This is a genomic window from Limosilactobacillus sp. (genome assembly GCF_051873035.1).
GTDB lineage: Bacteria > Bacillota > Bacilli > Lactobacillales > Lactobacillaceae > Limosilactobacillus.
On sequence record NZ_JBJEEL010000044.1, the window covers coordinates 1 to 43,241 of the forward strand.

Below are 43,241 nucleotides of genomic sequence, written 5' to 3' on the forward strand. Positions count from 1 at the left end.
TGGTAGTCAAACGGCTAGTTCATCCAGCAGTAGTTCACTGACTTCCCAACGGACCACTACGAATACCACCACTAATAATAACAACCGGTCAACGGTTACTAATAACACCACCACGGGGACTTCCAACGCCACAACTACCCGGCAACCGGCAACGTCTACTAATACCCAGGGGACGACGGGCAACCAGGGAACTAGCAATGCAACTACCGGTGCGGCAACTAACACTGTCACCCGTTAATGTTTGGAGGAGTTAAAAGTGAATTTACCTAATAAACTAACAGTTGTCCGTTTAATTATTATTCCCTTCTTTCTCTTGTTAATGGTTTTACCATTGAACTGGGGAAGCGTTACTTTCTGGGGAGCAACCATTCCGTTGGCGCAACTGATTGCGGCCGTCCTATTCATCGCGGCTACCATTACGGATAATCTGGATGGTCGAATTGCCCGGAAGAATCACCTGGTAACGAATTTTGGGAAGTTTACGGACCCACTGGCCGATAAACTACTCGTGATGACGGCATTCATCGTCTTGACTGGTAATCAGGTAGTTCCAGCCTGGGTAACAGCGATTATCATTTGGCGTGAATTATCCGTTACGGGACTGCGGCTCCTCCTTGTAGAGCAAGATGGGGTTGTCCTGGCTGCTAAAATGCCCGGTAAAATCAAGACAACAACCCAGTTTATCGCGATCATCTTCTTGCTAATGAATAATGTTATCTTTGCCATTTGGAACATTCCATTTGGCCAAATCATGTTATACATTTGCTTATTCTTCACGATTTACTCGGGTGTTGATTACTTTATTCAGGGCCGGGGCGTTTTCGCCGATGGTTTTAAATAAAAATTCATGATATTAAAAGGCTTCTAGTGTCTGACTTGTTCAGCTGCTAGGTGCCTTTTTAGATCAGACTTAATCTGGTTGGTAAATGCAATTTCGTGGGATATGCCTAATGGTGCGTATTTAATATTTAGGAGGTTGGAAAATGAATGCGGAGATTATTTCAGTTGGTACGGAGTTAGTCCTGGGGCAGGTGACTAACACAAATGCGCCGCTGTTAGCGCAAAAGTTAGCAACACTTGATATTGAGGCTCCCTACCAAGTTACGGTAATGGATGATGCTCAGCAGATTGGGGCAGCAATTAAAACCGCTCAGCAACGGGCAGAGTTGATTTTTGTCTGTGGGGGCTTAGGCCCGACGACGGACGATGTTACTATCACAAGCACGGCTACTGCCTTAGGGGTTCCGCTAGCAACCGATGAACAACACTGGGCGTGGATTAAGGAAACCTTTAAGCAACGGCAAATCGAGATGCCAACGGAAAATATTCAGCAAGCCCGTTACTTAGGCGGGGGGGTTGCCCTTGCTAATCCGGTGGGCTTGGCACTTGGTAGTTGGTATGACCATGCTGGCCAAGTAGTCGTCGTATTACCGGGACCACCGGCAGAGTTCAAGGCCATGGTAAACCAGAGCCTGATGCCACGTTTGCAGGCCCGCTACGGTCAGGGACGGCAGATCGTGAGCCGGACCCTTAACTTCTTGGGACGGCCAGAATCACAGTTGATGGATGAGATTGAAGAGGCTACCAAACAGTTTTCAAGCATGACGGTCACATCATATGTCCAACCAAGTCAGATCCAGGTCCGAATCAATGTCTACGACCTGCCACAGCCGGCGGCTACCAAGTTACTCGATCAAGTAACGGCGGCCATCTTAGCAGTTGAACGACCATTTTACTTTGGTACCGGTGACCAGTGCAGCCTAGCGCAGGTGGTAGTAGAGCAGCTGACTAAGCAGCAACAGACGATTACCGGAGCGGAAAGTTTGACTGGTGGACTTTTCCAAAGCACCCTCTGTTCCGTTCCCGGCGCCTCCAATGTTTTTGCCGGCGGTTTCGTTACCTACGCAGCTCGTGCTAAGGAACAACTTATTGGGGTCGATCAATCGATCATTGACCAGTATGGGGTGGTTAGTTCGCAAACCGCTGCGCAGATGGCAGAAAAAAGTCGGGAAAAGTTAGACGCTGACTTTGGGGTGTCCTTTACGGGGGTTGCCGGACCCGATGCTTTAGAGGGCCAGCCAGCCGGAACTGTTTGGCTCGGGCTGGCCCAACGTAACCAACCCGTTCAGACAAAGGAACTTCACCTGGCCGCCTACATTGGTCGGCAGGCGATTCGTAATCTGAGTGTGCAGTACGGATTACAGATGGTGTACCAGGCACTTCAACGGTAATCGAACCGTTGTTCGCTTTTTTCTTGTTTTTTCGCTTAAAAACTGGTATCGTTAATTGACGGATACGAATCCTAATAAAGGAGGAATTTAATTTGGCAGACCAGCGTAAAGCAGCATTAGATGTTGCATTAAAAAAGATTGAAAAGAACTTTGGTAAGGGTTCGATTATGCGCATGGGTGATGCTGCTGACATGAAGATTGCCACTGTCTCCAGTGGTTCGTTAGCGATTGATAAGGCACTTGGTGTCGGCGGTTATCCCCGGGGAAGAATTGTTGAAATCTATGGACCCGAAAGTTCTGGTAAGACGACAGTAGCTCTACACGCAGTTGCCGAGGTTCAACGGCAGGGGGGTACGGCAGCTTATATCGATGCTGAAAATGCCCTTGACCCGCAATATGCTGAAGCACTGGGCGTCGACGTTGATAACTTACTCTTGTCACAGCCAGATACTGGTGAAGAAGGGCTAGCAATTGCGGATGCCCTGATTGCCAGTGGTGCGGTGGACCTAGTGGTTATTGATTCCGTAGCGGCGTTGGTTCCACAAGCGGAAATTGATGGTGATATGGGTGATGCCCACGTTGGTCTTCAGGCCCGGTTAATGTCACAGGCATTACGGAAGTTGTCTGGTGAGATTAATAAGACCAAGACGATCGCCATCTTTATTAACCAGATTCGTGAAAAGGTAGGGGTAATGTTTGGTAACCCTGAGACGACGACTGGTGGTCGGGCCCTGAAGTTCTACTCAACGATCCGGATGGAGATTCGGCGAGCAGAGCAGATTAAGGACGGGACCGATGTTATCGGTAACAAGGCCCGGGTAAAAATTGTGAAGAACAAGGTAGCGCCGCCGTTCAAACGTTGTGAAGTTGATATCATGTACGGCGAAGGGATCTCTAAGACCGGTGAGCTCCTGGATATGGCGGTTGATAAGGACCTTGTAAATAAGAGTGGTGCCTGGTATTCTTACGGCAATGAGCGGATTGGTCAGGGTCGTGAAAATGCTAAGAAGTGGCTGGCAGAACATCCTGATAGCATGAACGAATTAATGAATAAGGTTCGGGTTGCTTACGGGATGAAGCCGCTAGACGGTAGTGATGAAGACCATTCATCTTCTGATAGCCAACAGGAGACCATCGAAGAAGCAAGTAAAAACTAGCTTTAGTTGGTAGCCGCCTTTAACAGCTAATGTTTGAGGTCAAACTAAGGGAGCACGATAGGATCGAGTCCCCGTAAGCACAAATAGAGGTCCAGAGTTCGGCTTGTACCGGGCTTTGGACCTCATTTGTGTACCATGTTGTTCGCTTTTGTACCTATCCAGGAGGATTTATGCCACGGCCCCTTAATTTTACCTAGGGGTTATTAATTCGCAATGGCCCGAATAATATTGTTGACACTTAAGAAACGTAAGATTAAAATTTATTTTGTGTGATGTTTTTTGACAGCACACGGTGAAAATACTTAACCAACCAACAACAAATAGTTGAAGCGGGGGTGAAATAGTGCAGTTATTAATTTTCGCCGCGCTTTCTATGGTTGTCGGTCTTATTATTGGCTATGTTGTCCGTAAGTCTGTGTATGAAAAGCAGTTAACGGCAGCAAATCAGACGGCCGCAGGAATTCTTGCGACAGCCAAGACGGAAGCAGAAACGGCGAAAAAGGAAGCAATCCTTGAGGCCAAGGAGGCCAGTCATCGTTACCGTGAAAACGTCGAAGATGAGTTGAAACAACGGCGGAGTGAGGTCCAACGTCAAGAGGACCGTTTACTACAACGGGAAACCAGCTTAGACCACAAAGATTCGGCATTGGAAAAACGAGAAACCGCGGTGGGGAACCGTGAACACAAACTGGATCAACAAACCGAAAAACTTCACCAAGCCCAACAGGCCGCGGATAATCTGATTGATCAGCGCCAGGCGGAGTTAGAGAAGGTTGCGCAGATGTCGCATGATGATGCTAAGCACCAACTGCTGGCTGAGATGAAGAATCAGTTAAAAGCAGAGCGGGAAGTGATGATCCGTGATAGTGAACAAGAAGCCGAGATCGCAGCGGACCGTAATGCTAAGAAGCTAATCGTTGAGGCAATTCAACGGAGTGCCGCGGATGTAGTTTCTGAAGCGACGGTTTCAGTGGTTAACCTACCGAATGATGATATGAAGGGGCGGATTATTGGTCGTGAAGGCCGTAATATCCGGACACTGGAAACATTGACGGGGATTGACTTGATTATTGATGATACGCCAGAGGCAGTCGTCTTAAGTGGCTTTGACCCGGTTCGGCGCGAAATTGCCAAGATTGCGTTAGAGAAGCTGATTCAAGACGGTCGGATTCATCCGGCCCGGATCGAAGAAGCCGTGGAAAAGGCCCGTAAGCAAATGGATAGTCAACTCCGGGAAACCGGGGAACAGGCACTCTTCGACCTGGGAATCCATTCGATGCATCCGGACCTAATTAAGACGGTCGGTCGAATGAAGTACCGGACGAGCTACGGGCAAAATGTTTTGGACCACTCAATTGAAGTCGCTAAACTGGCCGGTATTATGGCTAGTGAACTAGGCGAAGACGTTAACCTGGCTAAACGCGCTGGTCTTCTTCATGATATTGGTAAAGCAGTTGACCATGAGGTAGATGGATCGCACGTTGAACTTGGCGTGGAGCTGGCGCGGAAATATAAGGAAAATAAGGTTGTAATTAATACAATCGCTTCACACCATGGTGATGTTCCTGCGGCGTCAGTAATTGCGGTGCTCGTTCAAGCGGCAGATGCCATTTCAGGTGCCCGACCAGGTGCCCGGAGTGAGTCACTGGAGCAATATATTCAACGCCTTAAGAAGCTCGAAGGCATAGCTAATAGTTATGATGGTGTCGACCATAGTTTTGCAATTCAGGCCGGCCGCGAATTACGGGTAATTGTTAAGCCAAAGAAGATTTCTGACTTACAGGCGACGACTTTGGCCCACGATATCAAGCAACAAATTGAAAAACAACTAGAATATCCGGGACATATTAAGGTCACGGTTATTCGTGAAGTCCGGGCAATTGATTACGCTAAGTAATTATTTGTGATGCGGTCAGTAAATTGATTGTTAAATAAAAGAGGCTGGAAACCCAGTCTCTTTACTATTTTAAATACAAGGTGACTAGCCGGTCTCTTGCACTGGCTAATGAGAAAAAATATAATTGGATAGTAATTGTTTGGACAGTAATTTAATGAGGTGAACCTTTTTGGCAAAAAAACAAACGCCGATGATGGAACAGTATCAAAAGGTCAAGGACCAGTACCCAGACGCCTTTCTCTTTTACCGGTTGGGTGATTTTTATGAGCTCTTCAATGAGGACGCGATCAAGGGGGCTCAACTACTAGAACTGACGTTAACCACACGTAATCACAGTGCCAAAAACCCAATTCCGATGTGCGGTGTTCCGCACCGGGCCGTCGAAAGCTACGTTGACGTCCTGATTGATAAGGGTTATAAGGTCGCAATTTGTGAACAAATGGAAGATCCTAAAAAGGCGAAGGGAATGGTTAAACGGGCTGTTACCCGGTTAGTTACTCCTGGAACCCAGATGGATTTAACGGGCGATCAAGCGCGTAGTAATAACTATTTAGGGGCAATTAGCCAGGATCAGGATCAATTTGCCCTGGCTTATACGGACCTTTCAACGGGTGAACTAAAGACGACCACGTTTAGTAACGTCGACGGGGTGATTAATGAGTTGATTAACCTGCAGACGAAGGAGGTTGTCGGTGAAGGAGACCTACCAGACCGGTTACTAACGGCCCTTAAGAACCGGCATATTCTCCTATCACAGCAGGATGAAATCCTTAAGCGTTCAGAAATCAGCTACTTAACTCAAGACCTTACCCAGACCGCTCAAAAGCACGTGGTTGCACTGTTAGTTTCCTACCTCCTAACCACGCAGAAGCGGTCGTTAGCTCACATTCAGCGGGCGGTTTCCTACCAGTCGAGCTCCTTTATGAAGATTGATCACTATTCTAAGACCAACCTTGAATTAATGACTAACCTGCGGAGTGGTAAACGGCAGGGAACACTATCCTGGTTATTGGATGAAACCAAAACGGCGATGGGGAGCCGGTTATTGAAGCGGTGGCTGGATCGACCGCTGATTGACCCGGCCGCTATTCAAGAGCGGCAAGATAAAGTGGCAGAGTTATTAGACCACTACTTTGAACGTAGTAATATCCAGCAGGAATTGATCAAGGTTTATGACCTAGAACGACTGGCTGGCCGGGTAGCGTACGGGAGCGTTAACGGCCGGGACCTGATCCAGTTAAAGACCTCCCTCCAGCAGGTTCCTAAGATTAAGTACGTGTTAGAGACACTGGATTCACCGGTGTTTGCTGACCTAACTAAGCGACTGGATCCGTTAAGCGATGTCGCGCACCTAATCGATGAATCAATCGTCGAAGAACCGCCGATTGCCGTAACCGATGGTGGCCTGATCAAGGATGGCTATAATAAGCAACTCGACCAGTACCGGGATGCAATGAATAATGGTAAGCAGTGGATTGCTGATTTACAGGCCCAGGAACGGCAAGTCACTGGGATCAATAACCTAAAGATCGGCTATAATCATGTCTTCGGTTACTACATTGAGGTAACGAAGGTTAACCTGGATAAAATCCCCCGTGACCGGTACGAACGTAAACAAACCCTGGTAAACGCCGAACGTTTCTCGACCCCTGAATTGAAGGAAAAGGAAGCTTTAATCCTCGGTGCCCAGGAGAAGTCCGTGGCCCTCGAATATGACCTTTTTGTCAAGATCCGTGACCAGGTAAAAGAACAGATTCAACGACTCCAGAAACTGGCCCAGGCCTTATCCGAACTGGATGTCTTGCAGAGTTTTGCGGTGGTCAGTGAAAATTATCACTTTGTTCGGCCAACTATGAATACGGGGCACCGGCTTTCCATTAAGGATGGTCGTCACCCCGTCGTGGAAAAGTTTATGGGTCACCAGGAATATGTCCCTAACGATGTTCAGATGGGGGATGACACTGATATCCTGTTGATCACCGGTCCTAACATGTCAGGGAAGAGTACCTATATGCGCCAACTAGCACTGACAGCAGTGATGGCGCAGATGGGCTGTTTTGTTCCCGCGAGCCGGGCCGAATTACCGATTTTTGATCAGATCTTTACCCGAATCGGGGCGGCCGATGACCTAATTTCCGGGGAAAGTACCTTCATGGTCGAGATGATGGAAGCAAATAATGCCTTAAGTCATGCCACGGATCGTAGTTTGATCCTTTTCGATGAAATTGGGCGTGGTACCGCCACCTATGATGGGATGGCATTAGCCCAGGCAATTATTGAATACGTCCACCAGCATGTGCGGGCCAAGACCCTATTTTCAACCCACTACCATGAACTGACGAGCCTGGAAGAAACTCTTCCCCGCCTAAAGAACGTCCACGTGGGGGCCACTGAAAAAAATGGTGAGCTCGTTTTTCTCCACAAGGTTAGTGCCGGCCCAGCGGATAAGTCTTACGGGATCCACGTTGCTAAGCTGGCTGGGATGCCGGAATCACTACTGAAACGGGCCGACCAGATTCTACAAAAGCTAGAACAAAAGGATGTTGAACTACCGACAACGACTCAACCAACAGCGCCAGCAGTGGACCGGGTAGCTGAGGATACTACCCCGTCCCAACCAATGGTAGAACCCAATGGTCAATTGGAGCTGTTTGCTACGAAGCCGACAGGTAGCAAGCAAAATTCGAAAGAGCGACGGGTAATTCAAGAGCTAAAGAAGCTGAACCTAATGGGGATGACCCCAATGGAGGTAATGAACCAGCTCTATGAGTGGCAGGAAAAGTTGAAGTGAGGTGGTTAGTCAATGGGGCAAATTCATGAATTAAATAGCGTCCTAGCTGATCAAATTGCTGCCGGTGAAGTGATCGAACGTCCAGCATCAATTGTGAAAGAGTTGGTAGAAAACGCCTTAGATGCACATAGTCGGCGGGTTGATATTGTGGTAGAAAACGCCGGTCTGGATAGCATCCGGGTAATTGATGATGGTGACGGTATTGCTGCCGATGAAGTTGAACTGGCGTTTAAGCGGCATGCGACCAGCAAGATTAGTGACCGGAAGGACCTTTTTCGGGTGCAAACAATGGGTTTTCGTGGTGAAGCCCTACCAAGTATTGCCTCAGTAGCCGACGTGATTTTAACTACGGCCCAGGAGGGAGCCACGGCTGGCCGGTTGATCCACCTGCACGGCGGTGAAATCTTGACGAACAAACCAGCGCCCGCCCGGCGGGGAACCGATGTCCGGGTGACGGAACTGTTCTTTAACACACCGGCCCGCTTAAAGTATTTAAAGTCTCCCCATACCGAACTAATGCGGATTACGGATATCGTTAACCGTTTGGCCCTGGCAAATCCGGCGGTGGCCATTAGCCTGACCCATAACGGTAAGGAGATTTTCCGTTCGGCTGGTAATGGCAATCTTCAGCAGGTGATCGCTGCGATTTATGGTATTCAAGCTGGGCGTAAGATGCTAGCGGTCCGGGGAAGTGATGATGATTTTAAAGTGACTGGTTTTGTATCATTACCTGAACTAACCCGGGCGTCTCGCCAGTACATTACGATCACGATTAACCACCGTTATATTCGTAACTATGAATTAACGAAGGCGATTATTCAGGGCTATGAGTCTAAGCTAATGGTGGGCCGCTACCCATTGGCGGTTATCAATATCGACCTAGATCCGGTTTTGGTGGATGTGAATGTGCACCCGGCCAAACGGGAAGTGCGGTTGAGTAAGGAACCCCAGTTAGTTAAACTGATTTCTCAGACAATTCGCCAGCGGATTGCACAGGAAAACCTGATTCCGGACGTACCCGCAACCGATTTTGGTCCCCAGCCAGATGCACACGTGGTTGACGACTTAAACCGGCGACTGCAGGAGGCCGCCCAGCCGTATTCAGTTGACCAGCCGGCCCAGTCGCCGGCAGCTGCTGAAACGGCTCCGGCATCCCCAGCCCCGGCCTCGGCTGGTCAGGCCGCCGGTGCCGATACGGTTGATAGCCAACTCAGTGCTCCGGTAATTATCCACCAGACGGACGAACTCAGCTCACCACAAATGAAGAAATTTGATGCTCGCTACCAAAATGAGGGGACTGTTCGGCCATTTGGTGATGAGCTACCGACACCGGCTAGTTCTCAGCCAAGTAAGCCCACCAACGTGGAGTTGGACGTCCATGATAAGAGTGACGAAGCACAAAAGCGTTTTCCTGACCTCCAGTACATTGGCCAACTCCAAGGAACCTTTTTATTAGCCCAGGCCAGCGACGGTTTGTACATTGTTGACCAGCACGCGGCCCAGGAGCGGATTAATTATGAACGTTATCGTAAGGAAATCGGACAGGTGAGTCCGGACCAGCAGACCTTTTTGGTCCCCCTGGTACTAAACTATTCAACGGTTGATGCAATGAACATTAATAATCATACGGCAGTCTTAGAAAGTGTTGGCCTTCACCTAGAGCCTTTTGGTCAAAATAGTTTTATCCTGCGGTCTCACCCGACCTGGTTTAAAGAAGGGCAAGAAGAGGATACGGCAAAAGAGATGATCGATTGGCTGATTAAAGACGGCAAGTTGACCGTACGTGAGTTTCGGATGAAGACCGCCATTATGATGTCGTGTAAACGGGCAATTAAGGCCAACCACCACCTTGATGACCGGGAGGCCCGGGCGCTATTAAAACGGCTTCCCCAATGTGAGAACCCCTTTAATTGTCCCCACGGGCGTCCAGTTACGGTTCATTTTAATGACCGTGACTTAGAGAAAATGTTTAAACGGATTCAGGAATCCCATGTGCCATATGCTGATGATTTTGATGATCATGAGTTTTAACTATAAAGGAGTTATCTAGACGTGTATGAATATTTAACGGGGGTAGTTAGTGTTGTCACTCCCCAATACATTGTGATTGACGTACAGGGAGTGGGATATAAGTTACTGGTGGCTAACCCCTACCGTTTTCAAGAAGACCCCCACACGAAAGTCCGGGTGTATGTCTACCAGGCGGTCCGTGATGATAATATTTCACTATTCGGCTTTGTTGACCAGGCCGAAAAGCGGTTGTTTACGCAGTTAATTAACGTTTCTGGGATTGGACCCAAAAGTGCTCTGGCGATCTTAGCTAATCCTGACCACCAGGGGCTGGTTGATGCGATTGCTAGTAATAATGTTAGTTATCTAACTAAGTTCCCAGGAATTGGGAAGAAAACGGCCTCGCAGATTGTACTGGATCTCAAGGACAAGTTAGCCAGTACGGCGGGTGGTAACCTATTTAATCCGACCCAAACGACCACTAGTGAGGCTAATCCGGCGTTAGACGATGCTTTAGCAGCCCTTAAGGCGTTAGGTTATAAGGAACGTGAAATTAAGAAAATTAAGAAAGAATTAGTAACCACGGATGGCACAACCGATGAGTATTTGCGGAAGGCACTCCGGCTATTAAGCTAAAAAAGGAGGGGTAACGTGGCAGAAAAAGATCAGCGGATTCTGTCGGATGAGTCCCAAGACGAAAGTGAAGCGCAGATTGAACAAACCTTGCGGCCACAAACGTTAGCCGAATATATCGGCCAGGAACAGTTGAAAAATAAACTGGCGGTTTACATTAAAGCAGCCCGGGAACGGGAAGAGGCACTTGATCATGTGTTACTTTACGGACCACCGGGTTTAGGGAAAACGACGTTGGCAATGGTCATTGCCCATGAGATGGCAGTTAATATTAAAACTACTAGTGGCCCGGCAATCGAAAAACCAGGGGACCTGGTGGCATTATTAAATGAGTTACAACCCGGGGACGTTCTGTTTATTGATGAAATTCACCGCCTACCGAAAGTAGTTGAAGAGATGCTCTACTCTGCAATGGAAGACTATTACATTGATATTGTGGTGGGCGAAGGGCCGACCGCGCACCCGGTTCATTTTCCGCTACCGCCGTTTACGCTAGTCGGTGCGACCACCCGGGCCGGAATGCTCTCGGCCCCGCTTCGTGACCGTTTTGGCATTGTTGAGCATATGAATTACTACAATACCGAAGAGTTGAAAAAGATCATTTTCCGGTCTGCACGGATTTTTAACACTAAGATTGAGGACCAGGGTGCCCATGAATTAGCCTTGCGGTCGCGTGGGACGCCCCGGATCGCTAACCGCCTCCTTAAGCGGGTACGAGACTTTGCCCAGGTTGCTAGTAAACCGCAGATCGACTTTACAACGGTTAAACAGGCCCTGGACCTCCTTCAGGTTGATAGCCACGGCTTAGATGAAGTTGACCGCAAAATCTTACTGACGATGATTAATTTTTACCAGGGGGGACCAGTCGGCCTCAAGACAATTGCGGCGAATATTGGTGAAGAAGCTAACACCATTGAGGAAATGTATGAACCGTACCTGATCCAAATCGGTTACCTCACACGGACCCCCCGTGGGCGGGTAGTAACGCCAGCGGCCTACCAACACCTAGGAATTGTTTACCCAAATGATGAAGGAAAGTAAAATGACTAAAAAAGTAATCTTTGAATTAAGTGCGCAGCATCAGCACGCCCGTAGTGGACGTCTGACGGTGGCTGACCACCAATTGCTAACGCCGTTGCTGGTCCAGACCGGTAGTACGGTAGCCACATTGACAAGTGAGGAATTACAGCACCTGGGGGTACAGGCCATTAAACAGGCAGCACTACCATACTGGCTGGCCGCTAGCGAGGAGCAACAGCCACAATTTACGGACCTCCATGCGCGTCTGAAGTGGCCAGGCCTGATTGTCGGAGAGACCGGGTCTGAACAGGCCTACCGATGGGCCAAACCACGGGGACGAAAAAAAGATGGGGTTAGCTTTCACGAGCCTCAAACAGGGCAGCAGAAGCGCTATACGCCAGAAATGGGTCTTACTTGGCAGGCCAAGTTGGGTTGTGACCTCCAAACCACCTTTAGCCGCTGGGAAAATTACTATGCACCGGTGGATGATTTACGGGCTGCGGGACAGCAGACGAGTACGTGGCTACCTAATCCGTGGCCCCAAAATACACTAGCCGCAATCGCGGGCGGGGGGCTAAAGCGGGTTCGTCGCTTAGGAGTTCAGGCGGCGGTTGCACATGCTCCCTTCGGCTATGCCATCGTTGGGGTTGATCCGGAAGTGAAGCTTGATGAGCAAATTCGTTTACTAACTGAAGTGACAACCATGTTGCCCAGCGCGGGGCTTCGTTATTTCCCTACGGCGGGCTCAATTGAACAAGCACTACTAGCAATGGTTGCCGGAATGGATCTCGTTGATACCGACTGTGCAGGCCAGGCGGCCCAGCACGGGGTTGCCTTTAATGGCCTAAAGCGTTTGCACTTAGCAAAGGAGCACCTAATCCGTGATACGGCAACCTTAGTTCCGGGGTGTCAGTGTCCAACCTGTCAGGCTGGTTATAGCCGGTCTTACCTACACCAGCTAGTAATGACCCGTCAACCACTTGGAACGCGGCTCGTACTCGTCCACAACCTATTTGTGCTTAATAAGTTAGTTGCGGAATTACGCCAAGCAATCAACGCTGATCGGGTAGCCGAGTGGACGACCGAACGCTCACTAGGCTAGTAGTGGTTTTTAGTGATAAAGTTTGGTACAGTTAATAAAGAGATTTTTTTGAAAGGAATGGATAAAATCGTGAATATTTCAAACTTCTTAACTCTGGGGGCAGCCGGTTCAGGTAATGCCGGCTACTCAAGCATTATTCTGATTGTTTTAATGATTGCGCTGATGTACTTCTTCATGATTCGGCCACAGCAAAAGCAACGTAAGCAACATCAGGAAATGATGAATGAACTTCACAAGGGCGACGAGGTTGTTACCATTGGTCGTCTACACGGGAAGATTGACTCAGTTAACAAGGAAGACCAGACGGTTACGATTGATTGTGAAGGTATCTACCTCACCTTTGATATGGTAGCCATTGCGCGGGTCGTTAAGCGTGCTAGTGAAAACACTCCTGCTCAACCGGCTGCTAAGGAAGCAGCACCAGCGGAAAAGAAGGATGATGCGGACGAAAGTAAGGCAGCGGATGCACCAGCTAGTGATGCGGCCGACGACACCGCTAAAGATGACGATGAAAAATAACAATTGACTAATTTGTGAAAACGTGCGAAACTCTTAACTGGTAATTAGTTAAGGGTTTTTGCTTTTGAAAGCCCTTTTATTATTTTTCACTTACCAGGGTCTGCATTATCCTGGTAAGACTGCCAATAACAGGAGGGAATTGCTAATGCAAATTGGATTGATTGGTTTGGGAAAGATGGGTATTCACCTTGCTCAAAACATGCTGCGCAACAACAATGACGTAGTTGCTTTCGATTTAAACAAGGATGCAGTTAAGGAAGCCGGCTCATACGGTGCACAAACTGCTTTCACTCTTGATGAAATGATCGAAAAGATGGACACACCCCGGACTATCTGGGTGATGGTTCCAGCTGGTAAGCCAACTGATGCTACGATGGCACAATTGGCTGACAAGTTATCTGCTGATGACGTCGTTATCGATGGTGGTAACACTTACTGGAAGGACTCCTTAAAGCACAACCGGATGCTGACTGAAAAGGGTATCCACTTCTTTGACTGTGGTTCTTCAGGTGGTTGGCATGGTGCCCTTGAAGGTGGTAACTTCATGATCGGTGGGGACGACAAGGATGTCTTTGAACGGATCCGCCCACTCTTTGAAGGAATTTCCCAAAAGGATGGCTACCTTTACACTGGTAAGGCCGGTTCTGGTCACTACCTCAAGATGGTTCACAACGGTGTTGAATACGGTATGATGGAATCTATCGGTGAAGGTTTCGAAGTGCTGGAAGCTTCTGATTTCGACTACGATAACGCCGCAGTTGCTAAGTTATGGAACAACGGATCAGTTATTCGTTCATGGCTGATGGAATTAGCTCAAGCTGCCTTTGAAAAGGATCCTCACCTGGATGAAATCCAAGGTCGGATGCACAGCAGTGGTGAAGCTCACTGGACGCTGGTAGATGCAATGGAACACGGTGTACCAACTCCTGTTATCTACGAAGCCCTGGCTGCTCGTTTCAAGTCCATGCAAGATGATACCTTTGATGGTAAGGTCGTTGCCGCATTGCGGAATGGTTTCGGTGGCCACGCTGTTGACAAGAAGTAGTCACTAAGTCGGACATACTAACCTAAACAACAAAGAGACTGGAAGTTTTTCCAGTCTCTTTATTGTTTAAAATTTGGTAGACGATCAGCAGTTCAGGTTAGAATCCCACCCCGTTTACTGTTATACTTAATTGTTAGACAATTTTGGAAAGAGGAGACCAGATTATGGCGGACCAATTAGAAGCAATTTTTGAACAAATTAAAAAATATAATAAAATCATTATCCACCGGCACCAGCGTCCCGACCCGGATGCTATCGGCTCTCAAGTCGGCCTGGGTGAAATCTTAAAGGCATCTTTCCCCTATAAGCAGGTATACCTGGTTGGTAAACACATTCCGGGCTTTGACTGGATTGGAACCATGGATGATATCGACGGGGCAACCTTTAATGATGCCCTGGTAATCGTCACGGATACGGCGAATGCTCCCCGCATTGACGACCGGCGCTTTAATAATGGTGATGAGCAAATTAAAATTGACCACCACCCGAATGATGAACCCTTTGGTGATCTTATGTGGGTCGAACCAGCAGCGTCAAGTTGTTCGGAAATGATCTATGACTTTTACCAACACTTCCGCGACCAGCTGACCCTTCCAAAGCAGGCGGCACATGCATTGTATGCTGGCATTATTGGTGATACCGGTCGCTTCTTGTACCCAGCAACGACGCCCCGGACGATGTTAGTAGCCGGTGCGCTGATGGCGGCGGGCGCAAACGCGGCGGCCATTAGTCAACGGGAAAATGAAATTACCCAACCCGTCGCCCGTCTGTCAGCCTACGTTTACGAACACCTAACCATCCTGGACCATGGGGCCGCGTATGTGGTGCTGACCGATGACGTGTTAAAACAGTTTGGCCTAACGGAAGCCGGGACTTCGGCAGTGGTTTCTCTGCCGGGGCGGATTAAAGATGTTCAGGCCTGGGCAATCTTTGTCCAGCAAGAAGACGGCCACTACCGGATCCGTCTCCGGTCAAAGGGACCGGTAATTAACGAACTGGCTAAAAACCATGATGGTGGGGGACACCCACTAGCCAGTGGTGCTAAGGCTAAAGACGAGGCCGAGATCAAACAAGTAATTAATGAACTTGACCAGTTAACCCGTAGTTAATAATGGCGGGGAAAGGAGCACAAATGGCAAAGAAGACTTTTAATGACTTTAAGTTAAAACCATATCTGGTGCAGGCGGTCACAGCGATTAACTTTCGTCAACCAACGCCGGTCCAGGAAAGGGTAATCCCCGATATTCTGGCTGGTAAGAGCGTTGTCGGTCAATCGGCTACCGGGAGTGGTAAGACTCACGCCTTTTTACTACCGATTTTTTCGCGAATTGATGCTAGTAAGCAGGCGGTGCAGGCGGTAATTACAACCCCCAGTCGGGAATTGGCCTACCAGATTTACAATGCTGCTAAGCAGTTAAATCGTTTTGCTGAGCAACCACTGACCATTCATAACTATGTAGGTGGGACCGATAAGCAGCACCAGATTGACCAATTAGAGCGTAAACAACCCCAGTTGGTCATTGGTACACCGGGCCGGGTCCTTGACCTAATCAACGCCCAGCACCTTGATATCCACATGGCTACCATGTTTGTGGTCGATGAGGCCGATATGACCCTGGATATGGGCTTTTTAAAGCAGGTTGACCAGATTGCCAGCCACTTTCCAGAGGATCTGCAGATGATGGTCTTCTCGGCGACGATTCCGCAAAAGTTGCGACCGTTTTTGAAGAAGTATATGGCCAATCCGGTCGTTGAGGAAATTCCGACCGCGACGGTAATTAACCCGGACGTGGAAAATTGGTTGATGTCGACGAAGGGGCAGGATAAGAATCAGTTGATTTACCGTCTCCTGACGATGGGTGAGCCTTACTTAGCCCTGGTTTTTGCTAATACTAAGGAACGAGTAGAGGAATTGACCCATTACCTGAGTGAACAAGGGTTAAAAGTGGCCATGATTCACGGTGGCCTGGAACCACGGAAGCGGAAACGGGTGATGCGGCAGATTCACAACCTCGACTACCAGTACGTCGTTGCTTCGGATTTAGCGGCCCGGGGGATCGATATTGATGGGGTTTCGTTGGTGATTAATGATGACATCCCAAGTGATTTGGAGTACTTTGTTCACCGGGTTGGCCGGACAGGCCGTAATGGGATGCCCGGGACGGCGATCACCCTTTATGCCCCAGCAGAAGACGACTTGATCGCTAAACTGGAAGAGCGCGGGATTAAGTTCATTCCAAAGCAGATCAAGAATGGCCGAATCGTGACGACTCACGACCGCAACCGGCGAAAGAAGTACCAGCGGCGGCAGGCCGAACTAGATCCGTCCATGAAGGGCTACGTTAAGAAGACCAAGAAAAAGGTTAAACCAGGATATAAGAAGCGGATTAAGCGGGCGATTAAAGAGGACGAACAGCAAAAACGTAAGCTTGAGCTCCGGCATAAAATCCGGAAGGCCAAACGGCAACGACAGCGGCAACACCGCCGGGAACGAGCTGGCCGTTGATTTTTAATCCGGAGTTCGCTATAATATGAATCGTTTGGGATATGCCTGTAAGGTTGCCACTTTCAGAAACGGCCGGGTTGTTGTGACGGCTGACTGGCCCGTACATGGTGCTCCCCATCCGTAAATTGTGAATAAACCCTGGATAGGGGAATTAAAGAGGTAAACGAATTCCATCGTTGCAAGCAAAGTGGTACCGCGTCGGTAGGCGTCTTTGTTGCAAGGATGGTTTTTGTTTTTGAAAGGAAGAGAAGGATGAAAAAGCTGAAGAAACTAAACAGTGCTCAAGTGCGACGGATGTACTTGGACTTCTTCAAAGAACACGGCCACAAGGTAATGCCAAGTCAATCCTTGGTACCGGTTAATGACCCGACCCTGCTGTGGATTAACTCAGGGGTAGCCACGATGAAGAAGTACTTTGATGGTAAGGTGGTTCCGGATAATCCACGGATGACCTCCTCACAAAAGAGTATTCGGACCAACGATATCGAAAACGTTGGGAAGACGGCCCGTCACCACACCATGTTTGAAATGCTGGGGAATTTCTCAGTCGGCGACTACTTTAAAAATGAAGTAATTCCTTGGGCCTGGGAATTGTTAACCAGTGATAAGTGGTTTGGCTTTGATCCAGCCCGCCTGTACATTACTTATTATCCTAAGGACCACGATGCTTATGATAAGTGGCGTGAAGTCGGCGTTGCTAAGGATCACCTGATTCCGGATGAAGATAATTTCTGGGATATCGGTCAGGGTCCTTCTGGTCCAGATACCGAAATTTTCTATGACCGTGGCCAGGAATTTAATAACCTGGCTGAAGATGATCCCGAGAACTATCCAGGTGGCGAAAACGAACGTTACCTAGAAATTTGGAACATCGTGTTTAGTCAATTTAACCACACGCCGGAAAACACCTATGAACCGCTCCCGCATAAGAACATTGATACGGGGATGGGACTAGAACGGGTAGTTTCAATCTTTGAAAACGCCCCGACGAACTTTGAAACGGACCTTTTCATGCCGTTAATCAAGCAGGTCGAAAAGCTGTCAGCCGGTAAGAAATATGGTGAAAATAAGGCTGACGATGTTCAGTTCAAGATTATTGCGGACCATATCCGGACGATTACCTTTGCCATCGGTGACGGCGCCCTCCCATCTAACGTTGGTCGGGGCTACGTTATTCGGCGGCTTCTCCGGCGGGCCGTGGTTGCTGGTAAGAAACTGGGAATCGATGACCCATTCTTGGCCGACATGGTCCCAACCGTTGGTAAGATCATGGAAGACTACTATCCAGATGTATTAAAGAACGCGGACTACATTGCTTCGGTTATTAAGTCGGAGGAGGACCGCTTCAGTTCAACCCTTAACGGCGGCCTGAACCTCTTGAACAGCGTAATTGCCGACGCTAAGCAAAGTGGTAACAAGCAAATTGACGGGCGGACGGCCTTTAAACTTTACGATACTTACGGTTTCCCGATTGAATTGACTAAGGAATACGCTGAAGATGAAGGCCTGACGGTTGATGAAGATGGCTTCCAAGCAGCGATGACTGAGCAGCAAAACCGGGCCCGGAATGCTCGTGACATGGACAACGGGATGGGGGTTCAAACGGATCTCTGGACGGACTTTAAGACAGCAAGTAAGTATGTTGGTTACACAGATCTGAGTGTGGATAACGCGAAGGTCATCGGCCTGGCCCACGATGGTAAACAGGCTGATAGTGCGCAACCTGGTGACAAGGATATTGAAGTTATTTTTGATACCACGCCTTTCTACGCTGAAATGGGTGGCCAGGTTGCTGATACTGGTGACATTATCGATAACTACGGTAAGAAAGTTGGCCGGGTTGTCGATGTTCAACATGCACCAAACCAGCAAAACCTTCACCGGGTTGAGTTGACGGCACCGCTAAAGAAGGGGGCCCGTTACAAGCTGGTTGTTGACCGGATTCGGCACTTAAAGATTGAAAAGAATCACACGGCGACCCACTTGCTCGACCAAGCCCTGCGGAATGTTTTAGGTGGTCATACCCAACAGGCTGGCTCACTGGTTGAAGAACACTACCTTCGGTTTGACTTTAACCACTTCGGTCAGGTAACCGCAAAGGACTTAGCTGCGGTTGAAAAGATGGTTAATGACCAAATCTTTAAGGAAATCCCGGTTAAGACGATTGAAACGGATATTGACTCTGCTAAGGAAATGGGAGCTATTGCCCTCTTCTCTGACAAATATGGCGACAAGGTGCGGGTTGTTAAGATTGGCGACTACAACACCGAATTCTGCGGTGGTGACCACGTTAAGAACACGAACGAATTAGGCCTCTTCAAGATTGTTTCTGAAGGTGGGGTTGGTGCTGGTGTTCGGCGGATTGAAGCCGTAACCTCTAGCGATGCCTATGAATTCCTGCAGAAGCGGAACCAGCTGTTAGAAGAAACGGCGGCCGACTTAAAGGTGGCCCAAATTAAGGAAGTTCCACACCAAGTAGCTACACTGCAAGACGAATTAAAGCAGGCGAATAAGCAGACCGCCGCATTACAGGCTAAGATTGCTGCTCAACAGGCTAACAGTGTCTTTGACAATGTTCAAGATACTAAGGCTGGCCGGTTGATCGCTGCTGAAGTTAAGGTTGCCGGAATGGGACAATTACGGCAATTGGCAGATACTTGGCGGGCCAAAGGGTTATCCGATGTTCTTGTCCTAGGAACTGCTAATGATGGTAAGGCCAACTTATTAGTTGCTGTTAATGACGATAAGGTTAAAGCGGGCTTAAAGGCCGGTGACCTCATCAAGACAATCGCCAGTGCAATTAAAGGTGGCGGTGGCGGCCGGCCAAACTTGGCCCAGGCCGGCGGTAAGGATCCGGCTGGAATCCCGGCGGCCCTTAAATTGGCTAAGGAATACTTAAATAAGTGATCAGTTAAATATTAAATATTAGCGGGAGCGAGGGAGAAAGTAGAACGACCCTTTCGCTCCCGTTGTGTATTCTGCTACCTGGTGGCTGAAACATTAGAGTCTTCACTGAAAATAACCGACTTTTTATTATTCGTGGGCCATGTTAATTGTGCTTTATGGCTGAGTATAGTAAAATAACTACTTAAGAGACTATCTGGAGGTGACGATTGATGACTGCCAATAATGATAAGACAATGTTCTTCGATTTCGGTCAAGAACGCCAAGAAGACATCAAGGAAACATTAAAGACCGTTTACGAAGCACTAGAGGAGAAGGGATATAACCCAATTAACCAAATTGTTGGTTACCTGCTTTCTGGTGATCCGGCTTACATTCCGCGGTTAAATGATGCCCGGAACTTGATCCGTGCACATGAACGCGATGAAATCATTGAGGAATTAGTTCGGTCGTACCTGAAAAATAATGGTGAAACCAAATGAGGTTAATGGGGTTAGATGTAGGCTCAAAGACGGTCGGTGTGGCTGTTAGTGATCCACTAGGCTGGACGGCCCAAGCGGTCGAGATTATCCCAATTGACGAAGAGGCTGCGGTTTTTGGAATTGACCGGGTAGCAGAATTAGTAAAGCGCGAGCAGGTTGCCGGTTTTGTTTTGGGTTTGCCAAAAAATATGAATAACACCGAGGGGCCCCGGGTAGAGGCTTCTAAGCACTATGGTGAGTTATTGACTAAACGTTTTCCAACGATTCCGGTTGATTTTCAAGATGAACGCTTAACAACGGTTGAAGCACACCGGATGTTAGTTGAAGAAGCGGATATTTCACGTGCAAAGCAAAAAAAGGTGATTGACGAAGTGGCAGCGACATTCATCTTACAAAGCTACCTTGATCGTCACGGACGGTTAGTACAAAAACTAAAGTAGAGGATGATTAAAGTGACTAAGAAGCAAAATAATGAAGACAACTTAATTACCTTAATTGACGAAGACGGTAATGAACAGCTGTTTAAGGAACTGTTTACCTTTGATTCCGATGACTATGGAAAGTCATATATCTTTATTTACCCGGCGGAACAGGAGAATGACGAATCAGTCGATATTCAAGCTTATATCGTCGATGATAATCCTGATGGTGATGGTCAGGACCTGGTCCCGATTGAAGATGATAAGGAATGGGATATGGTTGAGCAGGTTTTAAATACCTTCCTTGATGATGATGGTAACTTTAAAGCCTAGTCAGCGTTGATTGATAAATTAGGTTAATGCCTCCTGGTATTCGCTAGCGAACACCAGGAGGCTTTTATACTACTTAACCAGTAAGGTCATGCTATAATGCTGATGGCAATGATAAGAAAGGGTAAGGTAAAAGATGGTCTTAACAACACTCATTATTTTAATTTTAGTCGGTTGTTTCATTAATGGTCACCGACGAGGATTGATTATGATGGCCCTATATACGGGAACCTACCTAGTTAGCTGGGTAATTGCCCGGACGGGGGCGCCATTATTAGCCCGGGGCTTGACCAACCTGCTTCCCGACGTAGCGACGGGTTCATCGTATTCGGGACACTTACTGGCGGCCGTCAATCTCAATGACTTTTTTAGCCGGGGCCTGGCCTTCCTGGTACTTTTTACGGTTGTTTCTATGGCCTGTCATTGGGGAATTCGTCAGTTGCGTTGGATTAAGCGGGTACCGATAATTGGTACGGCCGACCGGCTTGCCGGCGGTGTCTTATCCTTTGTAATTGGTTATGTAATTATCTTTTTAATTTTAATCGTACTGCAGCTATGGCCAGCTGAATGGTGGCAGTTGCAGATGGCTAATTCGGGGCTGGCCCGCTGGATCATTGACCAGACCCCCCTGTTAGCCCACCTAGTTTTACAAACACTTGCATAAGAGGAAGTAAAAGACTATGAATCATAAAATTATTGAAACGTTAGAATTTGATCGGATAAAGGGGCAGCTGGCCCGGTACCTGGTTTCAGCGGCCGGTCAGCAGGAGTTGACTAACCTAATGCCGGCAACCGACTATCAGACGGTCAAGCAAATGCTCACCGAAACAACTGATGGTGCGGACATCCTAAGACTAGCCGGGGGGATCCCCCTTCCTAAGTTAGCGGATATTAAGCCCCAAATGAAACGGCTCAAGATTGGTGCTAATCTAAACGGTACTGAACTCGCCCAGGTAACCAAGGTCCTCCAGGCGAGCTTAAGCGTGGAAAATTTCTTTACGGACTTACGAGAGAAGAAGGTCCACTTGCGGGTACTCGAGCAAACCGTTGACCAGTTGGTAACAATTCCGTCCGTAACTAAGCACCTGATTCGCTCAGTTGATCCGGATGGGCGGATCAATGACGAAGCTTCGAGTAAGCTCCACGGGATTCGCCAGCTAATTGTTAAAACTGAGGGTGAAATTCGGCAACAAATGGCCCATTACACCAATGGGAAAAGTGCTAAATACCTAAGCGAACCGATTGTTACGGTGCGTAACGACCGCTTTGTTATTCCTGTTTTAGCCCGCTACCGAAACAAGTTTGGCGGGGTGGTTCACGACCAGAGTGCTAGTGGGCAAACCCTCTATATTGAACCCGGTGCCGTAATGGAGGATAATAACCGCCTCCGTCAGGCACAAATTGAAGAAAAGCAGGAGGTTTTGCGGGTACTGGCGGAATTATCCGCGATGCTGACCCCCTACCGGCACGATATTTTGAATAACGAGCGTTTGTTGGGGCACCTGGACTTTATTAATGCAAAGGCCCAGTATGCCCACCAGATGAAGTTGAGTTTACCAGTGCTGTCTACGGAAAACCATGTCCAATTGCGGAAGGCCTGGCACCCCTTAATTGCCCGAGACAAGGTAGTCGCTAACGATATCCAAATTGGGGACGATTACCAGGCGATTATTATTACTGGGCCGAACACCGGTGGTAAGACGATTACCCTAAAAACACTGGGCCTCATCCAGTTAATGGGACAGTCCGGTCTCTTCATTCCGGCGACGGAAGGTAGTACGATTGGCGTCTTTGATAATATCTTTGCCGACATTGGAGATGAGCAGTCACTGGAACAAAACCTCAGTACCTTTTCTGGTCACATGGATAATGTAAAGGCGATTCTAGAACAGATTACGAACCGCAGCCTGGTCTTGCTAGATGAACTAGGTGCCGGAACGGACCCTAAAGAAGGGGCGGCACTTGCGATGGCAATCCTTGATGAGATTGGTCAAATCGGTAGTATGGTGGTAATTACGACTCACTATCCGGAACTGAAGGTTTATGGCTATGACCGGGCCAAGACGATTAATGCCAGCATGGAGTTTGACCAAGAGACCCTGCAGCCAACCTACCGCTTACTACTCGGAATTCCAGGGCGGTCGAACGGGCTAGAGATTGCCAAGCGATTGGGAATCAAAGATAGCGTAATTAGTGAGGCCCAATCACTCGTGAGTGATGATAGCCAGGACCTGAACGCCATGATTGGTGACCTGGTTGAGCAACGGAAACAGGCCCGGGAGGAAAGTGAACGACTGGCGAAATTAGTGGCCCAGAACAAGGCGGAGCAGGCTGAATTGACCCAAAAACTGGACCGCTTTAATGAACAGCGCGATAAGATGCTGGACCAGGCTCGTTCGCAGGCTAATCATCAGGTTTCACAGGCGAAGCGGAAGGCGGACCAAATTATTCACCACCTCCGTCAACTAGCAGTTCAGCAGGGGGCCAATGTAAAAGAAAACCAGTTAATTGATGCTCAGGGGGCATTAAATGCTCTTCACCAGGATAACCCCCGCTTACGGCATAATTCCGTTCTTAAGCGGGCCCGTGCTAAGCATGACCTACATCCTGGTGATGCGGTATTGGTCAAGTCGTATGGCCAACATGGTGAGTTGCTCAGCAAACGCGGTAACCACAAGTGGGAGGTCCAAATTGGTATTCTTAAAATGGAAATTGACGAACAGGACCTCGAAAAGGTTGCTAAACAGGACCTACCAAAGGGGGAGAAGCCGCGGCGTCCACAACGGTCCGCGGTTAAGACCACGCAGACCCGGCATACGTCTGCCCGGCTAGACTTACGGGGGCACCGATATGAAGAGGCCATGAGCGAACTAAGTAACTTTATTGACCATGCCCTGTTAAACAACTTATCTTCCGTCACGATTATCCATGGTAAAGGGACTGGCGCCCTCCGTAAGGGAACACAGCAGTACCTGCAAAGCAACCCACGGGTAAAATCATTTGGTTATGCCGCACCGAACGCCGGTGGTGATGGGGCCACAATCGTTAACTTATAATTAGTAAGCAGTTTGGGTGACTTTAGGGCGGACCTTTGTTAGAATAAGGATACCGAATGTTCAGAGAGGAGATTTAACAATGGCAGTAAAGGTAACAACTGACCAAACGTTTGAAAAAGATACGGCAGAGGGCGTGGCACTAGTTGACTTTTGGGCAACCTGGTGTGGGCCATGTCGGATGCAGTCACCAGTCGTCGAGGCCCTGTCTGATGAAATGCCAGGGATCAACTTCTTTAAGATGGATGTCGATCAGAATAAGGAAACCGCGACGAAGTTCCGGATTATGAGTATCCCAACATTAATGGTAAAGAAGAATGGTGAAGTGGTTGATCAAATTATTGGTTACCACCCCCAAGAACAGTTGAAGCAGATTCTGCAACAATACGTTGACTAGCTGACAAGGCAGGGGAATGCGAGGAGCTAAGTCCTCCTGGTTAGTATAAAAAGGCACCAAGTATTCGTTTTTGCGAATACTTGGTGCCTTTTGCCTTTTGTGTACTTGGTCTTTTCTTTAGCTTAAGCCGGGTGCGACTTCTTAGCGCGGCGGTGTTTACGGCTCGGCTGACTTTCATCATTAGTATTAGTCGGGTGGACTTGAATAAAGGTCGCTAGTTCTGTCCGCTCCGTCGTGCTGTTAGTCTGCGGATCATTTTTAAGTAAGATTTCAATAAAGTTGTGGTGGCGGGCACTGATCCGCCCTTCAACCACTGTTCCGAGTTGAAATTCAATTTCTTGAGCCAGGTAGCCACACTCGAGCCCAAACGAGGTGTTTTCTTCATCCTTTTTAATTCGGCTGGCCACAATGGGACCACCGAGCTGCCATAGCTGGCTTGTCTTGCTTTTTCGTTGAAGGGTTAAATCACCTAAGCCTAGTTGATGAGTCAAGGTAATGAGATCTTCCGGCGAGGCCACTGGGTACTGGCGAGCTAAGTCTTTACCAATCCAATAAAGCATTTCATCGGTTTCTTTACCAAGGATGGCCGGGATGATAACGTCCCGGAGTGTCCCGTTGATTAACCCCTGGGGACTCTTTAATAATTCATCGTATAATTGTTGACTCATAGTTCTACGTTCGCTCCTTTTTAACAATCACATCCATTATACTTAAAAAGCGGCTGAGATTGTAGGAACAATTTTGGCAAAACTTGCAAATTCAGACTATTAAACCGATAATATAGTTTCAAGCATTTTAACGATTAGCGAGGTGGCAAAAATGGATAAACGTCCCATTGGGGTAATGGATTCCGGCCTAGGTGGCTTATCGGTTTTACGGGTTCTCCGCGATGAGTTACCGCAAGAATCATTAACCTTTGTTGGTGACCAGGGTCACTTCCCCTACGGTACGAAAAGCCAGGCGACGATTCGGCAACTGTCATTAGCGATTGGTCGCTTTTTAGTAAAACACGAGGCAAAGTTAATGGTAATTGCCTGTAATACAGCGACCGGAGCGGCCCTGCCAACACTACAAAAGGAGTTACCAATTCCGGTAATCGGGGTAATTAAACCAGGTGCTGCAGCTGCACTGGCTAACCCGGTGGACACGGTTGGGGTGATTGGTACGGTTTCAACCATTAAGAATGGCGCTTATGTTAAGGCATTACATGAACTTCAACCAGGAGTAACGGTGGTTAGTCAACCGGCCCAGGCCCTGGTTTCCATTGTTGAACACGGGCAAACGGGTACTAGCGCGGCGCAGACGGCCGTTAATCAGGCATTGGCGGTTTTTGATACCCGACCGGTGCAGGTCCTAATATTGGGGTGCACTCATTTTCCATTTTTAAGTGCCGAAATTCGTCAAAAAATGGGGCCCGACGTCCGGCTGGTTGATCCGGCTTTTGAGACGGTCCAGGAGGTCAAAAAGCTATTGACTACTCAGCAGTTAGCAGCCCCTATTGATAATCCTGACCGGCGGATTGCGTTGTACTCAACCGGCCAACAGGCGGATTTAAAGCGGGGTGCTGACCAGTGGTTGGCTGGTCAATATGATTCTTGTCAGCAGATCGATCTTATTGAGGAGTGAGCTTAATGGCAACCCTAGTAATTGCAACTAAAAACGCGGGAAAGGCCCGTGAATATGGTCAATTGTTTGCCCCATTTGGAATTGAGGTTAAAACCCTGGCGGACTTTCCGGCCTTTAAAATTAATGAAAATGGTCAAACTTTTGAGCAAAATGCGTTAATCAAAGCGAGAACGGCGGTTGACCACTTGGGACTACCCGTTATTGCGGATGATTCGGGTCTGGTAGTAGATGCGTTGGCTGGTGCCCCCGGGGTTCATTCGGCCCGTTATGCTGGCGACCACGATGATGCCGCTAATAATGCTAAGCTTTTACGGGCGTTAACCGGAGTACCTGCTGTAAACCGTACCGCCCATTTTCATACGACGATTGTTGCCCTAAAACCGGACGGAGCCAAGTTAATTACCGAAGGCCGGGTTGACGGTACTATCCGCCAACAGCCACGGGGAAATAACGGTTTTGGCTATGATCCCCTCTTTATCCCGCGTGAATATCCGGATAAGACGATGGCAGAGCTAACGATTGACCAGAAAAACCAGATTAGCCACCGGGGACGGGCAATGCGGGCCTTGATGGCCAAGTTTGAAGGCTGGTGGCAAGCATGACGAGGGCCCTTGTTGTCAGTGATAACCATGGTGACCGGACGATTTTAGAAAGGATTGTTAAGCAGTGGGCAGACCGCGTTGATGTGCTGATTCACTGTGGTGATTCTGAAATTCCGGCCGCCGACCCACTAATGCAGCGGTTTGTGTGCGTTGCTGGTAATAACGACGTTCGGCTAGGCTATCAAGCTGAGCAAAATATTATGGTAGCTGGTCAGCGTTTTCTAGTTACCCATGGTCACCACTACCGGGTTAATTTTTCAATGACCCCCATCATGCTCAAGGGGGCCGAAGAAGGTGCCGACGTGCTCTGTTTTGGTCATACCCACCAGTTGTTTGCCGCTACCGACCGGGGCATGCTCTTGCTAAATCCCGGTAGCATTTCGCTTCCCCGCGGGCAGTATGCCAAGATTGGTGGAACCTTTGCCGTCGTTGAGGCTACGCCGGACCGGTTTGTGGTTGATTTTTATGATCGGCAGTTACAGGTCCAGCCGCGCCTCCACCAGGAATTTATCCGGGAGGTGAGATAATGATTGACCAGGGACTCAAGAAGATGCTGTTAGCGCACCGGCAAAAGTTTATGATTCCGGCAAGTATGGTTGCTACGGTTAATGTTACCAATAGCTTAGACCACGCTTTCCTTATCTTGACACAAAACCAGTATGCCAAGATTGTGGTGGTCGATAATGACAACCATTACCGGGGATTAATCTCATTGGCAATGATAACCAACCGCCTAATTGAGACCACCAAGATTAACGTGGCCAAGTTGGACCAGTACCGGGTAGCGGATGTAATGCAGGTGGATGTATTACCAATCACTGACCCTTATAATGTGGAGGAAAACCTTCACTTATTAATTGACCAGTCCTTTTTACCGGTCGTTGACAGTGCTAATCACTTCCAAGGAATTGTTACACGGCGCGAATTGCTAAAGGCGGTTAATTATACGGTTCACCGTTTTGACCATTACTATGAGGTTATTCCCAAAGAAGATGAATAACCAAGATCGTTTTGATAGTAAGAACAACATAAAAAGGGCTGGAAAACTCTGCTTTCCAGCCCTTTTAGTTTCAGCAAGAATATCAATTGTTTTTAAGTAATTGGTCAATGGTTTTAAGTACCCCGTCGTGGTTATTGTCGGCAGCGGTGACGTGACCGGCCTGCATCCGGATTATCTGGTGGGCATTTTGCATGGCGTAACTTTGCCCGGTCATTGCGAGCATACCGAGATCGTTTTCGTTATCACCGAAAGTAACGATCTCATCTGCCCGGAGGTTAAAGTGCCGTTGTAAAAGGGCGAGACCGTTACGCTTGGTACCGTGCGCATCGCCGATGAGGTCGGTATTAAAGCCGGAGTTTTCGATGGTCAGGGACGCTGGTAGGTACTGGTCCAGGGTGGCCGCAACTCGTTGAAGGTTGATATGTTCGGCAAAATTGATGGAAATCTTAGTAAATTCATGATCTGGTTGTGCGGCAAAAATATGACGAAGGTCGGGAACTCGGGAGACCTGCTCATAGAATGTTTTAACAATTGCTAGGTTATGATCATCCATTTGTTGGTCAACGTAGGAGGAAACCGGGTCGGAGATAACTAGCTGGTTAATGTCTTGCGGTCCGTAGAAACGGTCGAGGACGTGCATGACGCGGGCTAATGCCGTAGCAGTAATCGGATAGGCCCGGACTAGCTTTTGACCAATATGAATAACGGAGCCGTTTTGTGAGACAAAGGACATATGGTCACGGTAGGGGGCAAACTCACGGGCGAGTCGGGGATAGCTAGACCCACTGGCCGCTACAAAATGGATTCCCCGTTTTTGTAGGCGACGAAAAACCCGGGCAAAGTGCCGGTGGTTATAGGTGTGGTCATCACGGAGAAAGGTACCATCGAGATCGGTGGCGATTAACTTAATTGACATGGTGGTTACTTCCTTCCCAAGAGAGTGGAACGTTTGCAATATGTAGTTCCTTTAAATAGGCGGCTAAAAATTTACTGGCGACTTGTGATTGGGTACCACTGGTAACAGTAATGGAGACCCGAAAGACTAACTGGGCATTAACGGTGAGTGGGCCGATAATCTCCGGTTGTCCTTGTAGTTCCGGAGTATCCTTGATCAGCCGATCATTGACGGTGGTCACGATTTGACGGACCTGATCCAGTTGTGCGCTGGGAGCAATGTGGATGTCAACGTTGGTGACGGTATTATTGCGGGAAAAGTTCTGGACAATGGTGATTTGGCGGTTGGGGATGTAATTAAGGGTTCCGTCGGCGCTAGTGACCTGGGTCGTACGAATTCCAAGGGCGGTTACCGTCCCTTTAATTTGGCCGAGTTGGACGGTATCGCCGACGTCTAATTGCTGTTCAAGAAGGATAAAAAAGCCGTTGACGAGGTCACTAACAAACCCCTGGGCACCCAGCCCTAAAGCAATACTGAAGATCCCGGCCCCCGCAATCAATGTACCTACCGGAACCCCAATTTCGGAGAGGATCGCGTATAAGAAGAAAAAGTAGCAGGTATAGCGATAAATATTTAAGGTTAGGGCCCGAATAGTTGCCAGGCGGTTCTTGTTCTTTAATAGTTGGTGCTTATTCGATTCGAGGAAGAGGTGGTTGATAATAAGCCGGCCAATCCATAGAATAATACCAAAAAGTAGGGCGGTTACGATAATTAGTAACAGTTTGTTAAGAATTTGCTGGGATATTTCGTGCCAGGAAAGGTCGGTAAAGGCCGCCTTAACCTGAGCGAGTTGTTGATTTAATTGGGCATTACTGGCGCCAAGAACCATGAGGAATTCCTCCTTTAAGATAATCAATCCTTTCAATTGTAACAACTCATTAACGGGGATGTCGATAGCGAGAATTGCCGATTAGTCGAGAATTATGGTATCCTAGTGCTAAGTTAAAAAATTTAGGAGGCACAAGTTAAATGACATTTGGCGAGTTAGCCGGGTTAATCGCGGCAATTGCTTTTTTGATCCTGGTAGTCTTCTTATGTGTCTTGATTAATCGGCTGAGTAAGACGATGCAAGAGACTAACCGGAGCATTTCCTTACTTACTCATGATATGGATAATTTAAGCCAGGAAGTTGAAGAAGTACTTAGTAATACTAATTCCCTCCTTGAAGACTTGAATAAGAAGTCGGTCAAACTTGATCCGGCCGTTCAAGCAGTTGCTGATGTTAGTCAGAGTGTAATTGATATCAATGACCAGGTTCATAACATGGTCGATAAGGTTAATACCCAGCGTGAAAAGAACCGCTTTGGCCTTGGCCTAGCTAAGTCAGCGGGAAAGGCAGCGGTTTGGGGAGCAGTTAACCGTTTTCGTGATCATCGGGCCGCTAAGAAAGCAGAAAGGGGTATGGAAAATGAGTAAAAAATTATTCGCGGGAATTTTATTAGGTGGTGCAGCTACGGCGACTGCCTGGACCCTACTGCCGGCAAAAAAGCGGCAGGCCCTTCGTGAACAGTTGAATGATCGGGTTGCTGATTGGACAGATTACGCCACGGACTACGTTCTAACCGCATTAGACATTGTTGATGAACGGTTGGCAGAAATGGATAACAGTGAAGTGGCCGCTAGCGTAAAGACGGCGACACAAAAGATGAAGGACAAAAAAGATCAGGTTATTGACCACCTCACCAACGATGACTTTGATAAGCAAACGGCAGCAATTCGGGAAAAATTAGCTCAGGCTGGTTCAAATGAGGATACCGATGATGACATTATTATTGACGCGACCTCTGATGACCAGACCACTAAAACAGAAAAATAGTTATTATTTGTAGCGGGTATCTAGTATTCAGTTTTATGAACACTAGGTGCCCGTTTTGTGTTGTATTACTGGGCTGTTGGACTGTTTTTTAAAATTATTGACTAACGTTTGATAATTTACTATTTATTTGCTATATTGGTATAGTTATGAAAAACAATGAAAGCATGATATATCAATAAAGAAAGGGCTATCTTATGGAAAAACAAGCAGTAACAATTTATACTGTTGCGCGGGAAGCACGTGTTTCAATGGCAACAGTTTCACGGGTAGTTAATGGTAATCCGAATGTTAAACCGGCCACCCGTCAGAAGGTACTTGATGTAATTAAGCGACTGAACTACCGTCCCAATGCAGTTGCCCGTGGCTTAGCTTCTAAGCGTACGACAACGGTGGGGGTAGTAATCCCTAACCTTACCAACCCGTACTTTGCAGAATTAGCATTAGGGATTGATGATATTGCTTCTATGTATAAGTACAATATCATTTTAGCGAACTCCGACTATGACGATGATAAGATCTTAAAGGTAGTTCGCAACTTACTTGCTAAGCAGGTTGATGGGATTATCTTCATGGGCTACGACCTCTCAGAAGACCTTCAGGCCGAATTTAAGAGTAGCAATACTCCCGTAGTGGTGGCTGGTTCAGTGGTTAACGATAAGGACTTACCGACCGTGCGAATTGACTACCGCAAGGCCGCTAAAGAGGCCGTTGCCTTCTTACTGGAACACAACCAGGGACAAGTAGCATTAGTTACGAACTCACTTAACTATTCCATCAATAGTGAAGAACGGTTGCCAGGGTATAAAGATGCATTGGCAGAGGCGGGAGTTGATTATGACCCCCAGCTTCTAATTGAAACTACCGGAAGCTACAAGGAAATTTATGACCGTGCTAAGTCAATTGCCGAGAGTGGCGTTAAGGCGGCCTACGTAACGAATGACCACCTGGCAGTGGGACTGTTAAATGGTTTAACCGATAATGGCATTAAGGTACCGGAAGATTTTGAGATTATTTCGTCTAATGATACGAAGTACACCCGTCTTGCCCGGCCAATGTTGTCATCAATCACCCAGCCCCTTTATGATATCGGTGCTGTTTCCATGCGCTTGCTGACTAAGCTGATGGAAGATAGCAACGATAGTGAAAAGGATGTCCTCCTTGAACACAGCTTTATTGCTCGGCAATCAACGCGTAAATAAGGTGGTTTAGTTGCAAACACGGAGTAAACTGCGGACGCAGGCAACGAAAGTAACGACCGAAGAGCCAACTGGTCACCACTGTGGCTTTCGAGTTCTCGGCATTTTGCTACTAACCCTTTTTATGGTCAGCCTGGTTTTAAACCGGACGTTTTTAAATCAGCGGTTTGTAACGCGGGAGATGACCTCATCGACATTGGAAAACCAGTTATTAGATGAGGTCGATTCGGGAATGGCGCAGTATGGCCTTCCCAGTAAAATGTTGACCAAGCACGATACGGACCACATTGTTCGAACGGTGGTAAGACAAGCCTTTGCTGGCGAACAATTAAAAGTGAACTTGCAACCAGTGACTAACCAGCTTGCTGGACAGGCCGATAGTGAATTGTCCCAATTTGGTATTTCAACGTCACTATTACCGGCGGGAAGTACCGCGGCGATTACCGATAGTGTTAATTCAGCGGTTAATTCACGTATCAACACTCCTCAGGTAACTGCGGTAATTAATGGCTTACAGGTAGCCAAGACGATCACTAATGTAGTCTGGGTAGTAAGTGGCCTGGGCGTAATTATAATGATTGGATGGGCACTGTTAGGACACCACCTCTTAACGAGCTTTTCTTGGATTACAACGGTTGCGTTATTATTCAGTGGACTGTTAGTCGCAGTTGCGGGAAGGCTTATTCCACAGCTGGCCCAGGCTGCGCCCGACTTTAGTGCCTTTGCTGTCCAATGTGCGACCGATTTTCAAAAGGTAGCGACTGGCTGGTTAGGCTTGCTCGCGATCGTGGCCGTTATCTGCTGGGGGCTACGTTTAATTCGATCTTTATGGCGGTAGCCTTGAATTTAGAACGCTTTTTTGCTAAACTTTATCTGTTTATCACATTAACTTAAGAAAAGAGGAGTCAGTAATGTCAGGACATTCAAAATGGCATAACATTCAGGGACGTAAGAACGCCCAAGATGCTAAGCGTGGAAAGATCTTCCAAAAGATCTCCCGTGACTTGTACCAAGCAGCTAAAGCAGGTGATCCTGATCCAGCCAACAACGCTCAATTGCGGTTAGTAATTGATAAGGCGCACGCGGCAAACATGCCAAAGAAGAACATCGACCGGGCCATTGCTAAGGCTTCTGGTATTGGTGGCGCTAAGTTCGAAGAAGTTACTTACGAGGGTTATGCTCCAGGTGGGGTTGCCGTAATGGTATCTGCTTTGACCGATAATAAGAACCGGACGGCTTCGGCGGTTCGTTCTGCATTTAGCCACTCTGGTGGTTCACTTGGTGCAAGTGGTTCCGTTTCATACATGTTTGATCGGAAGGGCCTCATCGAAATCTTACGTGATGGACTCGACAAGAGCGAAGATGACATGTTGATGGATGCATTGGATGCTGGTGCGGATGATATGAAGGCCACGGACGAAAAGTTCCAAATCTTCACTGATCCAAGTAACATGGCAACGGTTCGGGACGCCCTTCAAAAGGATGGCTACGAACTGGACACTGCCGAAGTAACGATGATCCCACAAAACCGGACCGCTGTGCCAGAGGACAAGGCTAAGCAATACCGTCACCTGATTGACGAATTGACCGCCAATGACGACGTTTCCGACATCTACGAAACTGGTATTTTACCAGACGACGATGATGACGAAGAATAATAAGTTAAAAGCTGGAAGAAATTCCAGCTTTTTTAAGTTTAAACGACCCTCCTTACCGTTATTTAAAGGTGAGGAGGGCTTTTGCTTATGAAAGGTTTTGAAAAAGAGATCGCAGTAGCAATTGGTCAGCGGGCGGCCGACCTCTATATTTTACCGTATAAGAAGTACTACCGACTCATGATAACCTGCCAAGGACAGCTACAGATACTCAAGGAAGTCTCGCCAGACTATGGACAACGGTTAATCTCATTTTTAAAATACCAGGCTGATATGGCGGTCAGTGAACACCGCCGCCCCCAGCTAGGGGCGATGGAATGGCAGCGGGGACCGGAAATTGTGAACCTGCGCCTATCTAGTGTTGGTGACTATCAGGGGCGCGAGTCCTTGGTTGTTCGTTTTATCTACCACCTTAGTCCTCCTAATTACCACCTGTTATTTCCTGACCAGTGGTGTACTCTAAAGCAGCTTTTACGGCAGCGGGGATTAATCCTATTTGCCGGGCCAATGGGTTCGGGAAAGACAACCACGATGTATCAGCTAGCACGAGAATTAGCTGACCAGCAGGTGGTAATGACAATTGAAGACCCGGTAGAAATACATGAGCCGCGCTTTATTCAACTGCAAGTTAATGAATTAGCGGGGATGGATTACCAGCAACTGCTTCGTTTGGGCTTACGTCACCGCCCAGACGTTTTTATTATCGGGGAGATTCGTGATCCAGAGACAGCTAAGATGACGATTCGAGCTGCTCTTAGCGGTCACTTAGTATTAGGGACCGTTCATGCCCAAAATGCTTTTGGGGTTGGGGCCCGCCTGGAGCAGTTAGGGGTACCTACCTGTTATTTGCAACAGGTACTAACGGGCGTTTGCTATCAGCGCTTACTTCCCCGTTTACCTGATGGTCAGGCAGTATTATTCGATTTACTAACTGAATGGCAGAGTGTCGATCAACAGCAAAGGGGGATGACTGATGAATGGGGGAAACGGCTCGCCACGGCCTACGAACAAGAGAAAATATCAGCGACAACGCAGGCGGCATTCGCGCAGGGGTAACTTTAATTCCGCGGCACAAGCACAATGGTTTTTATTAGTGAGTGACCTATTGACAGTCGGTTTTTCGCTCCAACGGGCCTTGAACTTTACAGCGGTGGTGATGCAACGACAACGTCCGGTCTTAGCAGAAATCAACACGCGACTTCAGGCCGGGGAGACGCTGGCAGATAGTTTACAACCCTTCGTTAAGCCTGACCTATATTACCAGTTGTTGCTAGCAGAAGAGCACGGTGAACTGGTAGCGACTTTAACCGCGATTGGCCAATTACTAGTAACGAAGCAGCAACAGCGACAGAAACTATCACGCCTATTGCAATATCCTTTATTATTACTCTTTTTACTGGGAATTCTGACGGTGGGACTTAGTGTTTATGTTTTCCCGGAGCTAAATAGCTGGCAGGGTGAGCATTCTCAATTGCTAAGCATGCGGGCGCGGCTACTAATCCGTAATCTTTTGGTACTAATTAGCGGCCTCCTACTATTGGGATTTGGTGCGGTCATTATTCATTGGCGGCATTCGTCGGTTAACCGGCGGATTGACTGGCTCTGTCAGCTACCGGTTATCGGGAAGAGTTACCGCCTCTACTATGGCTATTACATTACAAGCTCGCTCGCCATCCTATTACATTGTGGGATGTCATTAAAGGAGATTTTAATTGTGGTTGACCAATTTTCTCCTAACTCACTTTTATTTTGTTTAGGAAAAGAGGCCCAGCAGCAAGTACAAAGTGGTGATGACCTGACGAGATTAATACACAAGCACCACTTCTTACCGCAGGAATTAACAATTTTAATCAGTAAGGGACAGACGGTTGAGGAACTGGGAGCTGACCTTAGCATGCTTGCTAAAATGCAGTTTAACCGGTTACTAACCCAGTTAGGGGAACTCTTGACCCTGCTTCAACCGGCTATTTTTATCCTAATCGCAATTGTGATTGTGGCCTTATATTTAAGTATCTTGTTACCGATTTACCATTCGATTCAGGGGGTCTATTAAATGGCAAGGAAGTTACTTAAGCGTCGACCAGCATTTACCTTGTTAGAAATGTCGATCGTCCTGTTTATCATCAGTCTACTAATTTTAATTGTCTTACCGAACTTGGCCCAGCAGCGTAAACATGCTAACCGGGTACACAGTAATGCAATGGTCGCGGTTGTGCAGACCCAAATTGATGCCTATGAAAATGAAACGGGAAGTGACCACGTTAACTTTGCTACCCTTCAGGCTAATGATTATTTAACCCGGGCACAAGTGCAGCGGGCTCGACATGACCACATTGTTATTGTTAATGGAAAGGCGTACCAACAATGAAACGACGGGCGGCCTTTACCATGATCGAAATGGTGATTGTTTTAGGGCTGGTAACGCTAGTGGTGTGTTTGACCGGGCCCCAAATGAAACGTAGTCAGCAATGCGTTGCCGAGCAAGAATTTTGGCATTCTTTCCGCCAGGAGTGGCACTGTGCCCAGACCCAGGCCCAGCTCTCACGACAATCAACCATTATTACATATGAAGTAGATGAAAATGCCATCGTATTTAAAAATCACCAGTATCGGCACCTAGTAACGTTACCTAATAGTTTACAAGTAAGAAAATTTAGACCATTAGAGATGAGGGCAGATGGTTACCTTGAACCCGGTTCGCGTCGATTTTACTCGCGGGCCCAGCATTGTTGGTACCGACTAGTAATTCAAATGGCCAGGGGGGAATTTGATGTTAAAAAAGAGTAGGGGCTTTGTAATGGTTGATAGTCTATTGGCATTGGGAATTATTAGTCTGGGCTTATTTTCCCTGGTTGGTTGCCAAAAGGTTCTGAGCATCCAGCAGGACCGGCAGACACGTCAACTAACTGCGGCCCGGTTGGCCAAGGAAGCTAGTGACGGTTATCGTCTCTACCACCGCCCCGTTACAATTAAACGGTTAGGCTACCGGGCAGTTGCTGGTGCGGGAAAAGTAATTGTCCGCTACCAGGGACGCGTAATTTTACGGGTGACAGCATGAAAAAAGGACCTGCTTTTACACTAGTTGAATGTGTGGGTGCACTGATAATTACCAGCCTTGTTATTATCTTGGCCGGTCTTGCGATGACCAATGTACGTCAACTAAGTCGTCATTCTTTGGCCGGCTCGGTTGACTGGATCATTTGCCTGCAGGAATTAGAATCGGCTAACCATCATTTTGAACTAAAAAAGGTTGAGCGTTACCAGTTAGTCTTAAGGGACCAACAACAGCAGCGGGATTATCAGTTACGGATCCGGGACCGTTTGTACTTACGGGCAGCAAATGGGGGCTATATGCCGATCCTTAGTGGGGTGCGTGGAAAATATTCATCCTTTAGGCGGATCGACCAACAACGGGTATATATTGAGGTGGAAAGAACAAATGGACGAAGAGATTATGGAATTGCGTGCTTTGCCAAGGCTGACTAAGCGGCGGCCGGCTTATGTACTGTTAACCAGCCTGGTGGTACTAGCCTGTATTTGTGTGACGTTAATGTTTCAATATCGCTACTACGCTAACCAATTTCGGCTAGAAAAGCAGTTACGGGCCGCGTTAATCCAGCAAACGCACACTAATTTACGGCTAGAAAAAATGAATAAGGGAAAGCGTATTCTTGAATTTAGCCAGCAGAATCGGTAAACTATTAACTGTAATGTTTTTATTGACAGGAGGTAACAAAGACATTGCAACAGACACCGCAAAAGCTATTTGAGCTCTTTGATAAGGGAACCGAAATATTACAGGCGGCCTTACGGAGCTCTTACTTGGATGCCATGCTTGAAAATGCTGAAAACATTATTGATGGTCAGGTTGCGGTTGAAGATGGTGTGCCCGATAAGAAGACGGTTGAGCAGTTGACCCAGTTGTACAAGCAGCTAGCCTTAAAGGAGGCTGATGCGGAGACGATCCGTCAGGTGCTGCAACTAAGTTTCTTAAAGGTTATTCGTAAGGATGCAATTCAGGCTAATCACCAAATGACACCAGATACAATTGGCCTTTTAATGGCCTTTCTGATTGAAAAGATTAGTAGCTTTAATCGTCCTTATACAATCTTTGATCCCGCGGTTGGCACCGCGAATTTACTAACAACGGTTGTCAATCAGCTTGAAAAGGCTAATTCAGAACCAATTCATGGATATGGGATTGATAATGATCCTGACATGCTTGAAGTGGCGAGTGCCAGCATTGCCTTACAAAAGCTAAACATTGACTTGTTCCATCAAGATTCAATTAATACCCTCGATATTCCGCAGTGTGACCTAGCGGTGGCGGACCTACCGATTGGCTATTACCCATTGGATGACAACACCAGTAGTTATCAGACGCGGGCAAAAGGGGGGCATTCATATGTTCACCACTTATTAATTGAACAATCAATGAACTACCTTCAACCGGGTGGTTTTGGTGTGTTCTTAGTACCAAGCAATATTTTTCAAACGAAAGAATCCCAGTCGTTTGTTAAATGGATCCATTCGATAGCATATCTCCAAGGATTGATTAATTTACCAGCGGAGTTATTTGCCAACCAAAATGCTCAAAAGACTATTTTGCTCTTACAGCGGCATGGTGGGCAAAGCAAACAAGTACCGAAGGTGTTATTGGGTGAATTTCCATCCTTTAAACAACCACGGGAATTGAGTGCATTTATGCAGGAAATTGATCAATGGGTTAAAACGAATTTAAAGTAAAAGGAGACAATTCTTATGTCAAAATCAATTGCAGTTAACGCCGGAAGTTCTACTTTGAAATTTAAGCTTTTCGATATGCCTAGTGAAGAGGTGGTTGCTGAAGGAACCATCGAACGGATTGGCGAAAAGATGGGTCATGCTAAGATTAAGTATGGCGATGGCCAAAAGCATGAAGATGAAGAACCATTCGCTGATCATGGTGCGGCAATTAAGTACCTTTTAGACCAATTAATCGCACTAGGAATCGTCAAAAGCTATGACGAGATTACTGCTGTTGGTCACCGGGTAGTTGCTGGTGGTGAATACTTTAAGGACTCTGCGGTAATTAACGATGATGTTATCAACAAGATTAACGACCTGGCTGAATATGCACCATTACATGACCCAGCAGAGTTGGTTGGTATTAAGGCTTTCCGGAAGGCACTGCCAAATGCTTTTGCAATTGCGGTCTTTGATACTTCATTCCATGCTAACATGCCAAAGATGAATGCCTTATACAGCATCCCATACCAATGGTACGAAAAGTACGGTGCCCGGAAGTACGGTGCCCACGGTACGAGTCACCGTTATGTTGCGGCTCAAGCTGCTAAGATGCTAAATAAGCCACTAGAAGACCTGAAGCTGATCACCATGCACATCGGGGCTGGTGCTTCAATCACCGCCATCAAGGGTGGTAAGTCCTTTGATACTTCAATGGGCTTTACGCCACTTGCCGGAATCACGATGGCTACGCGGTCAGGGGATGTTGACCCCTCACTGGTTGCCTTCGTAGAAGAAAAGACCGGTAAATCATCAGAAGAAATTATTGATGACTTAAACAACAAGTCTGGTTTACTTGGTATTTCTGAACTCTCACCAGACATGCGTGATATTTTAGCGGCTGCTGATAAGGGGAATGAAAAGGCACAATTAGCCTTGGATATCTACGTTAACCGGATCAAGCGTTACATTGGTTCTTACATTGCCGAAATGAATGGTGCCGACGCGATCGTCTTCACTGCTGGTGTTGGTGAAAATAGTGCACCGGTTCGGAAGTTGGTTACTGATAACATGGACTACTTGGGAATTAAGATTGACCAAGAAAAGAATCAATGTCACGGTGTACAACGGGACCTTTCGGCAGCAGATGCTAAGATTAAGACGCTGTTAATTCCAACTGATGAGGAATTGATGATTGTTCGTGATATCGAACGCTTAAAAAAGGAACAGGCTAACTAGTTCTACTAAGGCTGCGGAGTTTTCGATTGGAGAAAACTCGGCTGACGTGGTACCATAGTGACCTAAAAGGAGGCTGGAAAAAACCTTTTGTTTTTTCTCAGCCTTTTTCATTTCTACCATATCAGTGATTTACGTTAACTTGACCTTTGGGAGTGGCAACCTAGCGAAGGAGGAATACAATGCAATTTGTAACGGCTGATACGCACTTCTTTCATAGTAGTTTACTGGGTAATGACCAGTTTGCCCCGCGGCCCTTTCCCGATGTAGCTACGATGAACCAGACAATTATTGATAACTGGAATCGACGGGTTGGTGAAAATGACCTGGTTTATCACCTGGGAGATATTGCCCTCTACTTTACTAAACCGGCGCAAAAGTCCTATGCTGCTGTTGAAAAGGTCTTACGAGAGCTTAATGGCCGGTTGGTATTGATTAAGGGAAATCATGATAGTCGGGCCCTGTTTAAATACCTGGCAGCTCATAACTACCAGGTTGCTGGACAGCCAAAATACCAATTTCAAGATGTGGGGGTCTTGTTGAAGTATGACCATCGACAGTATTACCTGACCCACTATCCGCTGATGCTCGGGATTGCTCCCCAAATTATCAACCTGCATGGTCACATTCACCATTATTCCGTTCCAATTAAGGAAAATATTAATGTGGGCATTGATGCACCAGAATTGGACTATTTAACACCTAAACCGGCCTTTGGAACACCGTTATCTTTTCCAGAGATTGAGCAAATCTATACTGCAAAGGCGGCTGATCTTGCCAAACGAAAGTAAGGCCGATTATGGTATGATTAAAAGAGTTAGTTTAAATTAAGGGGGCCATTAGTTGAACAGGGCTAAGATACAGGACTATATTGACCAGCGTGAAGAACAGCGGGCGGACCTTTACCATTATGAAGCAAAGGATGTAGATACATTTCTTTTAAACGGCCACCCCTACGAGTTAGTTAAAGAATACCGTAATGGCTTTGACGGCACCGAATTGGCGAAGCGTTTTAGTAGCATCCTTAGCAAGTATGACTACATTGTTGGTGATTGGGGATACGGTCAACTAAGGCTGAAGGGATTTTATGATAAGCAGAACCCCCTTTATAATATTGAACAAGGGGTGGATACCATTGAAGATTACCTTTTGGAGGATTGTAATTTTGGCTGTGCCTATTTCATCATCCACAATGATAATGTACGGATCCCCCGTCAACATCACCACCGGAAACGCCGCTCACGGGGTCCAGTAGTTCACGAACGTCGCCGGCGGGTAAAGCAACCAGATCCTAACCACCGCCATAATCAATATGCTAAGCGTGTTAAATCTGGTAAGCACCAACAAAAGTTTGTAATCCACCAACGAAAACAAGGAGCAAAAAAAGCAAAATGAGTAATCACTACCAGGGATACTTCATCGACCTAGATGGTACTACTTATAAGGGAACGGACCGTATTCCGGCCGCGGCCCGTTTTATTAGTCGTCTTCAACGGGCAGGAAAACGAGTGCTATTTGTGACTAATAATAGTACGCGGACTCCTGAATTTGTCGCAAATAATCTTACCCAGAACCATAATATTCAAGTCGGACCTGAGAACGTCTATACGACCGCATTAGCAACAGCGGATTACCTCGACCAGCAGGCGGGGCAACATCGTCGGGTTTACGTGGTCGGAGAAAGTGGTTTACGAACGGCACTCACCGCGCGGGGCTTTATTCTTGTTGATACCGATCCCGACTACGTGGTTGTCGGATTGGACTCGCACGTGACCTATGAAAAACTAGAAAAGGCAGTTTTGCTTATTCGTGCCGGGGCAACCTTTATTGGTACGAATGCGGATAGTAACCTCCCCAACGAAAAGGGGATGGTCCCGGGAGCAGGGTCCTTAGTTAAATTAGTGGAATATGCCACGCAGCAGCAAGCAATAATGATCGGAAAGCCAGAAAAGATTATTATGGAAATGGCGTTACGGCGGGTCGGCCTGGATAAAGATGATGTTATTATGGTTGGTGACAACTATCATACTGATATTCAAGCAGCAATGAATGTTGGAATGGATAATTTGCTAGTGTACACGGGTTTGTCACGGCCGGCTGAAGTTGCACAAATGGCGCAACAACCGACCTATACAGTGGAGACGTTAGATGATTGGAAGATTGAATAATGTAAAGGCAGTACTGGTGTGTGGTCTTATCGTGACCGCCTTGGCCAGTATTGCCTTTTTATTAGCGTTAAATTTATCACCGCTATTAATTACGGTACCGCACCAGTTAGGGCTGAGTCGGTCATCCATTTTACGGGCCTATGAGCATTTACTGTTGTATTTACAGCTGCCGGGAGTTACCGTACCACAGCTGGGGGCCTTAAAATTAAGTAAGGCGGCGGCCCAGCACTTTACAGATGTTAAAAACTATATTTTAGCTACTGAACTACTGGCGGTGATTAGTACTGGTATTACCGTGAAGTACTTAATAGCAAAAAAACGGCGTCAGCAACTATGGCAGTTGCTAACGCCACTACAGTATTTAATTTCAATACTGGTTATTATTAGTACTTTAAGTGTAATTAACTTTGCAGACTTCTTTATAAGAAGTCACTATGTTTTATTCCACAACATGAACTGGATATTTTCACCAACTCATGATCCGATTATTTTGCTAATGCCATTATCATTTTTTAGCCATGTCTTTATTTTATGGATCGGACTATTGTTAGTCTTCCTGATTGTGCTCTGGGGTAGCATTTGGTTCGACACTCGGCTTTTGAAACTTTGAGCGTAAAAAGCCGATGATGGCTGGAAGAAGTGTTACAAAAATGATCCCGAGAATGATGACCGAGAAGTGTTCTTGGACAAATGGCAGGTTACCAAAGAAGAAACCACAAGAACAACAAAGGATTACCCACGAAAGGCAACCGATAATGCTGTAAGGGATAAAACGACGATAGGGGAAACCAGAACCGGCAGCAGCAAATGGTGCGAAGGTTCGGATGATTGGCATAAACCGCGCTAGGATAATAGCAGGAGCGCCATGCCGTTCAAAGAAGGCCTCTGATTTAGCCAGACTATCCTTATCTATTAGTCGCCCAAAAAGGGAATGGTTAGAAAGGTGTTTACCAATTTTGTGGCCAATAAAGAAGTTGAGCGAGTCACCGGAAAGACAAGCAATTAAGAAGAGAATGACAAATACCCAGATGTTAAGGTTATAACGTGGGTCAGCCGCAATAGCGCTTGCCGCAAACAGAAGCGAATCGCCGGGAAGAAATGGTAGGATTACCGCACCCGTTTCAATGAAGATAATTGCAAACAGGATAAGGTATGTCCAGTCACCAAATTGGTTAACGAGTTGAATGATGTGAACATCAATATGTAGGATAAAGTCAATTAGCGTTGCCACTATTATTCTCCTTTAATTTTAATATAGGTTATCAGTCATGAAGTTTATCAGGAAAAAAAGCCTTTGTGAAGGAAGAACAGTAGATATTAGGATAAATGTAATAAATTCAAACTATTTACTATAAATGCGCGATTGTTCGGAAAGGTACTATTTCAAGGGCTTGCTCCTGGCGATATAAGCAGCTCATTGACTGCTTTTGTCCTAAATTAGGGGATGCTAGTATCGTAATGTTCATTAGTCATTGTCAAAAGTAGCAAATTGATGTTAATTAGTTGTTGACAGTGAAAAGTTATTCTTGTATAGTAGTTATCGTTGTCGAAAGGCAACACGGTCAGTTAACTAATTGCTTAAAATTAGTTGTTGACAATGATGTATCGAAATGATATATTATTAAAGCTGCTTGATTGAGCGCTGACAAATAATTAATTAAAATTAGTTGTTGACATTGATTGGCAGTTATGATAAAATAAAATTGATAGCTATCTGCTAACAAGGTAGACCTTTGAAAACTGAACAAAGTTTCGACGAATCAAAT

General features: G+C 47.1%; 47 protein-coding genes. 43 read left to right on the top strand and 4 right to left on the bottom strand.

All coding sequences use genetic code 11. The features are described 5' to 3' along the window. The 21 genes from ACI31H_RS03985 to trxA form a co-directional block, all read left to right on the top strand. Positions 1-238, top strand: a 238-nt coding sequence (locus ACI31H_RS03985) for a hypothetical protein (protein ID WP_439770708.1), incomplete at its 5' end; no start/stop codon positions are given. 18 nt (positions 239-256) lie between these two features. Next, the gene (pgsA, locus tag ACI31H_RS03990; RefSeq protein WP_439770709.1) at positions 257-841 is read left to right on the top strand and encodes a CDP-diacylglycerol--glycerol-3-phosphate 3-phosphatidyltransferase; all 585 of its coding nucleotides are present in this window, start codon (positions 257-259) and stop codon (positions 839-841) included. A gap of 142 nt (positions 842-983) precedes the next feature. Next, positions 984-2,231, top strand: a complete 1,248-nt coding sequence (locus tag ACI31H_RS03995) for a competence/damage-inducible protein A (RefSeq protein ID WP_439770710.1) — start codon at positions 984-986, stop codon at positions 2,229-2,231. Positions 2,232-2,323: 92 nt separating this feature from the next. Beyond that, positions 2,324-3,388 (top strand): recombinase RecA, encoded by a 1,065-nt coding sequence (gene recA, locus ACI31H_RS04000; RefSeq protein ID WP_439770711.1) that lies wholly within the window; start codon positions 2,324-2,326, stop codon positions 3,386-3,388. Between the two features lie 343 nt (positions 3,389-3,731). Further along, on the top strand, positions 3,732-5,285 hold the full coding sequence (gene rny, locus ACI31H_RS04005) for a ribonuclease Y (protein ID WP_439770712.1): 1,554 nt from the start codon (positions 3,732-3,734) through the stop codon (positions 5,283-5,285). Positions 5,286-5,454: 169 nt separating this feature from the next. Then, positions 5,455-8,076, top strand: coding sequence for a DNA mismatch repair protein MutS (gene mutS / locus ACI31H_RS04010; RefSeq protein WP_439770713.1), 2,622 nt, complete (start codon positions 5,455-5,457; stop codon positions 8,074-8,076). 12 nt (positions 8,077-8,088) lie between these two features. Then, a complete protein-coding gene (mutL, locus tag ACI31H_RS04015; protein ID WP_439770714.1) occupies positions 8,089-10,107 on the top strand; it encodes a DNA mismatch repair endonuclease MutL in 2,019 nt (672 codons plus the stop codon). Between the two features lie 21 nt (positions 10,108-10,128). After that, on the top strand, positions 10,129-10,722 hold the full coding sequence (gene ruvA / locus ACI31H_RS04020) for a Holliday junction branch migration protein RuvA (RefSeq protein WP_439770715.1): 594 nt from the start codon (positions 10,129-10,131) through the stop codon (positions 10,720-10,722). 15 nt (positions 10,723-10,737) lie between these two features. Further along, entirely contained in the window at positions 10,738-11,760 is a 1,023-nt protein-coding gene (gene ruvB / locus ACI31H_RS04025) for a Holliday junction branch migration DNA helicase RuvB (RefSeq protein ID WP_439770716.1), read from the top strand. 1 nt (position 11,761) lies between these two features. Next, positions 11,762-12,841: a tRNA-guanine transglycosylase gene (locus ACI31H_RS04030; RefSeq protein ID WP_439770717.1), complete on the top strand. Its 1,080-nt coding sequence runs from the start codon at positions 11,762-11,764 to the stop codon at positions 12,839-12,841. Positions 12,842-12,898: 57 nt separating this feature from the next. Continuing rightward, on the top strand, positions 12,899-13,360 hold the full coding sequence (gene yajC / locus ACI31H_RS04035) for a preprotein translocase subunit YajC (RefSeq protein ID WP_439770718.1): 462 nt from the start codon (positions 12,899-12,901) through the stop codon (positions 13,358-13,360). Positions 13,361-13,505: 145 nt separating this feature from the next. Continuing rightward, positions 13,506-14,405, top strand: coding sequence for a phosphogluconate dehydrogenase (NAD(+)-dependent, decarboxylating) (gene gnd / locus ACI31H_RS04040; RefSeq protein ID WP_439770719.1), 900 nt, complete (start codon positions 13,506-13,508; stop codon positions 14,403-14,405). 164 nt (positions 14,406-14,569) lie between these two features. Continuing rightward, positions 14,570-15,514 carry a DHH family phosphoesterase gene (locus tag ACI31H_RS04045; RefSeq protein WP_439770720.1) on the top strand — a complete coding sequence of 315 codons (945 nt, stop codon included), beginning with the start codon at positions 14,570-14,572 and terminating at the stop codon, positions 15,512-15,514. 23 nt (positions 15,515-15,537) lie between these two features. Then, complete coding sequence (locus ACI31H_RS04050; RefSeq protein WP_439770721.1) at positions 15,538-16,911, top strand: DEAD/DEAH box helicase; 1,374 nt, start codon at positions 15,538-15,540, stop codon at positions 16,909-16,911. Between the two features lie 252 nt (positions 16,912-17,163). Continuing rightward, positions 17,164-19,818 carry an alanine--tRNA ligase gene (alaS, locus tag ACI31H_RS04055; protein ID WP_439770722.1) on the top strand — a complete coding sequence of 885 codons (2,655 nt, stop codon included), beginning with the start codon at positions 17,164-17,166 and terminating at the stop codon, positions 19,816-19,818. Positions 19,819-20,027: 209 nt separating this feature from the next. After that, complete coding sequence (locus ACI31H_RS04060; protein WP_439770723.1) at positions 20,028-20,297, top strand: IreB family regulatory phosphoprotein; 270 nt, start codon at positions 20,028-20,030, stop codon at positions 20,295-20,297. After that, on the top strand, positions 20,294-20,737 hold the full coding sequence (gene ruvX, locus ACI31H_RS04065; RefSeq protein WP_439770724.1) for a Holliday junction resolvase RuvX: 444 nt from the start codon (positions 20,294-20,296) through the stop codon (positions 20,735-20,737). Before ACI31H_RS04060 ends, ruvX begins: the two co-directional genes overlap by 4 nt. 3 nt (positions 20,738-20,740) lie before the next feature. Then, positions 20,741-21,049: a DUF1292 domain-containing protein gene (locus ACI31H_RS04070; protein WP_439770725.1), complete on the top strand. Its 309-nt coding sequence runs from the start codon at positions 20,741-20,743 to the stop codon at positions 21,047-21,049. Positions 21,050-21,182: 133 nt separating this feature from the next. Next, positions 21,183-21,710, top strand: a complete 528-nt coding sequence (locus tag ACI31H_RS04075) for a CvpA family protein (RefSeq protein WP_439770726.1) — start codon at positions 21,183-21,185, stop codon at positions 21,708-21,710. A gap of 16 nt (positions 21,711-21,726) precedes the next feature. Further along, complete coding sequence (locus tag ACI31H_RS04080; RefSeq protein ID WP_439770727.1) at positions 21,727-24,102, top strand: endonuclease MutS2; 2,376 nt, start codon at positions 21,727-21,729, stop codon at positions 24,100-24,102. A 79-nt stretch (positions 24,103-24,181) separates the two neighbouring features. Then, complete coding sequence (trxA, locus tag ACI31H_RS04085; RefSeq protein ID WP_439770728.1) at positions 24,182-24,496, top strand: thioredoxin; 315 nt, start codon at positions 24,182-24,184, stop codon at positions 24,494-24,496. A 122-nt stretch (positions 24,497-24,618) separates the two neighbouring features. On the opposite strand, the gene ACI31H_RS04090 is transcribed toward trxA, so the two are convergent. Beyond that, on the bottom strand, positions 24,619-25,164 hold the full coding sequence (locus ACI31H_RS04090) for a DUF2507 domain-containing protein (protein ID WP_439770729.1): 546 nt from the start codon (positions 25,162-25,164) through the stop codon (positions 24,619-24,621). A 151-nt stretch (positions 25,165-25,315) separates the two neighbouring features. On the opposite strand from ACI31H_RS04090, the gene murI reads away from it, so the two are divergent. From murI to cbpB, 4 genes are read left to right on the top strand one after another with little or no spacing between them, the layout of a single operon-like run. Further along, entirely contained in the window at positions 25,316-26,122 is an 807-nt protein-coding gene (murI, locus tag ACI31H_RS04095; RefSeq protein WP_439770730.1) for a glutamate racemase, read from the top strand. 5 nt (positions 26,123-26,127) lie between these two features. After that, positions 26,128-26,724 (top strand): XTP/dITP diphosphatase, encoded by a 597-nt coding sequence (locus ACI31H_RS04100; RefSeq protein WP_439770731.1) that lies wholly within the window; start codon positions 26,128-26,130, stop codon positions 26,722-26,724. Beyond that, positions 26,721-27,251, top strand: coding sequence for a metallophosphoesterase (locus ACI31H_RS04105; RefSeq protein ID WP_439770732.1), 531 nt, complete (start codon positions 26,721-26,723; stop codon positions 27,249-27,251). The genes ACI31H_RS04100 and ACI31H_RS04105 overlap by 4 nt, the downstream gene beginning before the upstream one ends. After that, positions 27,251-27,724 (top strand): cyclic-di-AMP-binding protein CbpB, encoded by a 474-nt coding sequence (gene cbpB / locus ACI31H_RS04110; protein WP_439770733.1) that lies wholly within the window; start codon positions 27,251-27,253, stop codon positions 27,722-27,724. The genes ACI31H_RS04105 and cbpB overlap by 1 nt, the downstream gene beginning before the upstream one ends. A gap of 82 nt (positions 27,725-27,806) precedes the next feature. Here the strand turns inward: cbpB and ACI31H_RS04115 are convergent, their stop codons facing one another. Together ACI31H_RS04115 and ACI31H_RS04120 are read right to left on the bottom strand one after the other, a co-directional pair. Beyond that, a complete protein-coding gene (locus ACI31H_RS04115) occupies positions 27,807-28,640 on the bottom strand; it encodes an HAD-IIB family hydrolase (RefSeq protein WP_439770734.1) in 834 nt (277 codons plus the stop codon). Beyond that, positions 28,630-29,508 carry a mechanosensitive ion channel family protein gene (locus ACI31H_RS04120; RefSeq protein ID WP_439770735.1) on the bottom strand — a complete coding sequence of 293 codons (879 nt, stop codon included), beginning with the start codon at positions 29,506-29,508 and terminating at the stop codon, positions 28,630-28,632. The genes ACI31H_RS04115 and ACI31H_RS04120 overlap by 11 nt, the downstream gene beginning before the upstream one ends. Positions 29,509-29,648: 140 nt before the next feature. Between ACI31H_RS04120 and ACI31H_RS04125 the strand changes: the two genes are divergently transcribed. From ACI31H_RS04125 to ACI31H_RS04210, 18 genes are all read left to right on the top strand, one after another. Then, positions 29,649-30,095 (top strand): DUF948 domain-containing protein, encoded by a 447-nt coding sequence (locus ACI31H_RS04125; RefSeq protein WP_439770736.1) that lies wholly within the window; start codon positions 29,649-29,651, stop codon positions 30,093-30,095. Beyond that, positions 30,088-30,495 (top strand): hypothetical protein, encoded by a 408-nt coding sequence (locus ACI31H_RS04130; protein ID WP_439770737.1) that lies wholly within the window; start codon positions 30,088-30,090, stop codon positions 30,493-30,495. Before ACI31H_RS04125 ends, ACI31H_RS04130 begins: the two co-directional genes overlap by 8 nt. Positions 30,496-30,689: 194 nt before the next feature. Beyond that, positions 30,690-31,694, top strand: coding sequence for a catabolite control protein A (gene ccpA / locus ACI31H_RS04135; protein WP_439770738.1), 1,005 nt, complete (start codon positions 30,690-30,692; stop codon positions 31,692-31,694). A gap of 10 nt (positions 31,695-31,704) precedes the next feature. Next, positions 31,705-32,529, top strand: a complete 825-nt coding sequence (locus ACI31H_RS04140) for a hypothetical protein (protein WP_439770739.1) — start codon at positions 31,705-31,707, stop codon at positions 32,527-32,529. Positions 32,530-32,602: 73 nt separating this feature from the next. After that, positions 32,603-33,349 (top strand): YebC/PmpR family DNA-binding transcriptional regulator, encoded by a 747-nt coding sequence (locus ACI31H_RS04145; RefSeq protein ID WP_439770740.1) that lies wholly within the window; start codon positions 32,603-32,605, stop codon positions 33,347-33,349. An 87-nt stretch (positions 33,350-33,436) separates the two neighbouring features. Further along, positions 33,437-34,402: a competence type IV pilus ATPase ComGA gene (comGA, locus tag ACI31H_RS04150; protein ID WP_439770741.1), complete on the top strand. Its 966-nt coding sequence runs from the start codon at positions 33,437-33,439 to the stop codon at positions 34,400-34,402. 37 nt (positions 34,403-34,439) lie between these two features. Further along, positions 34,440-35,399: a type II secretion system F family protein gene (locus ACI31H_RS04155; RefSeq protein WP_439770742.1), complete on the top strand. Its 960-nt coding sequence runs from the start codon at positions 34,440-34,442 to the stop codon at positions 35,397-35,399. Then, positions 35,400-35,714 (top strand): competence type IV pilus major pilin ComGC, encoded by a 315-nt coding sequence (gene comGC, locus ACI31H_RS04160; protein ID WP_439770743.1) that lies wholly within the window; start codon positions 35,400-35,402, stop codon positions 35,712-35,714. Beyond that, a complete protein-coding gene (locus tag ACI31H_RS04165) occupies positions 35,711-36,133 on the top strand; it encodes a type II secretion system protein (protein WP_439770744.1) in 423 nt (140 codons plus the stop codon). Before comGC ends, ACI31H_RS04165 begins: the two co-directional genes overlap by 4 nt. Continuing rightward, positions 36,117-36,404, top strand: a complete 288-nt coding sequence (locus ACI31H_RS04170; protein ID WP_439770745.1) for a hypothetical protein — start codon at positions 36,117-36,119, stop codon at positions 36,402-36,404. The genes ACI31H_RS04165 and ACI31H_RS04170 overlap by 17 nt, the downstream gene beginning before the upstream one ends. Positions 36,405-36,436: 32 nt before the next feature. Continuing rightward, positions 36,437-36,832 carry a competence type IV pilus minor pilin ComGF gene (locus ACI31H_RS04175; RefSeq protein WP_439770746.1) on the top strand — a complete coding sequence of 132 codons (396 nt, stop codon included), beginning with the start codon at positions 36,437-36,439 and terminating at the stop codon, positions 36,830-36,832. Then, positions 36,786-37,043, top strand: coding sequence for a hypothetical protein (locus tag ACI31H_RS04180; RefSeq protein ID WP_439770747.1), 258 nt, complete (start codon positions 36,786-36,788; stop codon positions 37,041-37,043). The genes ACI31H_RS04175 and ACI31H_RS04180 overlap by 47 nt, the downstream gene beginning before the upstream one ends. A 44-nt stretch (positions 37,044-37,087) precedes the next feature. After that, positions 37,088-38,092, top strand: a complete 1,005-nt coding sequence (locus ACI31H_RS04185; RefSeq protein ID WP_439770748.1) for a class I SAM-dependent methyltransferase — start codon at positions 37,088-37,090, stop codon at positions 38,090-38,092. Between the two features lie 15 nt (positions 38,093-38,107). Next, complete coding sequence (locus tag ACI31H_RS04190; protein WP_439770749.1) at positions 38,108-39,310, top strand: acetate kinase; 1,203 nt, start codon at positions 38,108-38,110, stop codon at positions 39,308-39,310. Between the two features lie 179 nt (positions 39,311-39,489). Next, entirely contained in the window at positions 39,490-40,098 is a 609-nt protein-coding gene (locus ACI31H_RS04195; RefSeq protein WP_439770750.1) for a metallophosphoesterase, read from the top strand. Positions 40,099-40,150: 52 nt separating this feature from the next. Then, the gene (locus tag ACI31H_RS04200; RefSeq protein ID WP_439770751.1) at positions 40,151-40,702 is read left to right on the top strand and encodes a YutD family protein; all 552 of its coding nucleotides are present in this window, start codon (positions 40,151-40,153) and stop codon (positions 40,700-40,702) included. Further along, on the top strand, positions 40,699-41,475 hold the full coding sequence (locus ACI31H_RS04205) for a TIGR01457 family HAD-type hydrolase (RefSeq protein ID WP_439770752.1): 777 nt from the start codon (positions 40,699-40,701) through the stop codon (positions 41,473-41,475). Before ACI31H_RS04200 ends, ACI31H_RS04205 begins: the two co-directional genes overlap by 4 nt. Beyond that, on the top strand, positions 41,468-42,085 hold the full coding sequence (locus ACI31H_RS04210) for a TIGR01906 family membrane protein (RefSeq protein WP_439770753.1): 618 nt from the start codon (positions 41,468-41,470) through the stop codon (positions 42,083-42,085). The genes ACI31H_RS04205 and ACI31H_RS04210 overlap by 8 nt, the downstream gene beginning before the upstream one ends. On the opposite strand, the gene ACI31H_RS04215 is transcribed toward ACI31H_RS04210, so the two are convergent. Beyond that, the gene (locus ACI31H_RS04215; protein ID WP_439770754.1) at positions 42,023-42,706 is read right to left on the bottom strand and encodes a VTT domain-containing protein; all 684 of its coding nucleotides are present in this window, start codon (positions 42,704-42,706) and stop codon (positions 42,023-42,025) included. The two genes, ACI31H_RS04210 and ACI31H_RS04215, sit on opposite strands and share 63 nt — an antisense overlap. Between the last annotated feature and the right edge of the window lie 535 nt (positions 42,707-43,241).

What these genes read in the sequence shown, in the direction of transcription:
- ACI31H_RS04100 (WP_439770731.1), top strand. Translation starts at nt 26,128, where the DNA reads ATGGCAACCCTAGTAATTGCAACTAAAAACGCGGGAAAGGCCCGTGAA.
- ACI31H_RS04080 (WP_439770727.1), top strand. Translation starts at nt 21,727, where the DNA reads ATGAATCATAAAATTATTGAAACGTTAGAATTTGATCGGATAAAGGGG.
- murI (WP_439770730.1), top strand. Translation starts at nt 25,316, where the DNA reads ATGGATAAACGTCCCATTGGGGTAATGGATTCCGGCCTAGGTGGCTTA.
- ACI31H_RS04195 (WP_439770750.1), top strand. Translation starts at nt 39,490, where the DNA reads ATGCAATTTGTAACGGCTGATACGCACTTCTTTCATAGTAGTTTACTG.
- ACI31H_RS04165 (WP_439770744.1), top strand. Translation starts at nt 35,711, where the DNA reads ATGAAACGACGGGCGGCCTTTACCATGATCGAAATGGTGATTGTTTTA.
- ACI31H_RS04180 (WP_439770747.1), top strand. Translation starts at nt 36,786, where the DNA reads ATGGACGAAGAGATTATGGAATTGCGTGCTTTGCCAAGGCTGACTAAG.
- ACI31H_RS04120 (WP_439770735.1), bottom strand. Translation starts at nt 29,508, where the DNA reads ATGGTTCTTGGCGCCAGTAATGCCCAATTAAATCAACAACTCGCTCAG.
- trxA (WP_439770728.1), top strand. Translation starts at nt 24,182, where the DNA reads ATGGCAGTAAAGGTAACAACTGACCAAACGTTTGAAAAAGATACGGCA.
- ruvX (WP_439770724.1), top strand. Translation starts at nt 20,294, where the DNA reads ATGAGGTTAATGGGGTTAGATGTAGGCTCAAAGACGGTCGGTGTGGCT.
- alaS (WP_439770722.1), top strand. Translation starts at nt 17,164, where the DNA reads ATGAAAAAGCTGAAGAAACTAAACAGTGCTCAAGTGCGACGGATGTAC.
- yajC (WP_439770718.1), top strand. Translation starts at nt 12,899, where the DNA reads ATGGATAAAATCGTGAATATTTCAAACTTCTTAACTCTGGGGGCAGCC.
- ACI31H_RS04145 (WP_439770740.1), top strand. Translation starts at nt 32,603, where the DNA reads ATGTCAGGACATTCAAAATGGCATAACATTCAGGGACGTAAGAACGCC.
- ACI31H_RS04030 (WP_439770717.1), top strand. Translation starts at nt 11,762, where the DNA reads ATGACTAAAAAAGTAATCTTTGAATTAAGTGCGCAGCATCAGCACGCC.
- comGC (WP_439770743.1), top strand. Translation starts at nt 35,400, where the DNA reads ATGGCAAGGAAGTTACTTAAGCGTCGACCAGCATTTACCTTGTTAGAA.
- ACI31H_RS03995 (WP_439770710.1), top strand. Translation starts at nt 984, where the DNA reads ATGAATGCGGAGATTATTTCAGTTGGTACGGAGTTAGTCCTGGGGCAG.
- ACI31H_RS04115 (WP_439770734.1), bottom strand. Translation starts at nt 28,640, where the DNA reads ATGTCAATTAAGTTAATCGCCACCGATCTCGATGGTACCTTTCTCCGT.
- ccpA (WP_439770738.1), top strand. Translation starts at nt 30,690, where the DNA reads ATGGAAAAACAAGCAGTAACAATTTATACTGTTGCGCGGGAAGCACGT.
- ACI31H_RS04070 (WP_439770725.1), top strand. Translation starts at nt 20,741, where the DNA reads ATGATTAAAGTGACTAAGAAGCAAAATAATGAAGACAACTTAATTACC.
- ACI31H_RS04190 (WP_439770749.1), top strand. Translation starts at nt 38,108, where the DNA reads ATGTCAAAATCAATTGCAGTTAACGCCGGAAGTTCTACTTTGAAATTT.
- ACI31H_RS04170 (WP_439770745.1), top strand. Translation starts at nt 36,117, where the DNA reads ATGTTAAAAAAGAGTAGGGGCTTTGTAATGGTTGATAGTCTATTGGCA.
- ACI31H_RS04090 (WP_439770729.1), bottom strand. Translation starts at nt 25,164, where the DNA reads ATGAGTCAACAATTATACGATGAATTATTAAAGAGTCCCCAGGGGTTA.
- comGA (WP_439770741.1), top strand. Translation starts at nt 33,437, where the DNA reads ATGAAAGGTTTTGAAAAAGAGATCGCAGTAGCAATTGGTCAGCGGGCG.
- mutL (WP_439770714.1), top strand. Translation starts at nt 8,089, where the DNA reads ATGGGGCAAATTCATGAATTAAATAGCGTCCTAGCTGATCAAATTGCT.
- ACI31H_RS04125 (WP_439770736.1), top strand. Translation starts at nt 29,649, where the DNA reads ATGACATTTGGCGAGTTAGCCGGGTTAATCGCGGCAATTGCTTTTTTG.
- ACI31H_RS04205 (WP_439770752.1), top strand. Translation starts at nt 40,699, where the DNA reads ATGAGTAATCACTACCAGGGATACTTCATCGACCTAGATGGTACTACT.
- ACI31H_RS04050 (WP_439770721.1), top strand. Translation starts at nt 15,538, where the DNA reads ATGGCAAAGAAGACTTTTAATGACTTTAAGTTAAAACCATATCTGGTG.
- ACI31H_RS04075 (WP_439770726.1), top strand. Translation starts at nt 21,183, where the DNA reads ATGGTCTTAACAACACTCATTATTTTAATTTTAGTCGGTTGTTTCATT.
- cbpB (WP_439770733.1), top strand. Translation starts at nt 27,251, where the DNA reads ATGATTGACCAGGGACTCAAGAAGATGCTGTTAGCGCACCGGCAAAAG.
- ACI31H_RS04105 (WP_439770732.1), top strand. Translation starts at nt 26,721, where the DNA reads ATGACGAGGGCCCTTGTTGTCAGTGATAACCATGGTGACCGGACGATT.
- gnd (WP_439770719.1), top strand. Translation starts at nt 13,506, where the DNA reads ATGCAAATTGGATTGATTGGTTTGGGAAAGATGGGTATTCACCTTGCT.
- ACI31H_RS04045 (WP_439770720.1), top strand. Translation starts at nt 14,570, where the DNA reads ATGGCGGACCAATTAGAAGCAATTTTTGAACAAATTAAAAAATATAAT.
- ACI31H_RS04060 (WP_439770723.1), top strand. Translation starts at nt 20,028, where the DNA reads ATGACTGCCAATAATGATAAGACAATGTTCTTCGATTTCGGTCAAGAA.
- ACI31H_RS04130 (WP_439770737.1), top strand. Translation starts at nt 30,088, where the DNA reads ATGAGTAAAAAATTATTCGCGGGAATTTTATTAGGTGGTGCAGCTACG.